This window comes from Brevibacterium sp. MGP-B1 (genome assembly GCF_057766545.1).
Genome location: NZ_CM173407.1, coordinates 3,434,228 through 3,491,898 on the forward strand (window position 1 = coordinate 3,434,228; position 57,671 = coordinate 3,491,898).

Sequence of the window (57,671 nt, forward strand, 5' to 3'; positions counted from 1 at the left end):
CACCTGAACTCAGGTGCCGCCTCGGCGGTGGTGTGGTGGGGCCGTTCAGACCCTCACCACGTTCGAATCATCCGGACTGGGACGCCCGGACAAGGCCTTGATCAGGCCTTGCCGATGACCTCGAACTTGATCTTCGCGGTGATCTCGTCGCCGACGCGCACAACAGCGTTGTAGCTGCCGGGGGTCTTGACGTGACCGGTCAGGGCGACCTGACGGCGATCGAACTCGCGTCCGGTCGCGGTCTGCAGGGCCTCGGCCACGAGGGCAGGGGTGACGGCGCCGAAGAGGCGACCGTTCTTGCCGGCCTTCATGTCGATGCGAGCCGTGGTCGACTCGAGTTCGCCCTTGACCTTGATGGCTTCGTCGTGATCGGCGATCTGCTTGGCCTGACGGGCCTTGCGCAGAGAGTCGATGTGCTTCTCAGCGCCGGCGGACCAGGCCGAAGCCCAGCCACGAGGCAGAAGCAGGTTGCGTGCGTATCCGGCACGAACCTCGACGACGTCGCCGGCGGCACCGAGGCCGTCGACTTCCTGGTTCAGAATCACTTTGCGGTTAGGCATTATTCTTTCCCTCCGATCAGCGAGCTGAGCTCGAGTAGGGCAGAAGTGCCATCTCGCGGGCGTTCTTGACGGCCTTTGCGATGACGCGCTGTTCCTGCACGGTCACACCGGTGACGCGACGTGCACGGATCTTGCCGCGGTCGGAAATGAACTTACGGAGCGTAGCGGTGTCCTTGTAGTGGATGTTCGCCGCTTCGCCCTTCTTGAGCGGATTAGCCTTCTTCTTGATAGGCTTCCGGATCTCTGGCTTTGCCATGAGTATCTCCTGTTAACGAATGTCTCGAAATGTCGTGAAGACGTGGATCAGAACGGGGGTTCATCGGCGCCGGGGTTGCCCCAGCCGCCGTTGCCGCTCTGCGGGTTCGATGATGCCCACGGGTCATTGGCGGGTGCGTTGTTGCCGCCCTGGCTGTAGCCCTGGCGCTGACCACCCTGCTGGCCGCCCTGCTGAGGATTGTTGCCCCAGCCGGAGGACTGCTGGTTGCCGAAGCCGCCCTGCTGGCCGCCTCCGCCCTGGTTGCCGCCACCGAAGTTGCCGCCTCCGCCACCGCCGAAGTTTCCTCCGCCGCTGGGGTTGTTCTTCGAGACCTGGGCGGTGGCGCGTCGCAGGCTGGGGCCGACTTCGTCGACGTCCAGCTCCATGACCGTGCGCTTCTCGCCTTCCTTGGTTTCGAAGGACCGGGACTTCAGTCGACCCTGAACGATGACCCGAGTACCGCGCTGCAGAGATTCGGCGACGTTCTCTCCCATTTCACGCCACACCGAGCAGCGGAGGAAGAGAGTCTCTCCGTCCTTGAACTCGTTGGCCTGACGGTCGAAGATACGCGGCGTCGAGGCCACGGTGAAGTTTGCGACTGCCGCACCGTTCGGTGTGAAGCGCAGTTCGGGATCGCTGGTGAGGTTCCCGACGACCGTGATGACTGTTTCGCCTGCCATTGAATCTCCTAGAAGCGAGGTAGCTTAGATGCCTTACTTGGCGTCCGGGCGGAGGATCTTCGTACGCAGAACGGACTCGTTGAGTCCGAGCTGACGATCGAGTTCCTTGGTCGTTGCAGGCTCGGCGTGGAAATCAACCACGACGTAGTAGCCTTCGGACTTCTTCTGGATCTCGTACGCGAAGCGACGACGTCCCCAGATATCCACGTTGGCGACGGTGCCGTTCTCAGCCGGGACAACCTTGATCAGGTTGTTCACGGTGTCAGCCAGCGTCCGCTCTTCGAGGTCGTTATCAAGAATGAGCATGAGCTCGTACTTACGCATATGTCACCCACCTCCTCTGGTCTTTGCGGCCATGGTCGGTCCATGGCAGGAGGGTATATGCACGCCCGCTCCCGGTGTCGTGATCGTCACGAAATGGGAACAGACCTCACTAGTCTAATCGACCGGTGCGCTGACTGTCATGTCCGGATTCGTGCTCTTCCTTACGTCCAGCAGCCCGATGTTCCAGCGCGTCGCCCGGACCGTCGATATCCTCTCGCCGAGGCGGCGCCGACGCAGCCATGCGACCGCGGATACCGCGCCGGTAGAGGTTCTCACCGGCCATGATCACGACGAGGACGAGAGCGAGCAGCCGCAGCAGGGTGAACAGGGCGACGAAGGTGGAGTCGAGTCCCTCATCGACTTCGAATCCGGACACATCACCGAGTTGGACGGCGACGGCGAAGACCGCCTCGGCGAGGGTCCAGACGATGAGCACCCACCAGCGGCGGATTGACAGGGCGATGAAGGGCAGCAGCCACAGGCTGTCCCAGGGCATGAGGCCCGGTGCGAGCAGCAGGCAGCCGCCGATGAGCAGGCATGCGGCTACGGCCGGATCGAGACCTGTGCGGCGGACCATGTAGAGAGAGACGGCGACGGCGAGGACCACTCCGGCGCTGACGATGGTCCACAGCGGTGCCCAGACGGAGACGTCGCCGAGTTCGGCCATGAGCAGGATCGAGGCGAACGAGCCGCCGTCGACGGCATCGGAGTACCAGTGGATGATCCGGTCGATCGCGCTGAGGTCGACGACGAGCAGCACCGCCGAGGTGACCGTGGCCGCGGCGAGCATCATCCGAGGATTGCGCGGCCCCAGTCCGCGAGCCGGGTTCGGTCCGGCCACGGTCAGGGCGAGGAGCACGAGGAGGGCGAGCGGGTTGATGAACGTCGCGATGCCCAGCAGCACTCCGGCCAACCACCCGCGCGGGCGCAGCGGTGGGGTTCCGAAGAAGATGACCATCGCCCACACCGCCAGTGCGAGGGCGATCGGGTCGAGAGTGGAGCCGAGGGTGAAGAGGATGAGCGGGGAGGCGAAGACCGCGACCAGCCACCCTCGGAAGCGGGCGAGGACGAGGAGTCCGGCGCCGAGTGCCGCAATGCCTGCCGTGTTGAGCAGGAGCACGACGACCATGAAGAGGGAGACGTCGTTGGTGAACAGCTGGAACAGGTCGACCAGGCGAGCTTCCAGCGGGACCAGGGCCGCCGCTCCGCCGTGTGCGCGCCCGAGCACGTCGGGGTTGGTGTCACCGAGAGAGGCCGTGGACAGCGGCCCTGCGCACATCCTCGCCGAGGCGGACGGCTGTTCGTATCCCGAGCTCAGGCACGGGCCCTGCAGAGCCAGAGCGAGGAAGGTGGTGACGCCGAGGACCGCAGCCAGCGCAGAGGCCTGCGCGCTGCGGAACCGGCGACCGGCGGCACCCAGGTGAATGCCGACCGGACCGCCGAGCAGAGGCTCGGCGATCCGGGTACTGGGCTTCGAGGGCATGACTCGAGGTTACCGGTCAGCCACCGTATTCACGGCCATGAGGCTCACCCACCTGGCTTAAAGCCATCGGTATCTCCCGCGAGGCCGCCAAGGCCTTCTTCGTCGCCGGAGCCGCCGCCGTTAGAACCATTGCCGGATCCATCACCGCCGTCGCCGGAGTCGCCCCCGCCGCCATTAGAACCATTCCCGGATCCATCACCGCCGTCGCCGGAGTCACTTCCGCCACCGTCATCAGATGAACCGTTCTTCGAATCCTTGCCGTCGGAGTCCTTCGAATCGTCCGATCCGTCCTTCGAGCCTTCTTCCTTGCCCTTCTCGTCGCCGTCAGAGTCCTTATTCTTGTCCTCGTCGTCCTTCGGAGTCTCGATCGGAGCCTTGGGCTCTTCTTCTTCGTCCCCGTCGCTGCCGTCGTTGCTGCCCGACGGTGCCTTGGGTTCGGGCTTCGGAGCCGGGGCCGGGTTGGAGTTCTTCGGCTTGGGCTTATCGGGAAGCTCGCCGCGGGCCGGGAACTGTTCGACCTTCTCACCCTGGAGAGCCTTCTGCATGTAGTCGGTCCACACCTGGACCGGGAACGATCCACCGGTGACCTCACCGCGCCCGCCGAAGGAGCCGATAGACACGGACTTTCCGTCGACCTCGCGATAGAGCACGACCGAGGTGGCGAGGTTCGGTGTGTAACCGGAGAACCATGCGGCCTTGTTCTCGTTCGTCGTACCGGTCTTGCCCGCGGCAGGACGACCGAGGTTCTGGGCGTAGCTGCCCGAACCACCCTGAACGACCTGGCTTAGGGCGTACGAGGTCTCGGCACCAACTGCCTTGTCGAAGACGCGCTTGCCCTTGGTTTCGGCCTTGTACACTTCCTCGTCCTCGGCACCCTTCGTGACCTTCTTGATCGAGTGGGTCTCGTGGTGGACGCCGTTTGCCGCAAAGGTCGCGTACGCCGAAGCCATATCGATGGGCTTGACGCTGGGCGTACCGAGCACATTGGAGGGGTTCGGGGTCAGCCCGATCGAGCAGCCGCCGGTATCGCCGGCTTTCATCTCCTTGTCGGTGCAGTTCTCACTCAGTCCCGCACGTTCGGCGACGTCGACGGTCTTGTCCGGCCCGACCTGCACATTGAGTGCCGCGTAGGCGGTGTTGATCGAGGACTGCGTCGCCTTGAGCAGGCTGACGGGCCCGTAACTCGAGCCGCCGAAGTTGTTGACCGTCCACGGCGTGCCGTCGTTGTTCAGCGTCGTCGGGCTGGCACCCGGATACGAGTCTGTCAGTCGAACGCCGTTCTCCAGACCCGCGACGAGAGCGAAGGGCTTGAATGTCGATCCGGCCTGCACATGACTCTGCGTCGAGGCGTTGAACGCCTGATCGAGGTAGTTCTTGCCGCCGTAGAAGGCTTCGATTCCGCCGTTGTCCGGGTCGATCGAGACGAGTCCGGCCTGCATTCCTTCGGGCTGGTCCTGCGGGAGCGTCTTGATGGCCTGCTCGGCCGCCTTCATCCGATCCTTGTCGAAGGTGGTGACGATGTTGTAGCCGCCGCGATCGAGCTGGGCTTCGTCGATATCGAGCTTCCGCAGCGCCTCGCGGCGGACGAAGTCCCACATGTAGCCCTTCTGGCCCGACAGTGAGGACTCCTTGTTCTGCTTCTTCACTTCGGGCATCTCGACCTTGGCGGCCTGCTCCTCGGTGATGAAGCCTTCGTCGACCATGTTCTTGACCACGTAGTCGAAGCGGTCCTGATAGGCCTCGGGATTGTCCGAAGGATCGGCGGCACCCGGGCGCTGGATCATCGCGGCCAGCAGAGCGGACTCGCTGACATTGAGTTCTGAGGCCGGTTTGTCGAAATAGTTCTGAGATGCCACTTCGATGCCGTAGGAACGACGACCGAGGTAGATGGTGTTGAGGTAGTTCGCGAGGATCTCGTCCTTCGACTGCTGCTGGTCGATCTTGAGCGAGATGAACATCTCCTTGACCTTGCGATCAAGTGAGTGCTCGTTCGTGAGGTAGAAGTTCTTCACGTACTGCTGAGTGATCGTCGAACCGCCACCCGCGTACTTATTGGTGGCCACGCCGACGACAGCGCGGGAGAGGCCTTTGATCGAGATGCCGCGGTTCTCGTAGAACGAGGTGTCCTCGGCGGCGATCGCTGCCTTCTGCATCGGCTCGGAGATCTCGTCGATCTCCACTGACTTGCGGTCCTCGACCTTGTACTGACCGATCGGCGTCTTGCCGTCGCTGTAGTAGATCGTCGAGGTCTGACCGGTGGCCTCGAGGTTCGGCTCGGGGATGTCCGTTGCGGCATAGCCGATGGCGAATGCCACGCACAGGGCGATGACGAGGCTGAGCCCGCCGACGACGAGTACGCGAATGCTCGGCAGGAAACGGGTCCATCCGCTCACACCCGCTCGCGGGTAGTTGAGCAGGTTCTTCGTATTCCTGCCGATGTTCTTGGCTGTGTGTTGTCCCTTAGCCACCCAAGGTCCTCCAGGTCAGTCAGCCTGCCGCAATGCGTGGCGACGAGGTCCGAAAAAGGTCAAAGACGCCAATCAGTCTCGCACGCATTCATTAGTAGAGGATGAAAAAGCGCTGAGCCTGACGCCCTGCAGACACGCCAGGTTACCGAACCGTTCTCTGAGTAAACCCGCATTCGGCATCTCACCAGGCATTTTAATTCACTGCGGAAGAATCAACCATCACTGGTGCGTGTTTGCTCACATTCAAGCGTGCGCTCACTTTTCGACCGGTGCCACCCTCGATCAAGTGGGAGCCCGCTTTTCGGCCCGAGTAACAGTCGAAAAGAGGGCTCCCGCTTGAACGAGCCTCTACGGCGCGGCTCAGCTCTTGAGGTCGAAGTCCGTATCGGCGTACTCGTTGCCCTCGACGACGGGTTCGCCGCTGAACGGATGCAGCTGGTCTTCGCGGGCGCGCAGCTCGACACGACGGATCTTTCCGGAGATCGTCTTCGGCAGTTCGGCGAACTCGAGTCGGCGGATGCGCTTGTACGGAGCCAGGTTCTCACGGCAGTAGGCGAGGATCGACCGCGCCGTCTCGGCATCGGCCTCGAATTTGCTCGACACGACGACATACGCCTTTGGCACCGCCAGTCGCACCGGATCCGGCGACGGCACGACGGCCGCCTCGGCGACGGCCTCGTGTTCGATGAGCACGCTTTCGAGCTCGAAGGGGGAGAGCCGGTAGTCGCTGGCCTTGAATACGTCATCGGCGCGACCGACGTAGGTGATGTAGCCGTCCTCATCCCGGGAGGCCACGTCACCGGTGTGGTAGACGCCGCCTTCGAAGGCCTCTGCGGTCTTCTCCTCGTTGCTCCAGTATCCGGTGGTCAGGCCGATGGGACGGGGATCGAGGCGCAGGCAGATCTCGCCCTCGTCGCCTTCCTCACCGGTCGCCGGGTCGATGAGCACGACATCGAATCCGGGCAGGGCCTTGCCCATCGAACCGTATTTGAGCTCCTGATCGGGCGAGTTGCCGATCTGCAGGGTCGACTCGGTCTGACCGAAGCCGTCGCGGATGAGCACACCCCATTCGCTGTGAACGCGGTCGATGATCTCGGGGTTGAGCGGTTCACCGGCACCGAGGGCCTTCGTCGGAGGATTCTTCAGGTGGCCCAGGTCGGCCTGGATGAGCATGCGCCACACCGTCGGCGGCGCGCAGAAGCTCGTCACTCCCACGCGGTCCATGGTCTCCATGAGGGCGTTGGCGTCGAAGCGTGAGTAGTTATAGAGGAAGACGCAGGCCTCGGCGATCCACGGGGTGAAGATGTTCGACCAAGCGTGCTTGGCCCAACCGGGCGATGCGACATTGAGGTGGACGTCGCCGGGTGTCAGTCCCATCCAGTACATCGTCGAGAGATGACCGACCGGGTAGGAGACATGAGTGTGGGCGACCATCTTGGCCTTCGAGGTGGTGCCCGAAGTGAAGTAGAGGAGCATCAGGTCGTCGGCGCGCGAGCTGCCCTGAGGCTCGAACTCGGTGCTCTCATCATCGGCATCGGAGTAGCTGTAGTCCTGCTGGCGGGTCGGCTCCCCGCCGACGACGATGCGGACGACTTCGACATCGACGTCATCGAACTTCGCGGCATCCTCGGCGCCGGCGACGACGAACTCGGCCTGACCGCGCTCGGCACGGTCGGTGAGGTCGATGGGGCCCAGCTGCGTGGTGGCCGGCATGAGCACGGCACCGAGCTTGATGCCGGCGAGCATCGTCTCCCACAGCTCGACCTGGTTGTTGAGCATGACCATGACATGGTCGCCGCGCTTGATCCCGGCACGGCGAAAGTGATTCGCCGCCTGGTTCGAGCGCGCGGACAGCTCCGCGAAGCTCCACTTGCCCTCACTTCCGTCTTGTTCGACGATCCACAGAGCCGGCTTGTCGTTGTTCTCGGCGATCTTGTCGAACCAGTCGAGTGCGAAGTTGAAGTGGGTGAGACGCGGCCATTCGAATTTGTCGCGCGCGGCCTCGTAATCGCTGCGGAGCTCAATCAGCTTGTCTCGGGCAGCGCGGAACTCCTCGGTCACTGTCATTGTGGTCTCCTCACCTTTCGCCACCGTCACATTATGTGACGTCACACACAAATCTAAACGATTACGAAGCTTTCAGCACTGATCAGCCGGTGAGCAGGCGGGGGTCGGTCACTGACCGTGGGACTCCCACCAGGAGCGCAGCTCCGCCTCGGCGCGTTCGGGTCCGAGCGGCCCGTGCTCCATCCGCAGCTCGAGCAGATGCTTGTACGCCTTGCCCACCAGCGGTGATGGTTCGATATCGAGGATCGCCATGATCTGCTTGCCGTCGAGGTCCGGGCGGATCGCCGCGAGCTCCTCCTGCTCGGCGAGGGCCTCGATCCTCTCCTCCAGGTCGTCATAGGCGAAAGCGAGCCGATCGGCCTTCCGCTTGTTCCGGGTGGTCACGTCCGCACGGGTGAGGATGTGCAGCCGCGAGAGCAGCCGTCCCGCGTCGGTGACATAGCGGCGCACCGCCGAATCCGTCCACCCGGCATCGCCGTAGCCGTAGAAGCGCAGATGCAGTTCGACGAGGCGGCCGACCGCCTTCGTCGTGTCCTTGTCGAAGCGCAGCGTCTTCATCCGCTTGGCCGTGAGCTTCGCACCTACCGCGTCGTGATGGTAGAACGTCACGGCACCGCCGGGCTGGAAGCGTCGAGTGGCGGGTTTGCCGACATCGTGCATGAGCGCGGCGAAACGCACGACGAAGTCCGGCACACGCAGGCGCTGCGGATCGTCATCGGCCATTCCGGCCTCCTCTTGAGCCGCGGCATATCGGCTCTCGAGTTCGACTGCCTGACGCAACACGGTCAGCGAATGCTGGTAGACGTCCTTGTGCCGATGATGCTCATCGGTCTCGAGCTGCAGTCCGGACACCTCGGGGAGAACATGGTCGGCGATTCCGGTGCGCACGAGCAGGTCGACTCCGGCGACCGGATCGATGCCGGTGATGAGCTTGACGAGTTCGACCTGGACGCGTTCGGCGGAGATGATCTCGATCCGATCGGCCATCGCCGTCATCGCCTCTTCAACCTCAGGCACGGGGTCGAGCCCGAGCTGAGAGGTGAACCGGGCCGCGCGCATCATCCGCAGCGGATCATCGGAGAACGAGTCCGCGGCGGCCCCGGGGGTGCGGATGCGACCGGCGATGAGGTCGTCGAATCCCTGATGCGGGTCGACGAACGTCTTCGAGGGCAGCCGGATCGCCATCGCCCCGATCGTGAAGTCGCGGCGGACGAGGTCGGCGTCGAGGTCCGTGCCGAAGGCGACCACAGGTTTGCGCGAGTCCTCTTCATAGGCTTCTGCACGGTAGGTCGTGATCTCGATCTGCACACCGGACTTCACAGCCCCGATGGTGCCGAATTCGCGTCCGATGTCCCAGTGCGTGTCGACCCAGTCGGAGATCAGCCCGAGGATGTCGTCGGGGTGGGCGTCGGTGGTGAAGTCGAGGTCGGGCATGGGGCGACCGAGCAGCGCGTCACGGACGGAACCGCCGACGAGGGCGAGTTCGAAACCGGCTGAGGAGAACCTCTGACCCAGAGGGCCGAGGATGTGCTCGAGTTCGTCGAGCTTGTCGTGCAGTCGGTTGTGCGCGGTCTGCGGATCCACCGAGCTCCTTCAATTCTTCAGATCTCTGCTCTTGCCCATGGGAGTCTCCCGCGTCCAGGCGTGAGTTCCGGTCTCCATAAGCCTACCGGGAGCAGATGACACGAAACTTCCAAGCTTCGCCTACTAAGGTAGGAGAATGACCACACCGATGCCCAAGCCGGGACCCCGCACGTCCCGCCGCACCACAGTGGAGGAGATCTCCGCCGGTGGCATCGTTGTCGACTTCTCTCATCCGAAGCTGACCGTGGCCGTCATCGCGCGCATCAATCGCGCCGGCCGGATCGAATGGTGCCTTCCCAAGGGGCATCTCGAAGGAACGGAGACCCCCGCCGAGGCGGCCCGCCGTGAGGTCGAAGAGGAGACCGGGATCGCGGGGCAGATCATCTGCCCGCTGGGAACCGTCGACTACTGGTTCACCGTGACCGGAATCCGGATCCACAAACTCGTCCACCATTTCCTGCTGCGTGCACAGTCGGGGACTCTGACAGTGGATAATGATCCTGACCAAGAAGCGATCGATGCGGCGTGGGTGCCCTTCAATGACCTGCGTTCGCGACTCTCGTTCGCCAATGAGCGCCGAATCGTCGCCGCCGCCCGACCGATGGTGTCCCGACTGGAGCAGTGAAACCCATTCCCATCCGCCGACTGCGATTCCTCACCGCCCTGCTGAGCACGCTCCTGCTGCTCGCAGGGCCGGTTTTCGCATACCCGCTGCTCGATGCCGCCCCGGCCGCTGCCAGCACCGATGCGAATTCCGACGCGGACACCGATGCGAAGAAGGACGAAGTCTCGATCACCCTCGACGAGGTGACTCCGTGGATCGATGACAAGGGCACGCTGACCGTGCGGGGAACGATCTCGAACACGACGAAGAAGGCGGTCGAGAAGCCGAGCCTGAGCCTGCAGATGTCGACTCGCAAGCTCGATTCCGAATCCCGCCTGACCTCCTGGAAGCAGGGACAGGCACAGCACCGCACCGTCGCCGATCTCGAACATGATGGAACCGAGGCCAGGAAGAAGGCGAAGAAGGACAAGGACGCGGATTCCGATGACAGCTCGGGAATCACCCTCGACACCTCGTTCGACGACACCATCGATCCCGGCACCTCAGCGGAATTCACCTTCCGCGTGCCCGCCGATGACCTCGACCTGAGCACGTCCTCACCCGTGAGTTCCTGGGGCCCGCGGGGGCTGGCGGTTCAGCTCGGCGACGACACCGGTCTGCGAGCCTCTGCGCTCGGCTTCACCACGTGGTACCCGGATCCGGAGTTCGATCAGACGAAGATCAGCCTGCTCGCTCCCGTCACCCTGCCCGGCCACTCCGAGGGCGGACTCATCCCTTCCGATCGGCTCGATGCCGCCATCGCCGAAGGCGGTTCGCTCGACACGATCGCAAAGCTGCTGGAACACAAAGAGCTCGCTCTGGCGATCGACCCGCGAATCATCGCCTCATTCGAAGCCGCGATTGCCGAACCGCCTCCCGCCGACGCACCGGAGGAGACCGAAGAGCCCGACGGGGGAAACGGTGAGGAGACCCAGTCGCCACCGGTCGGGGCACCGGAGAACGATGACTCCGATTCCAGCGGCGCCGAACTCGAAGCCGCGGAGAAGCAGCGCAAACGCCTCGATTCCTGGTATCAGGACTTCGTGGAGGCGGCACAGAAGCACACGGTCGTCGCTCTGCCCTATGGCGATCCCGATCTCAGTGCCCTGCGCGGAACGAAGATCGACCGGCTGAGCACCTTCGCTCAGAAGCAGCGCGAGATCGTCAAGGACGTCTTCCCCGATGCCCGCACGGACATCGCTTGGCCGGTTGCCGGAAGTGCGACGAAGAACGGGCTTCGGGCGCTGAAGAAGTCGGGCAATTCCACCGCGATCATCAGCGATGGTCAGCAGCCCTCGATCACCGGCATCCACGATGATGCGCATTCGCAGACGACGATCACCGATGACGGGGAGTCGACGATCGACACTCTCATCTCCGATACGAAGCTCACTGACATGAGCGCCGAGGCGATCGCCGAGGACAACCCGGCCGGGGCACTGTCCGAGCTCGTCGCGGAGTCCGCGGTGATCCAATCCGAGGCTCCCTACCGCACTCGCAGCCTGTTCGTTCCGCTCCCACGCGCGGCCGCCTCGGCGAATTGGGAACAGACCGTCGAGGAACTGAGCTCGGCACCGTGGATCGCTCCCACCGGGGTCGACAAGATCCTCGATTCCGGTTCCGAGGCGCGCGGGCTGCTGCGGACGGATTCCGACGCTCCGCACATCCGCAAGAGGGCCGTGGAGTCGCTGGCCGAGACCCGGGCCAACCAAGCGGACTTCAACAGCGTCTTCAGTGACCGTGACAGTGCCGATATCCGGCTCGACCGCGAGCTCCTCACCTGCACCTCGGCGGCATGGACCCTGGGCCGGAACGCGAACATCTGCGCCGGTCAGGCCCGCGAGCAGAGCGAGAGCCTCATGGACAGCCTGCACCTGCGCAAGGGGTCGTCCGTCCTCCTCGTCACCGGCGAGAAGACGACGATTCCGGTCACGATCGTCAATGATTCCCCCGCCGAGGCGACCCTGCGGATCCGGATGAAGCCGAACACTCCGCAGCTGCGGGCGCAGGAGACGGAGACCGTGAAGGTGCCGGCCGCGGAGACGATGCGTGTGGACGTGCCCGTCGAGGGCCTCGCCAACGCCGATGTGCCGACGACGATCGAGATGGTCACCGCCGACGAGGTGGTCCTGCCCAAGCAGGAATCGCTCATGGTTCGCGTCCGCGCCGATTGGGAGAACATCGGCACCGCTGTGATCGGATTGGCCCTGGCCGTGGTGTTCGTGATCGGCTTGATCAAGACCATTTCCCGCGGGCGCCCGAAGATCCCCGAACAGCAGCTGGCCGATGCGATGGCCCGCGCCAAGACCGACGACCCCGAAAAGAGGTAGAGCGTGTCCAGATTCTCATCCCTGGCCCGGTCCTCGGCGATCATGACCGCCGGCACCATGACCTCACGTGTGCTCGGTTTCGTCAAAGCCTCGATGCTGGCCATGGCGATTGGCGTAACAGCGGTCCAGGCCGATGCCTTCGATATTGCCAACAAGGTGCCGAACACCCTCTACATGCTGCTGGCTGGCGGCGTGGTCAATGCCGTCCTCGTCCCGCAGATCGTGCGTGCCTCCAAACGGGAAGACGGCGGTGCCGACTTCACGAACCGGTTGCTGACGCTGTCATTCCTGCTCCTTGCCGGTGTGAGCATCATCGCCACCGCTGCTGCCCCGCTGCTCGTCTGGCTCTACTCTTCGGGGTGGAGCGATGAGCAGATGGCGCTGGCCACGGCTTTCGCCTTCTGGTGCCTTCCGCAGCTGTTCTTCTACGGCCTCTATACGCTGCTGGGCCAGGTGCTCAACGCGAAATCATCGTTCGGTCCCTATATGTGGGCACCGGTGCTCAACAACGTCGTCGCGATCGCCGGACTCGCCGTCTTCATCCTCATCTTCGGCACGAACAATGCCTCTCCGCACGGGCTCGACACCTGGACCCCGGACAAGATCGCCCTCATCGCCGGAACGGCGACCCTCGGCGTCGCGGCTCAGGCGCTCATCCTCATCTGGCCGCTCAAGCGCATCGGCTTCAAGTACAAGCCGACGTTCGGATTCCGGGGAGTCGGACTCGGCTCGGCAGGCAAGGTCGCGTTCTGGACGTTCGCAGCCATGCTCGTCGGTCAGATCGGATTCCTCGTCATCTCCCGTGTGGCCTCGGGGGCGTCGATCCCCGGCGACGGAAATGCCTCGAACGCCGCCTACACGACCGCCTACCTTGTGTTCATGCTCCCGCATTCGCTCATCGCGGTGTCTCTGGCCACAGCGCTGTTCACCTCTCTGGCCAAGAACGCGGCCGATGAAGACACCGAAGCTGTCGTCGGCGACTTCTCGATGGGTGTGCGGATGGTCGGCTTCGTCAATTCCTTCGCCGCCGTGGCCTTCATCGTGCTCGCTTCTCCGGTGGCCATGATCATCGCCGGTGAGGGACGGGAACAGGCCACCGCCATCGGTCTGGTCATCATCACAATGGTCTTCGGCCTCCTGCCCTTCAGCGCGAACTACCTCGCGCAGCGGGTGTTCTACGCCTACGGGGATGCGAAGACCCCGTTCCTCATCCAGCTGCCGCAGATAATCTTCCAGTCCCTGGCGGTGCTCTCGGTATCGATCTTCCCGAAGTCGGTGACGGTGGCGATCATCGGTCTCGTCATGAGCCTCGGCTATCTGATGGCGATGATCATCTCGTTTGCGGTCCTGAAGAAGCGCCTCGGCGCCATCGACCTGCGCGGAATCCTCACCTCGCACATGAAGTTCCTTCTCGCGGCGATCGTCGCCGCAGGCGCAGGGTTCGGTCTGCTCTACTTCTTCCCGGACTTCGCCTTGGCAGGACGCTGGCAGGCGTTCATCACCACGGCCGTCATCGGCACTGTGATGCTCCTGTTCTTCATCGGAGCTTGTTATTTGCTCAGAGTCAGAGAGTTGCATTCGATTATTGGCGTGGTAGCTGGAAAACTAAGGAAAACAGCCTGAGCCCCGTCAATCCCCACCGGAGGTGGTCGCCCTGATCGATATCGAACCCGGCATGGTGGTGGCCGGCCGTTATGTCGTATCGACCGTCGACCGCCGATGGCTTCCCGAAAAACCCGAGGTCGGTGCCGTCTGCACAGGACTCGATGCGATCCTCGATGAACCCGTGCTCATCCTCGTCGCCGATGCCGACGGTTCCAACGACGTCCTCGAAGCCGCCCGTCGTGTATCGATCCTCGGTGACCCGCGCATCGCCCCGACCCTCGACGTCGGCCATTCCAACGGGCTGGACTACATCGTCATCAAGCGCATCGCGGTGACGCCGTTCAACCAGATCCTGCCGCGTTCGCCGCTGCCCGTCGACGCCGCCTGCGCACTCATCGGCGAGGTCGGCTCGGCGCTCGTGACCTCGGCCAGGCGGGGACTGTTCCACATGTTCCTGCGTCCGAGTCTGGTCGGTCTGACGTCGAAGGGTGCGGTGGTCATCGCAGGCATCGGCATCGATGCGGCACTGGCGCTGGACACCGGGCTCGTCGAGCAGAAGGACTACACGCCGACCAAGGCCTCACGTCGAGACGCCCTCGCGCTCGTCCAACTCTTCTACACGGCACTGACCGGATACTGGCCCGGCGAAGAGGCATTCGACGGCATTCCTCCCGCGGAGAAGGAGAACGCCCGGATCGCCCGGGCACAGGCGCTCAACCCCGAGGTCCCTGACAGACTCGATGACTTCGTCAGTGGAATCATCACGGGTTCGGATCCCGGTCCGGGTTCGGTCGCCGAGGTTCTCGGCTATATCGACAAGTGGGACCCGGAACTGCTGCGCTACGTCAATCGTGCTCCGGTGGCGGAAAACGAGAATCTGTTCGATCAGTCGCCGCGCAGCTTCGATGAGGCCACCAGCCTGCCCGCTCCACGTTCGAAGACCATCGGACCCGGCCCCGGCGGTTCGACCAGCGCCAGCGAAGATCAGGTGCAGGCCGCCCTGGTGCGCATCGGAATCACTCGTCCGGGAACGCGGGGACTGGCCGCCGGAGTGGTCGGAAGCACCACGGGCCGGTATGCCGACAGAATGCAGATGCGCGAGGCCTCAAGCTTCCCGATCGCGAAGGAACAACTCGACAGCGCCGCCCAGGACTGGGAGGAATGGCAGCCGGAGCAGACGTATTCGGAGTATTCGGAATACGCGGAACACGAATACGACGAGAACCTCACGACTCCGATCATGAGCCGCGAAGACGATTCGGATCCTGACACTCAGGCACTTGAGATCGTCCCCGAGAACGACGACGAAGGCGACGAGAACGATACTCGCGTGATCATGGACGGCGAGGACGAGGACGACGGTTCCTGGTTCCTCGGCGGCATGTTCGAAACCAATGAACAGCAGCGCGAGCATCAGCGACGCGAGTATGAACGCGAACGGCGGATCGCGAAGGCCAAGGAAGACGAAGCGCGCAGGCGGCTTGCCGCCTTCGAGGCAAGCTCGGCTGCCCGTCAGCAGGAAGCCAATGCTGCCGCACCGCCGAAGGAGATGCGCCGGCTGTCCCCGGACTCCGTTGACGATCGCAGTGCAGTCGACAACCGGAACAACAGTGGTGAGTCCCGCGCCGAGGCGGCCGAGAACTCCTCAGCCGCCGAGGCGGCCGAGAACTCCTCAGCTGTGCGTCCTGCTGAGCGCAAGGCCGGGAAACCTCGCCAACAGCACAGCGATTCGCCCGGTGCAGCCCAGGCTGCGTCCGTGAAGAACCGAAACAAGGCTGCCGGGGCAGCAGGTGCCGCGGGAGCAGCAGGCGTTGCCGGTGCAGGCAGCGGTGCAGCGAAGTCCTCCGGTTCATCGGCCGCGAGCTCCGCACCCGCAGCTGCCTCGGCCGCGGCAGGAGGTGCCGGCGCCGGTGGTGCGGGCGGCAGCGCTGCTTCCGGTGGTGCTGCTTCCAGTGGTTCAGGCAACAGTTCGGGTGGAACAGGCCCCGACGAGCGTGATCCCGCGGCCACTCGGAAGCCCTTCCTGTGGCTGGTTCTCGGCCTCGCGGTCGTTGCCGCAATCGTTCTCGGCATCGTCATCATCGGCTTCAACTCGGGAGACGAGGAGTCCACTCCGGTCTCCGAGACGTCCGCAGCGAGCGAGCAGCCGACGAAGAAGGAAGAGAAGAAGACTCCGAAAGCCGATCCTCCGAAGATCAAGACGGTCGAATCCCTCGACCCCGAAGGCGACGGATCGGAACACGACAGTGAAACCGAGAACGTCATTCCCAAGACCGAAGGGTCCTGGAACACCGACCGGTACAACTCGGCGAGCTTCGGCAATCTCAAATCCGGCGTCGGTCTGCTGTTCGAGTTCGAGGACGAGTCCACCATCAGCAAGGTGAAGGTGGCGTCGGGGAACTCCGGAGGCAAGTTCGAGATCCGTGACGGGGAGGACCCCGAGGACGCAAAGGTCATCGGCGAAGGCGTCTTCGATGCGGACGGCGCCGTCACCGTGGAGTTCGATGAAGACGTCGAGACGGACAAGCTCATCCTCTGGGTCACCGAACTTCCGCAGACCGATGGCGGCTATAAGGCCACCATCAGCTCTGTGAAGTTCTTCTGAACCGACCAGCAGTTCCTCGTAACCTGATGCCGGACAGGATGCGGGTGCGGAATAGTCCGCGGCACCGTACCGTTATAGATACGAACGTCAATTCGCGCGGCACTCCGCGGCGCGCTGAGCACAGCAGATAGAAGCAGGGAACTTTTCACATGACTCATACTCAACTGGTGATCATCGGATCGGGGCCGGCCGGCTACACCGCGGCCGTCTACGCGGCCCGTGCGAACCTCTCGCCGGTCGTCATCGCAGGATCGGTGACCGCAGGCGGCGAACTGATGAACACCACCGACGTCGAGAACTTCCCTGGATTCCCCGCCGGTGTGCAGGGGCCCGAACTCATGGAGAGCATGCGAGAGCAGGCTGAGAAGTTCGGTGCCGAGGTCATCTACGACGATGTCGAGACCCTCAAACTCAACCCGGGTGCTCACGAGATCGAGACCGCTCTCGGGGCGCGCTACACAGCCAAGGCCGTGATCCTGGCAACCGGCTCGGCGTACCGCGAGCTCGGACTGCCCAACGAGAAGAAGCTCTCCGGGCACGGAGTCAGCTGGTGCGCCACCTGTGACGGATTCTTCTTCCGTGACCAGCACATCGCTGTCATCGGCGGCGGCGACTCCGCGCTTGAAGAGGCCACCTTCCTCACCCGTTTCGCGTCCAAGGTGACTTTGGTCCACCGCCGGCAGGAGCTGCGTGCCTCGCAGGCTATGCAGGACCGCGCGAACGCCGATGAGAAGCTCGAATTTCTCCTCGACTCCGAGGTCGCCGAAGTCCACGGCGAAGACTCCCTCACCGGGCTGACCGTCCGCAACACGGTGACCGGGGAGACCTCAGAACTGCCTGTGACCGGCATGTTCGTGGCTATCGGTTCCGACCCGCGCACAAGCTTGTTCGCCGATCAGCTTGAGATGCGCGCCGACGGATACCTCAGCGTCGACGGTCGCACCTCGAAGACGTCTGTCGAGGGCGTCTTCGCAGCCGGCGACGTCATCGACTCGGTCTACCGTCAGGCCATCACTGCTGCCGGTTCGGGCTGCTCAGCCGCGCTCGACGCCGAACACTACCTCGGTGATCTTGAGGCTGCTTCAAAGCCCGCCATGGCGGAGGCAGCAGTGCCCGAAGCCTCAGTCGCTTCCTGACCCCGATTCGCCCGCTCGTATCGCTGCACTTGCCAGCACATCGGGCCGAGCGAATAGGCCCGGGAATGAAAGATCCAGCTCCACTGTTCTGCTAGAGACATTCGTTGTGAAGGAAGGTTACTCATGTCGACAGAAGTCACTGATGCCACATTCGAAGAGAACGTACTGAAGTCCGACAAGCCCGTACTCGTCGATTTCTGGGCTCCTTGGTGCGGCCCCTGCCGTATGGTCAGCCCCATCGTAGACCAGATCGCCGAAGAGCATGGAGACAAGCTCAACGTGGTCAAGGTCAACACTGACGAGAACCTCGAGACCGCAAGCACCTATGGAATCACCTCGATTCCGGCGCTCTACGTCTTCAAGGACGGCGAAGTCGCCAAGACCATCATCGGCGCACGTCCGAAGCCCGCCCTCGAGGATGAGCTCTCCGACTTCATCTGATCGAGTTCTAAGGCGCCTGTTGTAGTATCAACGGGCGCCTTAGGCATTTCTGAGCGCCCCTGAACACTGACCCTCGAAACGCATCACCGACGATTGGCACCGCATTGACGAACACGAACTTACCGCGCTATTCGCGCGGCGACATTTCCGAGATGCTGCCCAATATCAAAGCTCAGATGGCCCGTTTGGGGCTCCATGTCGGTGATACCGAGACCGCGGACTTCGATCGAGCATTTGAGCTGGGTGTCCGCCAGTTCCAGCAGGACCGCGGGATCCTCTGCGACGGTGTGTTGGGCCCCGAGACGTTTTCTGCGCTGGAGCAGGCTCGATATCAGTTGGGCGACCGTGTGCTCCGATTCGACCCCGTCAGAGTGCTGACAGGCGATGACGTCGTCGACCTCCAGACCAAACTCGCCGGCTTGGGCTTCTATCCGGGTCGTATCGATTCCGAGTACGCGTCTCTGACCGAGGCAGCGGTCAAAGAACTGCAGATGAGTCTGGGTACGAAGGTCGACGGTGTGACGGGGCCGCAGACTCTGCGGGGACTCAACGCGATCGACCGCAACCAGGACACCGGCAATCTCTTCGCACTGCAGGAGCGTGCACGCGTGGCGGCTTCGGGTACGTCCCTCGTCGGCCGCACTTTCGTCATCGAGGCAGCAACTACAGTTGTAGACTTCCAGACGTTGCCGATGACCGACGATCAATCTGCCCTCGAGCGTCAGATCACTTCGGACATAGCAAGCCGCCTTGTTGGTCGTTTGGAAGCCATCGGAGCGGGGGCTCTTCTCCTGGAAGGCGATGCTGTCGAGGTCAATCGTGCAGATACACTCGGCGCATCTGCAGTCATCACCGTCACGGCAGATGTCAGCAAATCCAAGGATGCCAACGGACTGGCAACTTTTTACTTCGGTCATGAACGTCAGGCGGACCTCAACTCGCCGACGGGGCAGAAGCTGGCGGAGCTCATCCAAGGCGAATTGGTCGCCCGGACCGGAATGCTCGACTGCCGCACGCATGCGCGCACGTGGTCATCACTCAAACGACTGAAGACACCGAAGGTGCACGTCGTCAGCGGTTACCTCACCAATCCAGACGATCTTGAGAATCTTCAGGATCCGCACGTCAGAGACGCGATTGCCGACGGTATAGCCGCTGCACTCCAGCGCCTCTACATTCTGGAGGACAAGGATCCGCAGACTGGCACACTCAGTCTCGATGCCATCAAGGCGCTGAACTAGTCACCCAGCTTCAACCTCGCTGCCTCCAGAGCCGTGTTCCTTGAGTAGGGACACGGCTCTTCTCGCCTCAGACTTGCCTCTCTGGAGACAAAGCACCAGACGACTAACCACAGACACGAGGCGCTCTCCAAAAGCACCGAAGACGGGTTGATGCAGCTCAGAGACAACACATACAACGGACAACCCCCTACCCCGACGCAGCGCGCGTACCGAACGCATCCGACCTCGCAACATGGGCTAGGGCGAGATATGTTTCATGTGAAACGACATACTAGGCAGGCATCAACCGACGCAGCGCCCGAACCACAATGGACCTCCTTTGAGGAGCGAAGCCATCTGGACGACTGCCTGCTCATTGAAACTCTCGGCCGCAACCTCGTGTACTCTCTCAACGACCATACACACGAACTGAGTTGCTTTCACCCGACGACGAAAGAGACTAATCCAGTTCCGCCGTTTCACGTGAAACCAGACGAGCTCTCCGATGGCATAAGACCAATGACGACAATAACAACACCCACAAACCCCGGCTGACACCACAGCATCCTTATGGCGTCGAACTGACCCGCCCTTTCACTGCTCAAGCAATTGCGGGGGCACCGGCTCAAATCACGCCGCCAGCGACATCACTTCGCACGGGCGCTTCGCTGGACCAGCCAGAAGCGGTAGTCGACAGTACTCGCGTTCGGCACATCGAAATGTCATATCGGGGCGTACAGGATCCCCGACCCTATACTCATTACATCCACAACTAATAGGGCTGTTCGTTCAGCTCAAAAACGCCGGTTGAATAGCAGCGAGCCTCTTATCAATGCTCGGTTGTTTCACGTGAAACAACGAAGCAAAGAGACCGTAGCTTCGGCGATGACGCCCTGAGTTGGGGATATGACCTGTGCGTAAAACATGATCTCGTTCCCGCCTCGGCCCAGCAGACTGAAACAACCAGAAGTCCTATCCCACCCGAATATGCCTCAATACGCGGAGAACAGCTATCTTCGCGTCGAGCAGATGCGCGAACCAGCCGTGCGATAGTATTCGCCAGCACGTGTTTCACGTGAAACGCACGCTACACCGGAAGCTAGTCGTGAGCTGATCACCGGTAGGGAGTGATCATCTCGTAAACGCACCGATAGTGGACTGAGCACGCACGACCCATACGACGCCTTCCCACGCAACACAAAGCGAAACCGCACCGGCCCTCGCATGATGCCAACTTTGGGAGATTACGACACACTCGACAACGGCGAAGAATGAACAACCCGAACGTCGTAACAATGATTCTGGTGCCGACTATTTCTTTCGGTACACTTCGAGAGGCACCGCGTTAGATCTTAATCGGTTTAATCGTGGTTTCACGTGAAACATCGCCATATAACCAATCCATCACAAGACGAATTACACTGGTTCCGTGAAGGTCGTTGAGAGTACTCGCCAAGTCACAACCCCTGAGTTCAACGAATCCTCCCATTTGCTCTCATCTACTCCCGCGAATAGAGGCTACGTGGGCACCTTAGGGAGGGGCCGTTGACGTATTTCAGTGCCTTGTGGAACGGTGACCACTGGTGGTCAGCTATTGATTCGCCACTAAACCGCACGCGGCAACCTTGAACTGTAGAAGTGTTTGTCTGAACTAGCCGGCCCGAAGACACGGTGTGTGTTGATGACTGCCATTCGACTGACAACTGTTTCACGTGAAACACCACTCGCACACTGCCCTGGTGCTCTATACCCGCGATCACCTTGCCGGATCATATCCAACGCCCCGTCGGATCCTTATTCACGATGATTCTCTATCCCGCGCAACCCGAATATGCGGCTACAGTGGTCCATACTCTGCCTGTTAACGGCACTCCAACAGCCGGAAAAGGGGCTGGCGGAAGCGGAAGGGGAGCTTTGAATGCCTCTCAATGCTTCCGACATGTGTTCTCTCAAGAAGAGACATGCGTGGACTGAAAATCCCACATCACCACTCGATTCACCGTCAGCCGATGGATGCGTTCACAGTCCTAGCAGCGTTCCAGATCGCACTTCACCTACCTAGTCACCCGAGACTCCCGGGCGCATCAAGCATAGTTTCACGTGAAACAGAGATTCAGCCCGTTCGCCTTCAGGGATTCACGCGGACACATTAGAAACAATATACCCCGTTTGAGTCTAAGGAGATTCAGTAGGAAACCGATGTGGTTGTGGATAGTCGCGCTGCCTGTTGCGTAGCAATAACACCGGCCTGTTTCACGTGAAACAAGGACGGGTACACGCGCCACGCCTACCCTCCAGCAAGTAATCCAAGCCGTCAGCAACCAAAACCTGGCTGCTCCAGGTGAGGTTCCGGCAACGGATAGGGCTCGTCTGTTTCACGTGAAACAAGCCTTCAGGAAAGGTCCACCCGCAATAGAAACCACATCGCACGGTATCGGACGAAATGCCCACACCAATGAGGAGATCCCTTCCTGGACTCCACACTGCGGAACCTGCTGGCTCAGCAAGGCACACATAGCGGCTGCAGGAGCTACCCTGGTTGACGTTTATACTAACTACCTTCTGAATCCATCGAGTCTGTAGGCCAGAAGAAGCTCGAATTACACCAACAACCGCGTTTAACTGGTGGAAAGTCGGCGCCGAACCTGCAGTCGCGCCGTTACACGTGAAACGGTGAAAACGCCATTGCACAAGCGAGAAAGTGGCCCAATACCGTCAATAGCGAAATGGTGAATACCGGCCCGTTGAATTCTTACGACGGCCTCAAACAAGTTCCGGATAATAGAAATGGGCTTCGGGGCGAATATCCCGAAGCCCATCATCGCCTATAGCAGGCCGTTCAGAGCGCGTCCTCGTTCGAGATACCCAAAAGACCGAGAATACGGTCGAGGTCCTCTTGGTTCGCGAACTCCACACTCAGCCTGCCCTTGCGTTTGCCAACGGAGATGTTCACCTTGGTGTCGAGTCGATCGCCCAAACGTTCAGCTACAGCGAGGAACTCAGGCGACACCTTCGTCGTTGCACGTGAAACATTGATGGAGTCGCCTCGGTTGAGCAAGACGACAGCTTCTTCCGATGCCCTGACGGACAGACCCTCAGCAACGATCCGCTGCGCCAGCACTTCCATATGCTCCGGATCGCGCAGGCCGAGAATCGCTCGAGCGTGCCCGGCCGAGATGACGCCGGCAGCGACCCGCCTCTGCACCAGAGGAGGAAGTCGCAGCAGACGCAGGGTATTGGAGATCTGAGGACGAGAACGCCCGATACGCTCGGAGAGTTCTTCCTGCGTACACCCGAAGTCCTCGAGCAACTGGCCATAAGCCGCTGCCTCTTCAAGCGGATTCAGCTCTGCACGATGCAGGTTCTCCAAAAGCGCATCTCGGAGAAGGTCTGTATCTTCGACATACCGGATGATTGCCGGAATCGTCGACAGACCAGCGTCTTTCGTCGCGCGAAGACGCCTCTCACCCATGATGAGCTCGAAGCGCGAGCGGTCGCTCGGCTTCTGCCTGACTACGACAGGCTGAAGGACACCGATCTCACGGATGCTATGGACCAGTTCCGCCAGCAGATCCTCATCAAAGACCGTTCGCGGCTGCCTGGGGTTCGCATCGATGAGATCGACATCGATCTCACCGAATTCGGTATCCGGAATCGACTCGACACCATCGAAATCGTCGAGTTCGCCCTCATCGGCAGTTTCCACGGTGTCGGAGTCACCCGACTGTTCGATTGAAGCTGAACTGCTCTCCCCGTTATCGGATTCGGAAGCTGTCGAAGGTTCTGATTCCGAGGCCGCCGCCGGACGGGTCTCGTCTTGGGCATCCACTGCTTCTGATTCGACTACATTCGTAGTGGAAACATGCTCGTCACCCCCGCCGAGACCGGACTGGCCTTCTTCATCCGCCTCGTTGTCAGCATGGCTTCGCCCAGATGACGTGTATACGCCAGGATGCGTTTCTCGAACATCATCCTCGGGCGACGAAGCCGATGCAGTTGCCGAAGTGGCCTCTGGGGCCTGAGAGTCATTGACGAGGTCAGAACTCACGTCAACAGCCTCATTGTCAGCCACTTGAACCGAAGCGGACTCAGCAGACGAACTCGCCGCCGGAGTCTCGACATCGCCTGAGCCCGTTGCTGCGTCAGAAACCGCATCGGGGGACGATGTCTTCCGAGCGTGCTTCTTCGGCGCTGCAGACACCTTCTCTGCGCTGTCAACTGGGGATGCAGAGGAGGAACCCGACCGCGGCTGAGCAGAAGACCCAGCCTTCGACTTAGTCGACGTCGAATTGGCGGCAGCCGAAGTTCTGGAGGAACCGCTCCCGGTTGCCTTCGGAGCACTCGACTTCGAAACGCTCGACTTCGCCGTCGATGCCTTCGTTCCCGTCGTCTTGGAAGCCGTCGTCTTCGTCCCGGTCGTCTTCGTCCCGGTCGTCTTCGTCCCGGTCGACTTCGTCCCGGTCGTCTTCGTCCCGGTCGACTTAGACGCGGTCGGCTTCGAACCCGCGGGCTTGGACGCAGAGGTCTTGGACGATGTGGACGACGCAGCCTTGGTCGTTCCCGATTTCGTCGACCCGGCCCCCGAGGACCCTGCCTTCGAGGACGCTGCCTTCGAGGCAGTTGACTTGGTCTCGATGTTAGCCGCAGTTGTCGTAGACGTCGATCGAGTTGTCCCGGATGCCTTCGGCTTGCGTCGTCGGGACGACTGCATCGACGCAGCTGGGTCCGTGCGAGCAGTGCGCGACGTCTTCGTCTCACTCTCGCGGTTGCCGTCTTCCGAGTTCCCGCCTGAGAAGAACACATCGACCGGACGATCATTGGAGTTAGCGTCGGGGATCAATGCTCCGAGCCCGCGCCCCAGGCCCCTCTTTTTGCGTTCAACCACGACTTACTCCTCGATTCGCAATTTCTTCGGCGGCTTCCCGATAGGACAGGGCGCCGCTGGAATGTGGGTCATATGAGATCACGGTCTGGCCATAGCTCGGTGCTTCGGAAATCCTCACCGAACGCGGAATGGCAGTACCGAGGACCTGCTCCGGGAAGTGAGTGCGCACATCCTCAGCGACCTGAGCACTGAGGTTCGTCCGTCCGTCATACATCGTCAGCAGAATCGTCGTGATCGCCAATTCGGGATTGAGGTGCTTCTGGATGAGCTGGATGTTCTTCAGCAGCTGGCTGAGGCCCTCGAGTGCATAGTATTCACACTGGATCGGGATGAGGACCTCGCGGGCGGCCACGAACGCGTTCACCGTCAGCAGACCGAGGCTGGGCGGGCAGTCGATGATGATGTAGTCGACACGGTCTTCCGCAGCTTCCTCCTCCTTGAGGTAGATGCCCAAGGCACGTTGCAGTCGCTGTTCACGCGCGACGAGAGACACCAGTTCGATCTCCGCGCCGGCGAGGTCGATGGTGGCCGGTACGCACTTGAGAGTGTCGAAGTCCGGACACTGCGCCACCGCCTCGCGCATCGGAACGTCATCGATGAGGACGTCATAGATGCTCGTGACCTCGGAATAGTGGTCGATGCCCAGGGCGGTGCTCGCGTTTCCCTGCGGATCGATGTCGATGAGCAGGACGTTGAGCCCCTGATTGGCCAGGGCCGCTGCGATGTTCACCGCCGTCGTGGTCTTTCCGACGCCACCCTTCTGGTTCGCGATCGTGAAGATACGGGTCGAGTCCGGCCGTGGAAAGGTTGTCTGCGACAGTCGATCCGCACGCCGGTTGTCCCGTGCAATCGCGGCACCAATGGGAGACGACTCATCCATGATCGGCATAGGGCGCACTCCATCATCCATCGGTTTCACAAGGCTCTCATCCAGCCTAGACCAACTCTACTTCGTACTATTTCTTGACGATTTCGACGACACGACTCGGGACCTCGAGGATGCCGCCGCCATCGACGACGTGGATCTGAGGTTGGGACAGTCGATACCGCTTGATCAGTTTCTTCGCCTTGACCAGTTCGCCTTCGACGGAAGCTCCTTTGAGGGCGAGGATCCGGCCCCCGGGGCTGATCACCTCGCGAGTCCATTCGATGAGAGTCGTCATCGCCTTGACCGCGCGTGCGGTGACGACCGTGAACATCTCCTCGTCGACAAGCTCCTCGACACGTGCACGCACGATCCGCACATTCTCAAGGCCCAGATCGGCGACGACCATGTTCAGCCATTCGACGCGGCGCTCCATCGGTTCGATGAGGACGATCTTCGCCTCGGGGCGCATCAGTGCGATCGGAATACCCGGCAGTCCGGCGCCGCTGCCGACATCACCGACGACATCATCATCATTGATGTATTCGGCAACCACAGCGCAGTTGAGAATATGCCGGGTCCACAGCCGATCGACCTCGCGCGGACCGATGAGTCCCCACTCGATTCCGGTCGTGGCCAAGTGCTCGGCATACCGCTGCGCGGCAGGATAAGCCGCACCGAAGTACTCTTCAGTGCCAGCCGGAGGCGACTCGATCTCCGCTGTCGTCGTCTCGTTCGAGAGCTCCGCCTCGTTCGAGAGCTCGGGGTCGGTCTCGGGCTGATCAGTCATCGGCGAGCCGGATGACGACATGACGACCGTCGCCCTCACCCTCGGACTCCGAGACCAGGCCGGCGCGAGCTGCTTGGTCATGGATGATCTTGCGCTCGAAGCTGTTCATCGGCTTGAACGCGAATTCCTCGCCGCCGTCCTTGACTTCGGCGATCGCACGCTTGGCCTTCTTGATCAGCTCTTCGCGACGGCTGTTGCGGAAACCGTCGATATCGAGCATCAGCCATGACCGCTGGCCGGTCTGCGTCTGCACCGCCAGACGGCTGAGTTCCTGCAGTGCACCGAGGGTGCGGCCCTCGCGGCCGACCAGGGTGCCCAGGTTAGAGTCCTCGTCGTCCTCGCAGACGATGGACAGCTGTGCACGGCCGTCAGCGACATCGATATCGATATCGCCGTCGATGTCGGCCAGATCCATCAGCTCTTCGAGGTAGTCCGCGGCGATCTCGCCCTCTTCTTCGAGGAGTTCGGCACGGCTCGGTTTCGGCGAGGTCTCCTCCGGAGTCTCTTCCGGTGTCTGTTCGGAGGTCTCGTCGATCTTCTCTTCGGTCATGTCTGTCCTCAGCGCTTCTTGTTCTTCTTACGGTTCTTGCTCACAGGCTGCTGCCGCTGGCCGCTCTTCTTCGGGGCCTCTTCGGTGACGGTCGATCCCTTGAGCTCATCCTGCTTCACAGTCTTGCCCTTGCGAGCCTTGCGCTCAAGCATCTCCTTCTCGGCCTTCGAGCCGGGAGCGGGCATATTGCGGATGACCATGTGCTGCTGGGCCATCGTCCAAGTGTTCGAGACCAACCAGTAGATGAGGACACCGAGCGGGAAGTAGATGCCGCCGATGCCGAAGACGAGAGGCATCACGTAGAGCAGCATCTTCTGCGACTGCATCATCGGATTGGCCATCGCCGACTCCGACATGTTCTTCGCCATCATCTGCTTCTGGGTGATGAACATGGTGGCGGCCATGACGACGATGAGGACACCTGTCAGCAGCTTGACCGCAAAGCCCGGGTCGGTGAAGACCGCCGAAAGGCTGATGCCGAAGATCGAGGACTGCTCGGCCTGGATCGCCAGCTGCTGTGTGAATCCGCCGATGGCTCCGATGTCACCGGAGGCGACCTTCGGCATGTTGTGGATGACGCGGAAGAGCGAGAAGAAGATCGGCATCTGCACGAGCAGCGGCAGACACGATGCCCACGGGCTCGTCTTGTTGTCGCGGAACAGCGCCATCTGCTCTTCGGCCATGGCCTGGCGAGAGTACTGGTCCTTCTTGCCCTTGTACTTCGCCTGCAGGCGCTGGATCTCCGGCTGCAGCAACTGCATCTTGCGCTGCGACTTGATCTGGTAGACGAAGAGAGGGATGAGGAGAGCACGGATGACCACGGTCAGTCCGGCGATCGAGAGCACCCAGGTCCAACCGCTGTCGGCCGGGAGACCGATTGCGGTGAAGATCTCGTGGAAGATCGCGAGGATCCAAGCAACTACCCACTGCAGCGGGTAGAGCAGCTTGTCCATCCAGTCCATTCAGTTCTCCTCGTTACAACGATGCGTCACGATCGTTCATTTTGCCATTGTTCACAGGTCTGCGCGACACGACGTGTGCCCCGAGGCAGTCCGCATCTTCACGCTCGTGCGCGGACTGCAAGTTCAATATGTTCTAACTGTGTGCCTGACCGCGGTGGATGGTCTTCGACCTGGCCTCCCGCGCCGAGCCCGGCACATGGTCGACACCTCCGTACGACCACGGATTGCAGCGCAGTATGCGCCACCCAGTTAACACCACGCCCTTGAGAACTCCGTGTATCTCGAAAGCCTCGAGACCGTACATGGAGCAGCTGGGATAGTAGCGACACACTTGGCCGTAGAGAGGTGAGATCACGATCCGATAGACGCGGATGAACCAGACGAACGGCATCCTCGGTCCGATCAGGACGATCCAGCCGAATGTCGGCCAGAAACCTGCCGGCCGGCGGGGCACCTCGGAGACATGCTTCAGATCATGCTCGGCGTCCACGACGTTCCAGCTTCTTCTCTGCCTTGACCAGCAGCTCGTCGACCTCGGCGGACAGAACGCTGAAGTCGGCCTGGCCGGCATGCGGCAGTGCCCGGATGACGAACAGATCTCCTGCTTTCAGCTCACCGAGTCGCGCACGCATGATCTCGCGCAGGCGGCGTTTGGTGCGGTTGCGCACCACGGCATTCCCCACGGCCTTGGATACGATGAAACCCACGCGTGCAGCGTGGGTATCATCAGTGTCTCTCAGGCTGTGCGCCATGAGATGCTCTGTGCGCACCCGGACCCCGGCCCTGAAGATTCGTCTGAAGTCTTCGCCGATGCGGATCCGATGTGCCGCGTCAAGCATGCTCAGGCCGAAATGTCGGAACGTCCCTTGCGACGACGTGCAGCCAGGATCGAGCGGCCCGCGCGGGTGCGCATACGCAGACGGAAGCCGTGCTTCTTGGCGCGCTTACGGTTATTGGGCTGGAATGTACGCTTGCTCACTTCAGTCTCCGATTTCTAGGTTGCGGGTGAACGCCGGTGCGTTCTCACAAAAAACGGCGGTGCGAGTCTCGACCGCCGAGCACTCCTGTGCATAAGAGCCAAAAGATAATCAGGATAATCGGATGAAGCCCGGTACACAGGACACTCCATCTTAGCGAGGCGGAATCGGACCGGTCAAACGGGATCCGCATGTTTCACGTCACGCTCGCCCGAAATTCATCGCCGTTCGCGTTTCCGTCACCAACCCTCGTCCACAAGTCACAACCATGTAGTTTTCCACAAGCTTATCCACGAGTGTGGAGATTCACTGGGCTGAGTCGGCACTGATCCACATTCTGTGGAAAACTATGTGGAAGTCATGCACAGGTGTGGATCACGCCAGAACGAATTTTTTTGAAAGCTGAGGAAATGTGACGGTGTCGAATTCCAAGAATGAGCTCATCAGCCGCTGGCACACGGTGGTCTCAAACCTGGAAAAGGACCCTGACCTCTCGTCGCACCAGAAGGGATTCCTCTCCCTCGCCGTGCCGAAGGCCCTCGTCGACAATGCCCTCATCCTTCTCGCCGTGCGCGAAGAACACACCCGCCGCACCATCGAGACTCGACTGCTCGGCCCCCTGACCAGGGAGTTCTCCAAGGTCCTCGGGTTCGAAGTGACATTCGGCTTCGTCGTCGATCCCGAACTCGACGTGCCGATCCGCTTCGAAGAACTCATCGGAGAGCCGACACCGGGAACTCAGGTTCCCATCGATCCGGCCACCTCCACCTCGGCGACGGAATCGCCGGAACCCATCCCCACCGAGGCGGCCGAACCGGTCCGGCCGGTCCCCGCCGACCATTCGATCCCCGATTCCGCCCAGCCGATTCAGGGCCAGCCGAACCAGGGCCAACCGGCCGCTCGGACCTCGGACACCCAGATGTCGCAGGCGCAGGCATCGGCACCGCCGGCAACGCAGACGCCCGCCTCGCAGCCGCAGGCTCCCGACGATTCCGGGATGACCGACCGTGAGATGAAGATCGCCGAGGCGACCGCCGCCCCGATGGGCCCGCCCGTCGATGCTCCCGGCGTCGCTCAGCTCAATCCGAAATACACCTTCGACACCTTCGTCATCGGCGCTTCCAACAGGTTCGCCCATGCAGCGGCCTTCGCAGTCGCCGAGGCACCGGCCAAGGCCTACAATCCTCTGTTCATCTATGGGGACTCGGGATTGGGCAAGACCCACCTGCTCCATGCGATCGGCTACTACGCGACACAGCTGTTCCCGGAGATCCGAGTGAAGTACGTCTCCAGCGAAGAGTTCGTCAACGACTTCATCAATACGATCGGCTCATCGAAGACCTCGAATGCTCTGCGACCGGCCTTCCAGCGCCGCTACCGTGAGGTCGACATCCTCATGATCGACGACATCCAGTTCCTGCAGGGCAAGGATGCGACCGTCGAAGAGTTCTTCCATACGTTCAACGCTCTGCACAATGAGGCCAAACAGGTCGTCATCACCTCCGATCAGCCGCCGAAGATGCTCAAGGGCTTCGAAGAGCGGCTGCGCTCCCGATTCGAATGGGGTCTGCTCACGGACGTGCAGCCGCCGGATATGGAGACTCGGTTCGCGATTCTGCGCCGCAAGGCCGCGGCCGAACAGCTCGATGTTCCCGACGATGTCCTCGAATACATCGCCTCCCGTGTGTCCTCGAACATCCGCGAACTCGAAGGCGCCCTCATCCGGGTCACGGCATTCGCCAACCTCAACGATCAGCAGATCGACGTCTCCTTGGCCGAGACCGTCCTCAAGGACTTCATCACCCCCGATGACACCCCTGCGGTCACGGCCGCGGACATCATGGGCCAGACCGCTGCCTACTTCAGCCTCACCCTCGATGACCTGTGCGGAACCTCCCGGTCCAGGACTCTGACGACGGCCAGACAGATCGCCATGTATCTGTGCCGTGAGCTCACCGACCTCTCCCTGCCGAAGATCGGACAGGCGTTCGGTGGACGCGATCACACCACCGTGATGCACGCGAACAAGAAGATTCGAACTCAGATGGCCGAACGACGGGCCGTCTACACCCAGGTCACTGAACTCACAAACCGCATTAAACAACAGCACCGCCTATAGAAGACGTCATACACATCTGTGGATAACCCTGGGGACAATTGCTCACAGCCTGGGGACAGAGTAGTGGACAGAACCGTTCCACGGGTGGAAAGATGTGAACTACATGCTTGTGTTTACCCAAGCGCCCACCGACGCCTCGGTCACGGTGCACATGGCATCCACAAGCTGATACTGGCTCAGAACCCTTGATTACTCTGGGGTAAGCGGCACTTGTCCACAGTCTCCACAGGTGCTGATACTTCTACCAAGTGAATTCAACTCTTAAGAGGGCGACCGCCACCGACTGCTGCGGTGGATGAGCTTCGAGCTCACAAGCTCGAAGTCGAGAGAGTCATGGACCTGCAGAATATTCGAACACAGGATCTCGGCTGATTCTCGAATGCGAGATTCACTCACTGAGCACCCCTGGCATCCCTTTTCGGCCGGCACTCCTGAGGTGGGCACAAATCGGATAGGCTGTGTAAAGTTTTCCGAGCAGTATCGAGCCTGTGACTCGCAACCCGGAATCTCGTGCCAGATGCCCAGTGCAGGTCGGGTGGCCACCCCGAAGGAGTAAAGTGAACGCGGAAGCATCCCCCTTGAAGTTCAAAGTCAATCGCGACGTTCTCGCTGACGCTGTTGCCTGGGCGACCAAGACTCTGCCCAACCGTCCTTCCGCTCCGGTCCTCACCGGCATCCTCATCACCGCCGAAGCCGGCGGTACAGTGCGTCTGGCCGTCTTCGACTACGAAGTCTCATCCCGCGTCGAGATCGTCGCCGATGTCGCCTCCGCAGGAACGGTCCTCGTCTCCGGACGGCTGCTCGCCGACATCTCCAAGGCTCTGCCGAACCAAGAGGTCACCCTCGAACAGATCGATGCGAAGGTCGACGTGACCTGCGGATCCTCGCGCTTCTCACTCATGACGATGCCCGTGGCCGAATACCCCGCGCTGCCGCAGATCCCCGACGACTCCGGCACCGTTTCGGCCGGTGAGTTCCAGAACGCCGTCTCACAGGTCACGATCGCTACCTCGAAGGACGACACCCTGCCGATCCTCACCAGCGTGCGTGTCGAGATCGAGGGCGAGAAGGTCACTATGCTCGCCACCGACCGCTACCGTCTGGCCGTTCGCGAATTCACCTGGAATCCGGGGCGCCCCGACGTCTCGGCCGTGGCCCTGCTGCGCGGACGCACGCTCTCCGATGTCTCGAAATCACTCGGCGGCGATGTCACCATCGGTCTGAGCACCGATGCCGGCAAGGACCTCATCTCCTTCACCTCGGCGGGTCGAGTCACCACGTCGCTGCTCATCGAGGGCGAGTACCCGAAGGTCCGGTCGCTGTTCCCGGATTCGGTTCCGATCCACGCCATCGTCGAGACCGCCGTGCTGCGCGAAGCCGTTCGCCGCGTCTCACTCGTGGCAGAACGCAACACCCCGCTGCGCTTCGAGGTCACCGACGGCATGCTCACCCTCCACGCCGGCACCGGTGACGATGCCCAGGCCTCCGAAGCCGTCGAAGCCACCCTCCAAGGCGATGAGATCACCGTCGGCTTCAACCCGCACTACATCGCCGAAGGTCTCGCCGCTGTCGAGAGCCCGTACGTGAACTTCTCCTTCACGCAGCCGATGAAGCCGGTCATCATCTCCGGGCAGAAGGAACTCGACGGTCCTGCCGACGAGTCCTATCGCTATCTGCTCATGCCCACGCGCATCTGAATGTGGATATCCCGACTCTCCCTGCGTGACTATCGGTCGTATCCGGAGCTCGACCTCGAGTTCTCACCGGGAGTCACCACATTCGTGGCCGACAACGGGACCGGGAAGACCAATATCGTCGAGGCGATCGGGTACCTCGCTCATCAGCGCTCCCATCGGGTGGCCTTCGACGCTCCGCTCGTCCACGAGGGGCGACCTGCTGCGACGGTGTCCGCACTGGTCAACCGGGATCAGCGGCATGCCACCGTCGAGGTCACCATTCAGGCCAAAGGTGCCAACCGGGCCCGGGTCAACCGCAATGCGGTGAAGCTCAAGGACATCCTCGGCCTCGTCTCCTGTGTCGTCTTCGCCCCCGAGGACCTCAGTCTGGTGCGCGGTGAACCGGCCGAACGACGGTCGTGGATCGACACGCTCGTCGTGGCACGCAATCCGCGCTTCGCCTCGATCATCACGGACTTCGAACGGGCACTCAAACAGCGCAATGCTCTGCTCAAACGGCTCCGCGAGGACCGCGATCCCGGCCTCGAGGCGACACTCGACATCTGGAATATGGCCTATGCGGACTCCGCCGCCGAACTCGTCTTCGGGCGACAGCGGATCCTCGCCGATATCGTCGAACCGCTGCAGGCGAACTTCGCCTATATCGCAGCCGATGCCCGGTTGGAACGGCAAGGCGCTCACATCGCCTACGATTCGCGCATCGACTACTCGCAGGCCGCATCCGCTGCCGACTGCAAGGAGCTGCTGCTGGCGGCCCTCGATCGTCGCCGGACGACGGAGATCGAGCGCGGACTGACCCTGCACGGACCCGGTCGCGATGATCTGTCACTGATGATCGGAACACATCCGGCGAAGGGCTATGCCTCTCATGGAGAGACCTGGTCGCTGGCGTTGGCCATGCAGCTGGCAGGGTGGGACCTGCTCTCCGCCGATGCCGGAAGCGCCGCCGAACAGCCGATCCTCGTCCTCGATGACGTCTTCGCCGAACTCGACACCGGTCGGCGTCAGCGTCTGGCGTCCAGAGTGACTTCGGCCGAACAGGTCTTCATCACCGCGGCCGTCGACTCCGATCTGCCCGATGGTCTCGAAGGAATCCGGATCGATCAGTCCCGACTCCTGCAGAGCGGCACATCGTGAGCGGCATCGACCGGGACTACTCCACTCCCGTCGCCGCACTCGAAGCACTCGACCGAGTCAGGCGGATGGAGGTCACCGAAGCGAAGTTCGTCCGCAGCCGTCGCCGTTCCCGCCTGCGCGGCGAAGCCGTCTACTCCGGATCGGGTCGAGACGGTCGAGACCCGAAGACCGTGTCATCCGTGCTCGGGTCGCTCATCACGGACCGCGGCTGGTCGTCCTCGCTCGACATCGGCAAGGTGCTCGGCCGGTGGCCCGACCTCGTCGGACCCCAGGTGGCCCAGCACGCGACTCCCGTCGACTTCTCTCCTCCCCTGCTCGTCATCGCCGCGGACTCGACGACCTGGGCGACCCAGCTGCGGGTGCTCAAACCGACGATCCTGCGCAGACTCGAGGAAGGGCTGGGCTCGGCGACGATCACCGAGATCGAGATCAAGGGGCCACAGGGGCGCAGCTTCAAACGCGGTCGACGATCGGTGTCCGGCCGCGGACCTCGGGACACGTTCGGGTGAAACCGGGAGCCGCCTCGGCGAAATTCCGGGAAGATTCCCTGTATTTCTGAAAAGAACACAGAGGGCCTTAAACGGCCATAGCCGCTCCCTCACCTGTCCGGGGGTACATCTGCGGCACGAAAATTCGGGAAATACGCCTTCACAGGCCGCTTACGGGCATTTCAGCGTGTGGCGCGGTAGAATGGGGAGCTGATAGCGACCATCCGAACAAGGAGTCATATGACGACCGAGGATCAGCCTCATTATGATGCCGGCGACATCACTGTGCTCGAGGGTCTCGAGGCAGTCCGGAAACGGCCCGGCATGTACATCGGTTCGACCTCGGAACGTGGTCTCCACCACCTCGTTCAGGAGATCGTCGACAACTCAGTCGATGAGGCGATGGCCGGCTACTGCGATCATATCGAGGTCACCATCCTCGCCGACGGAGGCGTACGTGTCGCCGATGACGGCCGTGGAATGCCGGTGGCGATGCACCCGACTGAAGGCAAGCCTACCGTCGAGGTGATCCTCACGATCCTCCACGCCGGCGGTAAGTTCGGCGGCGGCGGATACGCCGTGGCCGGCGGTCTCCACGGTGTGGGTTCGACCGTCGTCAACGCACTGTCCGAACGACTCGAGGTCGAGGTCAGGCGCGATGGCTATGTGTGGACGATGGACTTCGTCCGCGGTGTGCCCACCGGTGAGCTGCAGCGCGGCGAAGCCACCGATGAGACGGGCACCACCGTGACCTTCTGGCCGGACGGTTCGATCTTCGAGACCACGGACTTCTCCTACGAGTACCTCCGTGCGCGCTTCCAGCAGATGGCCTTCCTCAACAAGGGTCTGAAGATCAGCCTCACCGATGAGCGCCACAACGAAGTCGATGACGACGATGTCCAGATCGACGAGGACGAGGCGACCGAGTGGAAGCCGCGCACCGTCACCTACGAATACGCGAACGGTCTGCTCGACTATGTCGAGTACCTCAACTCGACGAAGAAGGCCGATCTCGTCCACCCCGATGTCATCGTCTTCGAAGCCGAAGAGGGCGAACAGACCCTTGCACTCGAGATCGCGATGCAGTGGACGACGTCGTACAACGAGTCGGTCCACACCTACGCCAACGTCATCAACACCCATGAGGGCGGCACCCATGAAGAGGGCTTCCGGACGGCTCTGACCTCGCTGGTCAATGCGTATGCGAAAGACCAGAAGCTGTTGCGCGACAAGGACCCGAACCTCACCGGCGACGACATCCGCGAGGGTCTCACGGCCGTCATCTCCGTCAAGCTCGGCGATCCCCAGTTCGAGGGGCAGACGAAGACGAAGCTCGGCAACTCCGAGGTCAAGGGCTTCGTCCAGCGCGTGGTCCGCGACGAACTCGGACACTGGTTCGAGTCGAACCCGGCTCAGGCCAAGGACGTCGTGCGCAAGGCGCTGCAGGCCTCCCAGGCCCGCTTGGCCGCCCGCAAGGCGCGTGAGGCCACTCGCCGCAAGGGACTGCTCGAGTCCTCGGGTATGCCCGGCAAGCTCAAGGACTGCCAGTCGAAGGACCCGACGATCTCCGAAGTCTTCATCGTCGAGGGTGACTCGGCCGGCGGCTCGGCGACTCAGGGCCGCAATCCGAACACTCAGGCGATCCTGCCGCTGCGCGGAAAGATCCTCAACGTCGAAAAGGCTCGACTCGACCGCGCATTGGGCAACAACGAAGTCCAGGCGATGATCACGGCCTTCGGCACCGGCATCGGTGAGGAGTTCGATCTCGAGAAGCTGCGCTATCACAAGATCGTCCTCATGGCCGACGCCGATGTCGACGGTCAGCACATCACGACACTGCTGCTGACGCTGATCTTCCGGTACATGAAGCCGCTCATCGAACACGGCTACGTCTACCTCGCCACTCCGCCGCTCTATCGCATCAAGTGGTCGAACGCCCCGCACCAGTTCGCCTACACCGACAAGGAACGCGACGGACTGCTCGAGACCGGGCGGGCCGCCGGCAAGCGACTGCCCAAGGATCTCGCGATCCAGCGTTACAAGGGTCTGGGCGAGATGAACTATGAGGAGCTGTGGGAGACGACGATGGATCCCGATCACCGGCTGCTCAAGCAGGTGTCGCTCGACGATGCGATCGTCGCCGACGAGATCTTCACCGTCCTCATGGGCGATGACGTGGATTCGCGTCGCCGCTTCATCCAGGAGAACGCGAAGGACGTTCGCTTCCTCGATATCTGATCATCCGTCCTCACCGGGCAGCCGCCTCGGTGGGGGTGGGAGATCGGATGAATCGCACCCATTCTTTGCACGCACCAATCGCCGCCGCACACGGCTGAGATCCAGCCGGACACGGTTCGAACACAAGGGAAGAGCCCACATTGGCCGACGAGAACGATATCGGAACAGAAAACAACCGGATCGAACAGGTTGATCTCAACCTCGAGATGCAGAGGTCGTACCTCGATTACGCGATGAGCGTGATCGTCGGCCGTGCCCTGCCCGACGTCCGCGACGGACTCAAGCCCGTCCATCGTCGTGTGCTCTACGCGATGTTCGACGGCGGGTACCGCCCCGACCGCAACTTCTCCAAGTGCTCGCGCGTCGTCGGCGACGTGATGGGCCAGTACCACCCGCACGGTGACACGGCGATCTACGACGCCATGGTCCGCCTCGTGCAGCCGTGGACGATGCGCTACCCGCTCGTGGCCGGTCAGGGCAACTTCGGCTCCCCGGGCGACGACGGAGCGGCCGCACCGCGTTATACCGAGTGCAAGATGGCGCCGCTGGCCATGGAGATGGTCCGGGACATCGAAGAAGGCACCGTCGACTTCCAGGACAACTACGACGGTCGCAACCAGGAACCCATGGTTCTGCCCTCCAGGTTCCCGAACCTGCTGGTCAACGGCTCGGCCGGCATCGCCGTGGGTATGGCCACGAACATTCCTCCGCACAACCTGCGTGAGGTCGCCCAGGGCGCACAGTGGCTGCTGTCCCACCCGGAGGCGAGCAAGGAAGAGGCTCTCGAAGCCCTCCTCGGCATCGTCAAGGGACCCGACTTCCCGATGGGCGCGACGGTCCTCGGCCGCAAGGGCATCGAGGACACCTATCGCACCGGTCGCGGATCGATCACCCAGCGCGCCGTCGTCGAGGTCGAAGAGATCCAGGGCCGCACCTGCCTCGTCGTCACCCAGCTGCCGTACATGGTCAATCCGGACACCCTGGCCGCGAAGATCGCCTCGTATGTCAAGGACGGCAAGGTCGCCGGCATCGCCGATCTGCGCGACGAGTCCTCGGGCCGCACCGGTCAGCGCCTGGTCATCGTGCTCAAGCGCGATGCCGTGGCCAAGGTCGTGCTCAACAACCTGTACAAGCACACGTCGCTGCAGGAGAACTTCTCCGCGAACATGCTGGCCCTCGTCGACAGCGTGCCGCGTACGCTGAGCATCGACTCGTTCCTGCGTCTGTGGGTCAAGCACCAGATCGAAGTGATCGTCCGTCGCACGCAGTTCCGTCTGCGCAAGGCCGAGGAACGCGCTCATATCCTGCGCGGCTATCTCAAGGCCCTCGACGCCCTCGACGAGGTCATCGCTCTGATCCGCCGCTCCCCGTCCTCGGACGAGGCGCGGACCGGACTGATGGAGCTGCTCGAGGTCGACGAACTGCAGGCCAACGCGATCCTCGACCTGCAGCTGCGCCGACTGGCAGCCCTGGAGCGTCTGAAGATCCAGGAAGAGGCCGAGAAGATCGAGCAGCAGATCGCCGAGTACAACCACATCCTTGCCACTCCGTCTCGTCAGCGCGAGATCGTGTCCGAGGAACTCGACGAGATCGTCGAGCGCTACGGTGACGACCGCCGGACGAAGATCCTCGCCGGATTCGACGGAGACGTGTCCATGGAGGACCTCATCCCCGAGGAGGAGGTCGTCGTCACGATCACCCGCGGCGGTTACGCGAAGCGGACCCAGACGCACCTCTACCGGGCCCAGCACCGCGGCGGCAAGGGCATCAAGGGCGCAGCACTGCGCGGCGACGACGTCGTCGAACAGTTCTTCGTCACCTCCACCCACAACTGGCTGCTGTTCTTCACGAACACTGGTCGCGTGTACCGGGCGAAGGCCTATGAGCTGCCCGAGGGCTCACGGGACGCCAAGGGCCAGCACGTGGCGAACCTGCTCGCCCTCCAGCCGGGTGAGACGATCGCACAGGTGCTGTCGATCCGGGACTACGAGGTAGCCGACTTCCTCATCCTCGCCACCCGTTCCGGTGTGGTGAAGAAGACCCGCCTGAGCGAGTACGACTCGAACCGCACCGGCGGTGTCATCGCCATCAACCTGCGCGAATACAAGGGTCAGCCCGATGAGCTGGTCTCCGCCCGCATCGTCGGTGCCGAGGATCACCTGCTGCTGATCTCGCGCAAGGGCATGTCGATCCGCTTCGCCGCCGATGACGAGTCGATCCGTCCCCTGGGCCGAGTCACCGGTGGCGTCACCGGTATGAAGTTCAAGGACGACGACGAGCTGCTGACGATGGACGTCGTTCGGCCGGACACCTACGTCTTCGTCGTCACGGAAGCCGGGTTCGCCAAGCGCACCCCGGTCGACGAGTACCGTCTGCAGGGGCGCGGCGGTCTCGGAATCCGGGTTGCGAAGATCACCGAACAGCGCGGAGACTTGGTAGGCGGACTCATCGTCGAAGACGGTGAGGAGGTCCTCGTGGTCATGGAGCGCGGTAAGATCGTTCGGTCGAGCATCGATGAAGTTCCGGCGAAGGGACGCAACACCATGGGTGTGGTGTTCGCGAAACCGGACAAGAAAGATCGTATTATCGCAGTGACCCGTGGGCCCGAAGCCGAGGTCGAAGACGAGATCGAAAGCGAAGACGATGCCGAAGTCCCGGAAGGTGAGGTCGCAGAGCCTCAGACCGGCAACGAGGATGTGGAAGAGTGAGCGATAGCAAACAGCCAGGCTCAGGCAAGATCATACGCACGTCGAGCGGCTCGACCCGTCTGACGGCCGGATCGTCGAAGTCGGACGACAAGTCGGCTGCAGCAAGCGGTTCAGGTTCGAATGCCGGGTCGGGAACCGGCGCGAAACAGGGATCCGGCTCCGGTCGCGGCTCTTCGGGACCGAACAGCCAGAACGCCACCGTCGTCGCACCTCCCGCTCCGAAGGCCTCGCCGAAGCCCAACCGGGCGCCCTCGGCCGGCTCGACGCCATCGGCACACACCGGATCTCAGGGATCGGGTGCTCAGACCGGGCCCCAGGGATCCGGCGCACCGACTTCCGGTTCACAGGGAACAGGTTCCCAGGGATCGGGCGGCGGCAACCGCAGCGCCACCTCGGTGATGGGAAATGCCGCGAACACCGTCCGCGCGAGCTCCGGCAGCGTGAAGATGGGTGTGAAGAACATGGTCGACAGCGGGAAGGGCAAGAAGAAAAAGGGCCCCCGCACCGTCCGCCTGACCGTCTCCGCGGTCGACCCGTGGTCGGTCATGAAGATGTCGTTCCTCATGTCCGTGGCGATCGGCATCGCCACGATCGTCGCCTTCATCGTCCTGTGGGTCGTGCTGCAGGCGACCGGTGTGATGAGCGGCCTCGAATCGACGATGAGCGAGCTCGCCGGTGCAGAGTCGGCCGAGCGGATCGTCGGCATCTTCGGCTTCGGCCGAGTCGTCGCGGCCGGCTTCATCATCGCGGTCATCAACATCGTGCTGATGACGGCGTTGTCGACCTTGGCGGCCTTCATCTACAACATCGGCTCCCTCATCGCCGGCGGATTCAGTCTCACCCTCACCGACGACTAATTGCTACCTGACGGCGGCCCAGCAACCTCGCGCAAGGTTGCTGGGCCGCCGTCAGGTAGTTCTGGGAGGGTGTGAGAGGGGTCACTGGGCGTCGATTTGTGTTTAGCTGCGGTCGATGGGTATTGTTTTACTTCGGGTTCACCCGATGAGGGCCTATAGCTCAGGCGGTTAGAGCGCTTCGCTGATAACGAAGAGGTCCCTGGTTCAAGTCCAGGTAGGCCCACGTCCTGTCACAACAGGATTTCCTTTCGAGGAGGATCATGAGAAGATGGATTCTCAGCGGTCTCACGTTAGTGGGACTGGGAGTGTTCTTCGGGTGGCGGCACCAGAACCAGAGTGCCCAAGCCGAATGGTCCGAACACACCGACTCGGTGTGAGGGTGTGAACCCGTTTCGGGGGTATGGCGCAATTGGTAGCGCATCTGCTTTGCAAGCAGAGGGTTAGGGGTTCGAGTCCCCTTACCTCCACAGATTGAAGAGGTCCTGCATCGCGCAGGGCCTCTTCTTGTATTCGAGGGTATGCTTGCTTCGTCTTCGGCGAAAGACCATGTGAGAGGCCGTTTCTCGCAAGAGAGGCGGCCTCTGATTGTCTTTCGGTGTGGTGCTCAGGTTCCAAACTGATCGTAGTAGATTGATGGTATGCCGTAGTTAATCGTGTTGGTTCGCGTGCGCCTCGTGTGTCTCCGCGACCAGCGGTTTCACGCGGGGTTCGACCCGGCAGTATGACTGGGTGCGCCCCGTGCGCCCCGGGGAGCGGCTAGCCGTGTCAGTGCCCCTCGACATACTGTCAACATGGTCCGGAAGATGACGCCCGCGCAGTTCAAGGCCGCGGTGAACAAGATGCAGCGCCAGCAGAAGCAGGCGGTCGACAAGTACAACCGCGAGGCCCGTCGGCACAACGCGGTCGTCAAGAAGGCGGTGGGCGACTACAACCGCGAAGTGCGCGCGTACAATGCCAGGGCTCGCGCGCACAACTCGCACGTCAGGAACCAGCGCCGTCGTCTCGACCAGGAGATCCGCCGACTCAACTCGCGGCCGGCGGCGCGGACCTTCATCACCTACCGGTCGTCGGTCGAAACTCTCGCGCACACCTACACCGAGACAGAGGAGAGCCTGGCCGGGCGGACAGTCAGCCCTGCCGGAAGGGACCTCCTCGACCGCGGCAGCGAGGAGGCCGCCAACAGCGCCTACTTGCTCAACGCCATGGACGGCGACGGCGCGACCGAAGAGGACCCGACGGAGGACGAGCTCCGTGGCCCGAGCATGCAGGAGGAGCTCGCCCCGTTCGGACAGGATCTCGTCGACCGATGGACGGGGGCACTGTTCGCTCTCAGCCCCAGCAACCCCGACGCCGCACGCCACTTCTGTACCAGTGCCCGTGAGGTGCTGATCGCGATGATCGACGGCGCAGCGCCGGACTCCCGCGTGGCCGAAGACGACCCGGACTGCGCTAGGACCGACAAGGGTTTGCCGACGCGGCGAGCCAAGATCGGCTTCCTCTTGCGGCGCAAGGGCATTGACGAGAGCCCCATCGAGGACCTCGTCGAGGAAGACATGAACAACCTCCTGGGGCTCTTCCGCGAGTTCAACGACGGCACCCACGGGCACGCCGGTCGGTTCACGATCACCCAGTTGAGCGCGCTGCGCATTCGGGTCGAGTCGGCCATCGGCTTCATCCACACGCTCTGCGCGGTCTGAGCCACAACTACGAGATCAGGCGTGGACACCTCTGCGCTTGACGTGCGAGGAGAGCCCGTTCTCCTCGGACACGAGCCGAGAGTGCGCGATTCTGAAGCAGTGATCGATGTAAAGTCTCTGATACATGGTGTGAGATTGGGGAGGACCAGATGAGCATGGCCGAGTCGTCGGTCGCAGTCGCGACAGCTCTGTCGACCCGCACTGCCATGCCCGGCCTGAGCGGTGACTCCAACTCCGTCGCGATGACCGACGATGATGCACCCCAGCCGTGTCGCCAAGCCCCAGTTCGGCTGACCTCCTACCGACGGACGATCACCATGAGCAACTCTGATGCAGAACCTCTCTCGGTGAAGTCAAGGCACCGTGTCAAGACCTACGGAGAGGTGTTCACGCCGCGCTCGATGGTCGACCAGATGCTCAATCTCGTCAGTGACGATCTCGAGCGGGGTGAGGGCTTCGTCGACAGGACATTCCTGGAACCGGCGGCCGGGGACGGCAATTTTCTTGTCGCGATCCTGCAACGCAAGCTCGCCGCCATCGAGGAACGATTCGACTCGTCAGTCTGGTTGCGTGAGTCCCTGTTCGCTCTCGCTTCCATCTACGCGATCGAACTGCTCGAGGACAACCACCGCGACGCGCAGGTCGCTCTCGTCAACGAGTTCGTGACGTTCCACGAGTCCCACGGCACGCGTTGCAGTCCTCGCACTGACCTCTACCGTGCTGCTGTCTTCATCGTTAAGACGAACATCGTCCGCGGCGACACGCTCACTGGTCGGACCCCGAATGGCCTGGAGATCGAGTTCTCGTGGTGGATCCGGCAGATCGGTGATCCATCGATGGTCAAGCGGGAGCCCTTCACGTTCAATTCGTTGCGGGAGACCGATGCCTTCGACTTCGCGGTCTACGACCGCTTCGAGCCGTGCCCGGTCCACCACGTCCATAAGAAAGCGAGCGCCGATGCCTAGCCCGAAGATCAGCACATTCCGGGAGATCACGCCGCAGATCTACTCGTGGAGTACCACCGACCTCCCCAAATACGACGGCTGGGAGAAGATCGGCTACACGGAACAGGCCGGCGGCGCACAGGCGCGCATCGCCCAGCAGGCTTCGCAGCTGTCGATCAACAAGACGGTCGAGTGGGTCTTCAAAGCTACGTACATGACGCCCGATGGTGGGCGATTCACCGATCACGACTTCCACGCCTACCTCAAGCAACAGGGCATCCAGCGCGACGGCGTCCCGGCGACCAAAGACCGACCCAAACGGACCGAGTGGCACCGCTTCGATGATGTTCCAAAGAGTTCGCGCGAGTACTTCCTCGACTTCGCTTCAGGCAATTTCGAGATCGACAGTTCCGGTGTTGTGGAGCAGGACTACGAGCTCCGCCCGGAGCAGAAGGCAGCCGTCGGCCAGGCGCTAGAAGCGTTCGGTGATGGCAAGGCCGAGGTGCTATGGAACGCAAAGCCGCGTTTCGGAAAGACCCTTACTACCTACGACCTCATGAGCAAGCTCGACGCGCGCCGGGTGCTCATTGTGACCAACCGTCCGGCGATCGCGAACTCGTGGCTCGACGACTTCCTGCGCTTCGTCGGCCACCAGACGACTTACCGATTCGTTTCCGAGTCCCCGTCGTTGAACGGCCGTCCGACGATGACCCGGCAGCAGTGGTCATCGTACGTGTCACACACGAGCGACGAGGATCCGCGCATCGTCGAGTTCCTCTCGTTGCAGGACCTCAAGGGATCGGTGTACTTCGGAGGCGGCTACGAGAAGCTCGGCCACATCGCGAAGTACGACTGGGATCTGCTTGTCATTGACGAGGCTCACGAGGGTGTCGACACGACGAAGACCGATGTCGCCTTCGACCAGATCACTCGAAAGTGGACACTGCATCTGTCGGGCACGCCATTCAAGGCCCTCGCCTCGGGCAGATTCGACCAGGACCAAATCTTCAACTGGACGTACGAGGACGAGCAGACTGCGCGCACCGAGTGGAATGACCCGAGTCAGGAGAACCCCTACGACGCACTCCCCACGCTCAACCTGCTGACCTACCAGGTCTCCCGGATGATCAGCGACCGTCTCGCCGAGGGGGTGGCGATCGCCGAGGATGAGGCGAACATCGACTACGCCTTCGATCTCGGCGAGTTTTTCCGCACGAAGGACAACGGGTTCTTCGAGCACGAGGCAGACGTGCAGGCGTTCCTCGATCGGCTGTCCGTGAACGAGAAGTACCCTTTCTCGACCCCGGAGCTACGCGACGAGATCCGGCACTCGTTTTGGCTGCTGGACCGTGTTGCCTCGGCGAAGTCGCTGCAGCGCATGTTGAACAAGCACCCGGTGTTCAAGGACTACACGGTCGTCCTGGCTGCCGGCGACGGGCGTGGCGCGGACGATGACAGCGACCTCGTCGCCTCAAAGGCGTCCCTGGCGAAGGTCCGCGACGCCATTGCCGAGGCCGAGAAGGTTGGCGGCAAGACAATCACGCTCTCGGTCGGTCAGCTCACCACTGGTGTGACGGTCCCGGAGTGGACGGCAGTTGTCATGCTCTCGAACGTGACCTCGCCGGCGATGTACATGCAGGCGGCCTTCCGTGCGCAGAACCCGTGTACCTTCGAGCGCGGCGACAAGGTCTTTCAGAAGAAGAACGCCTATATCTTCGATTTCGCGCCTGAGCGTACGCTTACCATTTTCGACGAGTTCGCGAACAATCTCCACCCGAACCCCTCGGGCGACCCAGTCCAGCGGCAGCAGAACATCCGGACCTTACTGAACTTCTTCCCCGTGATCGGCGAGGATGCAGAGGGACGGATGGTCGAGCTCGACGCCTCGCAGGTTCTCACCTTCCCGAAGGTGTTCAAGGCACGCGAGGTCGTGCGCCGCGGGTTCCTGTCAAACCTGCTGTTCGCCAACGTCGCCGGGATCTTCCGCCACTCCGAACACGTCAAGAAGATCCTCGACAAGCTCCCGACAGCTGAGCAGGGCAAGCTCAAGAAGAAGGAGCTGGATCTTCCCGAGCCCATGCCGAGCGTGGACCGCGATGGCAATGCCGAGGTCGACCTCGAGACCGTCATCAACCCGAAAGTCGCCGAGCTGGGCGCTCCTGTGTGGAGCGTCGAGGACATCCCGACTACCGACCCGCAGGCCCCTGCGGCAGAGGTAGCAAAGAAGCTTGCGAAGCTCGCGACCGAGAAGACGCGCGATACCCGGGACAAACTGCAGGCCGAGTACGGCCTGACGAAGAAGCAAGTCGAGCGCGACGAGCGGGCCACCGAAGCAGAGGTCGTGCGCAGGTACGAGCGAGTGCGTGTTGAGCACGAGATCGCCTCGAAGCATCTCTCTGACGAGATGGCTGAGGCCGCCACCGAGGACGACGCTGCGGCGATCGCCGCGAAGAAGGCCGAGCAGGAGAAGGCCTTCCACGAGAGCGTCGCCAAGATTCTTACGGAGACGACCGAATCGATCACCGAAACGGTCGTCGTGCGGGAGGAGAAGAAGAAGGAACAGAAGCGCGCTGACCAGACTATGGATGACGCACGTTCTCACTTGCGCGGGTTCGCTCGAACTATCCCGATGTTCCTCATGGCCTACGGTGACCGGGACACTCGCTTGTCGAACTTCGACGAATACACCCCCGACGACGTGTTCGAAGAGATCACTGGTATCAGCGAGGCGGAGTTCTGCCTTCTACGCGACGGCCAGGAGGTTGAGGAGGAGGACGGTACTATCGCCAGGATCCCTGGGCTCTTCGACGAGTCGGTTTTCGACCAGTCGGTCCAGGAGTTCCTCGACAAGAAGGAAGCCCTCGCTGACTACTTCGACGATGCGCAAACGGAGAACATCTTTGCGTACATCCCGCAGCAGAAGACTTCGCTCGTCTTCACGCCGCAGCCGGTCGTCAAGCAGATGGTCGACATCCTCGAGACCGAGAACCCCGGAATCTTCGAGGATCCAGAGAAGACTTTCGCCGACTTGTTCTCGACCGCCGGGCTGTTCCTGATGGAGCTCGTGCGCCGCCTGGACACCGGCCTCGCCGACCAGATCCCCGATCAGGAGGAGCGGCTCGAGCACATCCTCACCTCGCAATTGTTCGAGATGAGCCATAACGAGATCCTCCACAAGATTACCCTTGAGGCGGTCTCCGGCGGGGTGGCTGAGCGGAAGCGGTTGCTCGAGGAATCCGGCCATTACACGGTCGGCAGCCTCGCGAAGATGACGAGCGCACAGCGGGCTCAGATGCTCGACGACATGCTGACGGAAGGCGACTGACCATGGGTAAGAAGTTCGATGTCGTGATCGGTAATCCTCCCTACCAAGAGGAGGCGCAAGGGGACGGGACTCGCGACACGCCCGTCTACCACCAATTCATGGACGCGGCATACGAGGTGGCAAGAAAGGCTGTGCTCATCACGCCGGCTCGCTTCCTCTTCAACGCCGGGTTTACCCCGAAGGCGTGGAACGAAAAAATGCTCGCTGACCGGCACCTGAGCGTCCCGCACTACGTGCCCAACAGCAACGACCTGTTCCCGGGTACTGATATCAAGGGTGGGATCGCAGTCACCTACTGGGACGAAGAGCGTAACGATGAGCCGATCGACACGTTCACCAGTTTCCCGGAGCTCAACGGGATCCTCCACAAAGTCAATGCCGCTCACGATGCATCGATCGCTCCCACGATCACAAGCTCGCGCTCGTTCCGCTACACCGAAGTGCTGTATGAGCAGCACCCCGATGCTAGGGTGCTCCGCCCGGATGGCAACGCGGCGCTCGTCAACACGAACACGTTCGAGCAATTTTCATTCCTCTATGACGCGGATCGGCCTCAGGATGGGTTGGAGTACGTACGGGTACTGGGTCTGGTTAAGAACCGTCGACTCTCGCGCTGGATTCGTAAGGACTACATCGCTGGCCCTGCGAGCTTTAGCACATTCAAGGTGGTTGTCGCAGCGGCGAACGGTTCCGGCACTTTCGGTGAGGTCCTCTCCAGCCCACTTGTCGTTGAGCCGGAGGTTGCCGTCACCCAGACTTTCATTACGATCGGGGCGTTCGATGACGAAGCCCACGCTCAGGCATGCCTAAAGTACGTGAAGACGAAGTTCGCTCGCGCCATGCTCGGCATCCTGAAGATCACGCAGCATAATCCGGCGAAAGTGTGGAAGCACGTTCCGCTCCAGGACTTTTCGCAAGCATCCGACATTGACTGGAGCAGATCGATCGCGGAGATTGATCAGCAGCTCTATGAGAAGTACGGGCTCGGCGATGACGAGATCGAGTTCATCGAGTCACGCGTCAAGCCGATGAGCTGACTGTCTTCTTGCCGTTAGGAGTGGAGATGATGGTGCCAGTATCGGTGAACTCGGGTTTCGGCGGAATCATCCGTGACGCCAGGAAACGGCGCGGATGGTCTCAGGCTGAGCTCGCTGAGAGTTCGGGCTTGTCCCGGCCCACGGTTGCTCGCATCGAAGCGGGTAACGACGTCACGACGGCGACAATAGCGAAGGTTGCGCGGGTACTCGGCCTGAAGCTCGAGTTGAAGCGTTCTGGCGCACAACGAGCGGAGAGTGAGGATTCAGTCGATGGCGACGGGCTATGAGCGGTACAGCAAGCACGCGGTCTGGGAGACCCTCCAGCTCAAGCGCGAATCGCTGAACGCGGCTAGGTTCGACGATGCCGCCTCGGAACAGGCCCGTGTCGATATCGTCGAATGGCTCGACGAAGCGCTGAAGACGAAGGCCGCCCGCCAGCCTGCGCTGTATCTGGGCGCATTGGATGAGTTGAGCAACGCTCTGAATCAGCTGCCGGTTGACACTGCGCAGTTCAAGCAGTTCGTCGCCAACCGTCGCCACGGCGGTCAGCCTTATCAGCTGCTCGAGCAGGCCCTGAGGGCATTGCCGCTGCCTCCTCCGAAGGACCTGAAGGCCGCGTATGTCGACCTGCTTGACCAGGAGGTCCAGGCCCGCACCGAGCGCCTCGGCCAGCTTGAAGCGCGCGTCAGGGAGACCGAGAAGTCCCTCCAGGACCGGCAAGGTGAGCTCGACGCCGTCTCGACCGAGGTCGACCGGCTCCGAGGCGAGATCAAGACTCAGCAGGAAGCCATCAAGCAGCTGAGCGAGTCGGCCGACGCTGACATGCGTGCGGCATGGGAGGAGAAGCTCGAGGCCTGGCATCAGGAACGCAGAAGCACCGACGAAGAGCACGACGCCAAGGCGGTGGAGAGCATCGGTACTCTCGCCGCTGTCACGAAAGCAGGCGAGGCCCTCGCCGAGCACGCCGCAGGCGACCTCAGCGCTGCAGATTGGTACGGGAGGGCGAAACGCGAGCGACGTGCCGCCCAGTGGATTCGGGCGGGCGCTCTGGCCGCGTTCGTCTTCGCCGGGGCCGTCGGGTACTTCATCGTCAGTGAGGCCATCGCCAACAACTTCGACATCTCGGTCGGCGGCGGCATCCTGCGAGCCTCGGTCGCCGTCGTGATCGGTGCTTTCGGCGCGCTCTTGCTCCGTGAGTCCGGCCGCCACTTCCGTGAGGCGGACACGGCGGAGGACGTCGCTCTGTCTCTCAAGGCGCTGGCCCCGTTCTACGCGAACTCTGACGACGATGTCAGGCTCAGCGCACGGGTGCAGGTCGGCGATGCGGTACTCGTCAAGAACGTTCTGTCCCGGTTCGCGCACCGTGATGCAGCCAAGCACGCCGGTGACGTGGACTCCGCCCAACTGCCGGACATCGTGAAAGATGCCACGAAGGCGCTCGGCAAGTCCGAGGAGACCAGGGCCCCATGACCCTGACCCTTGGCGCGATCCTCCGCAGCGCGGGCATCGACCAGGCCGATGCCCAGGCGATCCGCCACGCCTTCGTGCGCGAGCACGAGGACAGCGGTCTTCCGGGCATCCACGCCGACTCGACCGACGACGAGATCCTCGAGTACACGAGACGGCAGTCGGCCAAGCCGAGGATATTCCCGGCGGACCCGCCCAGGCTCTGGGTGGTGTTCGTCCGCGAGGGCGGCGACCGGGCCCGCCTCTGGTCCGTGGTCGAGAACCGCGGCGAAGTCTCCAACGACGGCGAACTGCGCACTTTCGACCTCGTCGTCGCCGAGCACTTGGCAGACCTGCGGAGCCGGCTCGTCATCGGCTGGCGATCGCCTCGCACCTGGCGTCTCAACGGCCCGACGGCTGCCGGCTACCCAGTCATGGAGATCGCCGACGCGCAACCGGTGCCGTTCCCCGGCTTCGATCGGCTCGTCCTCGACTACGACCGGCTGCAGTCCGTGATGCGCGAGCACCGCTATGCCGCGTGGTGCACAGCGCTCTCGTCAGTCGTAGGCATCTACCTCATTACGGACACCCGTGACGGTCGTCAGTACGTGGGTAAGGCTGACGGCGCGGAAAGCATACGCCAGCGCTGGAGCGCTTACGCGACCAATGGCCACGGCGGCAACGTCGAGCTGCGCGGCCTCAATCCCGTGAGCTTCCGTTTCTCGGTCCTGCGCGTGTTCGATCCGGCGACGCCGACGCGAGAGATTGACGAAGCCGAGAGCCACTTCAAGAACGCTCTCGACACCCGCAGACACGGATTGAACCGCAACTGATCTCACCTGGCATTCACTGGCAATGATCTCGCGTATTCCGATCTGCGGGGTTCTTGTTCGTCCAGGCCAGCTTCAACCCGATTGACCGCGTCGCGGTCTCATCCGCGCCCTGGCTATCGGACGCGGAAATGAGTTCAGCGAAGGTGCTCGAACGGATCGATGATCGACTGAACACTATGCTCCGTGCAGACCCAGGCGATCCGTACTCCGAGGTCGTCGACCGCAGTTGGGTCGGGAACGCAGTCGCGGCCGCAGACCGATCAGGTTCTGTACGATTCGTCTCTGGGAAGGCGGACCGGAAAGCCGTCAACGTGGCCGATCTCGTCATAGTCCACGTGATCAGCGTAGGCCAATCAGCGCATCGTCAGCTTCCTACCCAGTCAGAATTCTCGCACGGAGGGCTTAACTGCCCGGGCGGCCGACTGTTTTCCTAACTCTGAACGCGACGCTGCGCGAAGCCTTATTCCCCGATAACCATATTTGCTCTGATCGGCATCAACCCATAGGCTCGGCATGGGTGTCTCCCAGGGAGTCCGGATGGGCAGTCGGGTCGAGCGCATGGTCATCCTCTGGCGCTCGCGCTACGAGCCCTCCCGTATCGGCGGACCGGGCGTTGCCGCTGGGTACTCGGCCTTGGATGGGCGCTGCGGCGTCGCGGTCGAGCTCACGGATGATCCCAGCCCGCGTATGCCTGCTCCCGATCCGAGAGGACAGATGCCGCGACGGCACCCGATTACACATGGAGACACCAACCCAAGACGTTTCGCCATCCTCATCGTCGACGAGGACAACCTGCGCGGCCCGTTTCGTCGACCGCTCGACTCCGGTGCCGATCTCTCGCAGTGGCGCAGGTGATCGGACACGTCAACACCAACACGACGGCTGGGCACAACCGATGCAAGTACGAGGTCCGTCGAACCCCCGTGGAACGGATGGACGTGCCATTCGAAGACGTCAGCCATGATCTGGAGCAATAGTTCAAGGAACACATTTGGTAAAAGTGGCCAATCGGTGATGGCTTTCGCTCTACGGGACTTGGCTCATTTCAGGAGGGATTATGTCTTCTCTGTCCGCCGGACTGTTTGCCGAGAGGTTGTGCGACGAACGCCACCTCGCCGGGCTGAGTCAAGCTGCATTAGCGCAAAAGACGTCTGAAATGCTCGGCTATCCTCTTGATGCAAGCGCAGTGTCAAAAATCGAGAACGGGTCGCGCGGAGTCAAACTGGTTGAGGCTGTTGCTATCGCCGAGGCACTTGACATCCCGCTTGGGTCGCTGCTCAGCGATGTGAGCGCGCGCGAAGCTCTGATCGAGAAGACCCGCTTTGCCCTCTCAAGCGCCAGAGCGGCCACCAGGCTCGCCGCAGAGGAGGCCGCGCGCCGACAGGCGGTTGTCGATCGTTTGGAGGCGCGGTTGGAGAGTCTGTCGCGATGAGGCTGAGCAGTGGGGTCAGGCCGTGCTCGTCGATGACCGCATTTGCTCTGACGGACCGCCATCAATAGGCTCAATATGGGTGTCTCCCGGGGAATCCCAGACGAGTCCAAGTCCTGAGTGCGCGGTCGTCCGCCCGCGCTTGCGGTTCAGGCTCTCCCGCTCGGCGCGGGTGTCGGATGTCGCCGCCGGGTCCACCCCGACCACGGATGGGCGCATCACGCGTCGCGGTCGGGCCCACACATGTCTCCAGCCCATGACCGCCTGCTCCCGATCCGAGAGGACAGGTGCCGTCAGGGCACCCGATTTCACATGGAGACACCAGCCCCAAGACGTTTCGCCATCCTCATCGTCGACGAGGACGACCCGCGCGGCACGACCGCGCACCTGTGCGCCGACCCCGAGCTGTGGGCCTGGCTCCAGCGCGAGGAATCGTTCCCGGACGGCGTCGAATACATCGAGTCGCCGATACCCGGCACCGATCTGCTCGCGCACGTCACTCGGTGGGAGCCGCTGACGGACAAGGCCCAGCACCTCGTCTGGTTGCCCGGTGGCAGAGGCAGGTCGCATCCGGCCCTGACGCCGGTCGAACTCGAGGTCAACGGCGCTGCTACGGACCTCGACGAGCTCCGTGGCCGGCTCGCCGCCGAGGGCGCGTCGATCGTCGAAGCCCGCTGGTGAGCCGTCGCCGATTCCCGAAGTCCAGCACCGCGAAAGGAACACCTATGAACGAACGCACGCCTCCGGCTGACGACATCCTCGCCATCGACCGCTCGACCAAGGCGGCACAAGCCTTACGAGAGCTGCTCATCGAGCGGGGGTATCCGTCCATCGACGAGTTCCTCATCGACGTCCTCCGCGACGATCGGAGCAGGAAGCGCGAGGCCCGCCTCCGCGACATCGGCAACCGGATGTTCCCGGACGGCGTTCACGATCGCAGTGACAACGGCTGACCCCGCGATGCGCTGAAGTCGGCGGTCAGTCGCCCGCATCCTCGATCGTCGACAGCAGGTCCGTCGGGTGCACGCCGAGGCCACGGGCGACCTTGACGATGACGTCCAAGGTCGGGTTCCGAACGCCTCGCTCGAGGCCGGAGATATAGGTGCGGTCGAGCTCGATGAGGTGCGCGAGTGTCTCCTGCGAGTAGCCCCCGGTGCTCCGCAGCTCGCGGACGCGATCGCCGAAGGCACGGCGATGCGCAGGAATTTTGCTCATCCATCTAGCAGAACTGTACGATGACTATAGGTCCACGGACTATGAGTCACATTGGCAGATGGGTGCGCCGGCGTGTGCAGTCACAGGGGGATGACGATGACGACACACGGGTCGGCAGAACGCGCGTCGCTGGTCGCATGGCTGACCGAGCTGCTTGGTCTGGTGCGCCACATCGAGCAGAGCTACGACGAGAAGGCTCGGATCGAGGGGCAGTTCCCTCCTCCGAAGCAAGCTCTCAAGCCCTGGGGGTGGAAGGGGTTCGCACTCTCGATCGTCGTCTCGCTGCTCGTGCTGAGCGGCTTGTTGTCCAACCTCGGCATCTTGTCCTACCTGATCTTCCCACTGTGGCCGGCCGTCGGCATCGGCTTCCCGATCGTGTGGAACAAGGTGCTGGTCCCGAGAGGCAACGCGCAGCGCAAGCAGAGCAATCTTGAGTTGGGCGCGCGGATGCGTGAAGCGACCTCCGGAGTCGAGGCTGAGCTCGAAAAGGCCGGCCGGATCTACGCGACTCGGTTCGCGGCCGGGTTCCCCGAGGCCTACGTCTACTCCGACGCGGTTGCCTACTGTCTGGGCGCGGTTCAGCAGCACCGCGCCGACACCGTCGGACAGGCGATCAACCTCTACGAGACCGAGAGGCACCGGCAGCGGCTTGAGGAGACTCAGGAGCGGATGCTCGAAGAGCAGCAACTCGCTCGCCGTCAGCAGGCGGGGCAAGCCGTCATCGGTGCTGCGCTCCAGGGCGCGACGCTCGGCGCGATCCTCCATGGCAACAAGCGCCGGTGAACCCGGCCGATCGAAAGGAAATCGACCATGACGACCAGGACCGCCACGCGGGCCGCCTCCGCTGCGGCCCTGGCTCTGAGCGCGGTGCTCGCCCTGAGTGCCTGCGGTGGGGGCGACGAGGCCGCTGCAGGAGACAGCGGTGGGGGAGTCGGCGACACTACCGCGACGCTTGAGGAGACCCTATTCATCTCCATCGACGACGGCGAGAACGTTCTCACGCTCCATGATGGCGAGATTGCAGAGGTCGGCTACGTGGGTGAGACCTGCGACGAGTTCAAAGACTTCATCGAGACCGCCCAATCAACCGGGTTCGATCCGGAGCAGGAAGCGGAGAAGGTGGACGGTCGCCTTACCGGGAGCAACTTCGTCTCGTCGAAGCAAGGACGACTCAACGAGGCCAACACCACGATCATGTGGGGTGAAGACTCGGGCGCGAGGTCCAACGAAACTAATCCCTTCCTCGTCGATGTGCCCGATGTCGGCATGGTCTCGATCACCGACACCGGTAACGGCGAGAACACTGCCTACGTCGGGGCCAGCACCGAGCAAGGGCAACAACTTCTGGACGAGTGGACGACTGGCCAGTGCGGATGACCTACTGAACGCGTCGTCACGCTCTGGCGGATCCGCGAGCGACGGAGGAGCTAGAAGGGGGCATGAAGCTCTCCGAGCTCAAAAACCACGACCAGATCGTCCGTGAGCGCCGGTAGTCCGCCCCCCCAAGTACGCGGCGAAGTCTGATCGCCTCGCGCTGGCCAGCGCCGTGAGCCTGGCTGTCGTCGACTACCGCGGCGGGCGCGACCTGACGCAGACCGGCTTCGGCCGCCCACTCGGCTGGTCCCAGCCGCAGGTTGCCCGGCTCGAGTGCGGGGACGTACCACCGTCAATAGGGACCTTGGAGCGTCTGGCCAGCGCCGGCGTCATCGACGTGCTCCGAGCGCCGGACGGCGATTCGTAGACACAGCACTCGCACGACCGATCGCGACGATCTGATCCGAGGCCGTCGCAGTCGGTCGTGGACCACAATCAGGGGCGCTCGACGAGCGTGGGGTCCTCGAGCCAGTCGGGCTTGTCGCGCCCGAGCCCGGCTGAGAGTGCCTCTGCTGTCTCACGCCAGGAGCGCTGCACCTCCTCGAAGCGGTCGGTGCCCGCGGCCGCCTCGAGATCGAGAAGGCAGGCCTCTCGGTCGGATGGTGTCAGAGCGTCCGTCCAGGCCGGTTCGGGATCCATGGCCACGATTCTAGGCGGCGTCACGACGGGCCATCGATGTGAGAGACGGGGTGCTGACGTACCGTTGGGACATGGACGCGTCACTTCACGAGCTCTTCACCGACCGCGAACTCAGCGTCGGTTTCAACCACGCCGGTAGGAAGTACGCCGCTGGTCGTGCGGCTGAGCTGCTGGCCGAGGACCCCGTCCGGACGGCGCGGCAGCTCGTTGACCTGCTCCGTGAGGAGGCACGGGCCGCGGAGATGGAGTTCGAGCAGGTCCGCGGCAACACTTAGCTAGCAGAGCTCTCAGAGCTCGATCTCTCCTCAGAAAAGCAAACCCCCGGCTGCCGTGGCTACACCGGGGGCCAGCCTTGCTCACATCCAGACGGTAGGAGCTAAAGCCTTTGCGGTTTCCACCGTACCCCAGCGCCCAGACGCCGAGGACGAAGACGGCGACCGGAACGGGGAGGCGAACGGTGGGTGGAGCTCGCCGTGGCTGGAGTGGGTGGCCTCCTTTCAGCCGGGGGCGGACCGGCCAAGTCGCCAGTACCCGTAGAAGGAGACGTCCCGTTTCGGTATGCCACGGTCGTTGACTAGGAGTCGCCGAAGGCCAGTGGCCAGCTTGGCCTCGCCCGCCGCCCACGCATAAAGGGGGCCTTCGGGCAGTTCGGCACCAGCAACCGCCTCCAGTGCGCGGACGCCGGGACGCAGACTCTCGCTGTCGCGGCTGAGCCAGTGGACACGCACGCCGGGCTGTGTGGAAACGGCGCGGATGTCGTGCTTGGTCGCCACCTCCACGAAGACTTCTGTGGGCGACGGATTCGGATCCCTGTCTAGGATCGACAAGATGGCTGGCAACGCAGTTTCGTCACCCACCAGCAGGCGTCCTCGGGTGTGCTCAGGCGGACCGTACATGGAACCGAGATCGAAGATCCCGGCAGGGTCTCCCGGCTGGACCCGACGTACCCACGAGGTCATGGGCGAGTCGCCGTGCAGAGCGAACTCGATGTCGAGTTCCTGCTCCGCCGGGCGCAGGCTGCGGACGGTCAGAGTGCGCACCCACGGACGGGTCGCTTTCGGCATCCGCAGGACCTGAACCATCCACGCCTCGTTCGAGGCGGTCGGCATCTGCAGCTTTTGTTGCCCCTCGCGTGGGAAGAAGAGTCGCACAGCCTGGTCAGCTTCTCCTGGAACGAGGTGCCGTATGCCGGGCCCGCCCAGGGTGACTGTGGTGAAGCCGGCGGAGACCGGCTGACAGCGCCGTACCTCCAACGTGAGCATCTTGCGCTCTCTTGGGAGGCGGACCCGGGGGCTCATCGCCACACTCCCAGATTGTCGGTCCTCGTGTTTTCATAGCTCATGACACTATTGTGAGTAAAAGCTCAGCTATTTGCTACTCGCTTTTCACCGGCCAGGAGGAACAACGGATGACCCCCGGCGATCGCCGCCTCGCCCCACGTCGCAAGCCCCGGCAGGTTCGCGCCGAACTCACCCGCGAGCGGGTCCTCACCGCAGCTGCTCAGGTTTTCGCCGAGTACGGATACGCGGCCGGCACAACCAACCGCATCGCCGAACGGGCCCGCATGTCCATCGGCTCGCTGTACCAGTACTTCCCGAACAAGGACGCCATCCTCGCCGAGCTGCTGGTCCGGCACATCGACCGCGGCTCATGGACAGGAGCCGAAGAACTGGACATGGCTCCCGGCAGCCTCGAAGGCGTCATCCGGTCCCTGGTACGCGACGCGATCGACAACCACCGCGACGACCCCCAGCTCCTGCAGATCATGATCGAGGTAGCGCCTGTCTCCAGTGACCTGATCGAAGCGGTCGACCGGCACGGCAAAGCCCGGGTGAGCCAGGTGCGCGAGGTGTTCGCCCGTCATCCCGACGTCCAGGTGAAAGATCTCGACATGGCCGCAGAACTCGTCGTGGGAACCTTAGAGATGAACACCCACAAACTCATGGCAACCCTCAACCCCGACCAGGTCGAAAGGCTCGAAACGGAGCTAGTCGCCATGGTCACTCGATACCTGCTCGGCGATCGGTAACTACGAGCTCTCCCCGGCAATGTCGACAACGCTCGCCATGCTGCCTCTTGGCATCGAATCACTCAGTCACGCGTAGTGCGTCGGGGGAGACCCGAACGCACGTGTGAACGCCGCGGTAAACGCTGCCGGGGACGAGTACCCGAGCCGGACGGCTACCTCGGTGACCGACGCCGACGGGAGCATCCGGAGGCCGGCGAGCAAACGCGCTCGAGATCGCCAGGCCGCCGGGCTCGTCCCTGTCTGGGCGAGGAACCGGCGGTCGAACGTCCGCAGGCTCATGGCTGCTGTTCGCGCCCAATCGGCGTTCGACACCGCAAGGTCGGGCTCAGCCAGGTAACGACGGCACAAGGATCGGAACGGCTCATCGTGTGGCAGAGAGACCGACAACGGTGTGGGCGTCAGTCCGCGAAGCTCATGGAGAATGAGGTCGATGACCGCCCCGTCGCGCCCCGCAGCATCGTAGTCCGCGGCGAAGGCGTTCGCGGTGCGCAAGAGCTCTCGAAGCAGCGGGCTGATCTCGGCAACGACGCATCGGGTCGGCCACCAGGGTACGGCGTCCGGTTCGATGTACAGGCTCCACGTCGTCACGGCGTCCATGACCACCTCGTGCGTGGTGCCGGCCGGTATGAGCACGGCCCGGTGCGCGGGCACAGTCCACGACCCGTCGTCGGTGTCGACCTGCATGACGCCCCGTGCGCCATACAGCAGCTGAGCGCGGCGGTGAGAGTGCCGCGGGAGCAGATGGCCGGGTGCGTAGTCGGTGCCGATCGGCAGCACGTCGATCGGCAGATGGTCCACCTCAGACAGATTGACGTTGTGCACTCGGTCATCATAATGGCTGAGACTCAAAGGAAAGTGGTGCGGATTCGATTGCCTGCCGTGGGTGTCGCGTGTTCAGATGGAGGTATGAAGCTGCTGGTCCTGTTCTTCGCGATCTCGCCGTAGGGTTAACTATCGTGCTGTTCGGTTCCGGCAATGGTCTCGTCGTTGCCCCGATCAGCAGGCTTCGCATGTCAGAGCCGAAGCGGAAGGTCGATCTTTGATGCAAGGAGTAGCTGTCAGCCAAGCGTCCGTCGGAGACCAGAAGGCGATCCACGACCTCGTCGATCGCGCCTACCGTGGCTACGTACCCCGGATCGGCAAGCGGCCCGCGCCGATGACGGACAACTACAGGCAGCGGATCCTTGATGGCGAGGCCTATGTGACGCGGAACGATGGCTGCATCGTCGGGCTCATCGTTCTCTCACCCCGCGACGATTATCTGCACATTGGGAACATTGCGGTCGATCCTGATCGGCAGCGCGAAGGCGTCGGGGCTGCCCTCCTCAGGTTCGCTGAAGAGCGAGCTCGTGAACTCGGCCTGACCGAGCTGCGCCTCTATACAAACGCGGCTATGACCGAAAACCTTGACTACTACCCGAAACGTGGGTTCACGGTTGTCGAGCGGCGACACGAAGACGGCTTCGACCGCGTCTACTTCTCCCGGGTTCTCTAGATCACTGGGTGACAGGCATGCCAAGGTGCCGTGCGCTGATCTTTGATCAGAAGTCGGCCACACGGTCGGTGACAGATCAGTTGCCGATACCGGGTTCCACCGACGAGTTGCAGCTCGCCTCAGATTCTTCGCCGAGCATGACGCGCACGAACTGCGCGGCGGGGAACGCGGCGGGGAACGCGGCGGGAGTGCATGGTCTCCTCGGATAGCGCCGCTCCAGTGTGTCGATCGGAAGGCCCACGTTGGGTCCGCGATCGTTATGATGGCCGAAACTCAAAAGGAGTTGATGCGTAATCGATTGCCCGCCACATGCGTGTCACGATCAGATGGAGGCATGACACTCCTGGTTCTGTTCTTTGTGGGTCTCGCCGTCGGTGTGACCACTGTGCTCTTCGGCTTCGGTGGTGGTTTCGTCACCGTCCCGATCATCCTGCTCGTCGACGCGTCAAGGGGCGGCGATGCGATACGGATCGCGGTGGCGACATCGGCTCTGGTTATGGTCGTCAACGCGATCATTGCGACCCTCTCCACGAGGCGCAGCATCTTGGAGAATCTCCGTGGTCGCCGGGCAC

53 protein-coding genes and 2 tRNA genes (1 of these 55 cut by a window edge) are annotated in these 57,671 nt (G+C 62.4%); 35 read left to right on the forward strand and 20 right to left on the reverse strand.

All coding sequences use genetic code 11. From position 1 onward, the window contains the following. Positions 1-101 precede the first annotated feature (101 nt). From rplI to AC3CD9_RS15610, 8 genes are all read right to left on the reverse strand, one after another. Complete coding sequence (gene rplI / locus AC3CD9_RS15575; protein WP_488364847.1) at positions 102-560, reverse strand: 50S ribosomal protein L9; 459 nt, start codon at positions 558-560, stop codon at positions 102-104. 16 nt (positions 561-576) lie between these two features. Then, positions 577-816 (reverse strand): 30S ribosomal protein S18, encoded by a 240-nt coding sequence (rpsR, locus tag AC3CD9_RS15580; RefSeq protein ID WP_025779604.1) that lies wholly within the window; start codon positions 814-816, stop codon positions 577-579. Between the two features lie 47 nt (positions 817-863). Continuing rightward, the gene (locus tag AC3CD9_RS15585) at positions 864-1,496 is read right to left on the reverse strand and encodes a single-stranded DNA-binding protein (RefSeq protein ID WP_488364848.1); all 633 of its coding nucleotides are present in this window, start codon (positions 1,494-1,496) and stop codon (positions 864-866) included. A 33-nt stretch (positions 1,497-1,529) separates the two neighbouring features. Next, positions 1,530-1,820, reverse strand: a complete 291-nt coding sequence (gene rpsF, locus AC3CD9_RS15590) for a 30S ribosomal protein S6 (protein WP_488364850.1) — start codon at positions 1,818-1,820, stop codon at positions 1,530-1,532. A gap of 109 nt (positions 1,821-1,929) precedes the next feature. After that, on the reverse strand, positions 1,930-3,303 hold the full coding sequence (locus tag AC3CD9_RS15595) for a hypothetical protein (protein WP_488364851.1): 1,374 nt from the start codon (positions 3,301-3,303) through the stop codon (positions 1,930-1,932). Positions 3,304-3,347: 44 nt separating this feature from the next. Further along, positions 3,348-5,771, reverse strand: coding sequence for a transglycosylase domain-containing protein (locus AC3CD9_RS15600; RefSeq protein ID WP_488364853.1), 2,424 nt, complete (start codon positions 5,769-5,771; stop codon positions 3,348-3,350). A 360-nt stretch (positions 5,772-6,131) separates the two neighbouring features. After that, positions 6,132-7,838 carry an AMP-binding protein gene (locus AC3CD9_RS15605; RefSeq protein ID WP_488364854.1) on the reverse strand — a complete coding sequence of 569 codons (1,707 nt, stop codon included), beginning with the start codon at positions 7,836-7,838 and terminating at the stop codon, positions 6,132-6,134. A gap of 108 nt (positions 7,839-7,946) precedes the next feature. Further along, entirely contained in the window at positions 7,947-9,422 is a 1,476-nt protein-coding gene (locus tag AC3CD9_RS15610) for a CCA tRNA nucleotidyltransferase (RefSeq protein WP_488364856.1), read from the reverse strand. Between the two features lie 136 nt (positions 9,423-9,558). Between AC3CD9_RS15610 and AC3CD9_RS15615 the strand changes: the two genes are divergently transcribed. The 7 genes from AC3CD9_RS15615 (at position 9,559) to AC3CD9_RS15645 (ending at position 19,384) form a co-directional block, all read left to right on the forward strand. Beyond that, a complete protein-coding gene (locus AC3CD9_RS15615; RefSeq protein WP_062240424.1) occupies positions 9,559-10,047 on the forward strand; it encodes an NUDIX domain-containing protein in 489 nt (162 codons plus the stop codon). Continuing rightward, entirely contained in the window at positions 10,044-12,356 is a 2,313-nt protein-coding gene (locus AC3CD9_RS15620) for a DUF6049 family protein (RefSeq protein ID WP_488364857.1), read from the forward strand. The genes AC3CD9_RS15615 and AC3CD9_RS15620 overlap by 4 nt, the downstream gene beginning before the upstream one ends. A 3-nt stretch (positions 12,357-12,359) precedes the next feature. After that, complete coding sequence (murJ, locus tag AC3CD9_RS15625; RefSeq protein WP_488364858.1) at positions 12,360-13,979, forward strand: murein biosynthesis integral membrane protein MurJ; 1,620 nt, start codon at positions 12,360-12,362, stop codon at positions 13,977-13,979. A gap of 22 nt (positions 13,980-14,001) precedes the next feature. Next, complete coding sequence (locus AC3CD9_RS15630; protein ID WP_488364860.1) at positions 14,002-16,566, forward strand: protein kinase family protein; 2,565 nt, start codon at positions 14,002-14,004, stop codon at positions 16,564-16,566. A gap of 149 nt (positions 16,567-16,715) precedes the next feature. Beyond that, the gene (gene trxB / locus AC3CD9_RS15635; protein ID WP_488364862.1) at positions 16,716-17,702 is read left to right on the forward strand and encodes a thioredoxin-disulfide reductase; all 987 of its coding nucleotides are present in this window, start codon (positions 16,716-16,718) and stop codon (positions 17,700-17,702) included. Between the two features lie 123 nt (positions 17,703-17,825). Further along, a complete protein-coding gene (gene trxA / locus AC3CD9_RS15640; protein ID WP_039211718.1) occupies positions 17,826-18,143 on the forward strand; it encodes a thioredoxin in 318 nt (105 codons plus the stop codon). A 152-nt stretch (positions 18,144-18,295) separates the two neighbouring features. Beyond that, entirely contained in the window at positions 18,296-19,384 is a 1,089-nt protein-coding gene (locus tag AC3CD9_RS15645; protein ID WP_488364863.1) for an N-acetylmuramoyl-L-alanine amidase, read from the forward strand. A gap of 2,818 nt (positions 19,385-22,202) precedes the next feature. Here AC3CD9_RS15645 and AC3CD9_RS15650 read toward each other — a convergent pair. Beyond that, entirely contained in the window at positions 22,203-23,411 is a 1,209-nt protein-coding gene (locus tag AC3CD9_RS15650) for a ParB/RepB/Spo0J family partition protein (RefSeq protein ID WP_488364864.1), read from the reverse strand. Positions 23,412-23,754: 343 nt separating this feature from the next. On the opposite strand from AC3CD9_RS15650, the gene AC3CD9_RS15655 reads away from it, so the two are divergent. Beyond that, the gene (locus AC3CD9_RS15655) at positions 23,755-24,324 is read left to right on the forward strand and encodes a hypothetical protein (RefSeq protein ID WP_488364865.1); all 570 of its coding nucleotides are present in this window, start codon (positions 23,755-23,757) and stop codon (positions 24,322-24,324) included. On the opposite strand, the gene AC3CD9_RS15660 is transcribed toward AC3CD9_RS15655, so the two are convergent. From AC3CD9_RS15660 to rpmH, 7 genes are all read right to left on the reverse strand, one after another. Beyond that, positions 24,241-25,137 carry a ParA family protein gene (locus AC3CD9_RS15660; RefSeq protein ID WP_488364867.1) on the reverse strand — a complete coding sequence of 299 codons (897 nt, stop codon included), beginning with the start codon at positions 25,135-25,137 and terminating at the stop codon, positions 24,241-24,243. The two genes, AC3CD9_RS15655 and AC3CD9_RS15660, sit on opposite strands and share 84 nt — an antisense overlap. 67 nt (positions 25,138-25,204) lie before the next feature. Beyond that, the gene (gene rsmG, locus AC3CD9_RS15665) at positions 25,205-25,903 is read right to left on the reverse strand and encodes a 16S rRNA (guanine(527)-N(7))-methyltransferase RsmG (RefSeq protein WP_488364868.1); all 699 of its coding nucleotides are present in this window, start codon (positions 25,901-25,903) and stop codon (positions 25,205-25,207) included. After that, positions 25,896-26,453 carry a Jag family protein gene (locus AC3CD9_RS15670; protein WP_139909522.1) on the reverse strand — a complete coding sequence of 186 codons (558 nt, stop codon included), beginning with the start codon at positions 26,451-26,453 and terminating at the stop codon, positions 25,896-25,898. Before AC3CD9_RS15670 ends, rsmG begins: the two co-directional genes overlap by 8 nt. Before the next feature lie 8 nt (positions 26,454-26,461). Then, positions 26,462-27,415, reverse strand: a complete 954-nt coding sequence (yidC, locus tag AC3CD9_RS15675) for a membrane protein insertase YidC (RefSeq protein WP_488364869.1) — start codon at positions 27,413-27,415, stop codon at positions 26,462-26,464. Between the two features lie 133 nt (positions 27,416-27,548). Beyond that, on the reverse strand, positions 27,549-27,905 hold the full coding sequence (gene yidD, locus AC3CD9_RS15680) for a membrane protein insertion efficiency factor YidD (protein WP_488364871.1): 357 nt from the start codon (positions 27,903-27,905) through the stop codon (positions 27,549-27,551). Continuing rightward, positions 27,889-28,254 carry a ribonuclease P protein component gene (gene rnpA / locus AC3CD9_RS15685; protein ID WP_488364872.1) on the reverse strand — a complete coding sequence of 122 codons (366 nt, stop codon included), beginning with the start codon at positions 28,252-28,254 and terminating at the stop codon, positions 27,889-27,891. Before rnpA ends, yidD begins: the two co-directional genes overlap by 17 nt. 2 nt (positions 28,255-28,256) lie before the next feature. Next, positions 28,257-28,394 carry a 50S ribosomal protein L34 gene (gene rpmH, locus AC3CD9_RS15690; RefSeq protein ID WP_039211706.1) on the reverse strand — a complete coding sequence of 46 codons (138 nt, stop codon included), beginning with the start codon at positions 28,392-28,394 and terminating at the stop codon, positions 28,257-28,259. A gap of 416 nt (positions 28,395-28,810) precedes the next feature. Between rpmH and dnaA the strand changes: the two genes are divergently transcribed. From dnaA to AC3CD9_RS15790, 20 genes are all read left to right on the forward strand, one after another. Beyond that, on the forward strand, positions 28,811-30,511 hold the full coding sequence (gene dnaA / locus AC3CD9_RS15695) for a chromosomal replication initiator protein DnaA (RefSeq protein ID WP_488364873.1): 1,701 nt from the start codon (positions 28,811-28,813) through the stop codon (positions 30,509-30,511). Between the two features lie 557 nt (positions 30,512-31,068). Next, on the forward strand, positions 31,069-32,208 hold the full coding sequence (gene dnaN / locus AC3CD9_RS15700) for a DNA polymerase III subunit beta (RefSeq protein ID WP_172173149.1): 1,140 nt from the start codon (positions 31,069-31,071) through the stop codon (positions 32,206-32,208). Next, complete coding sequence (gene recF, locus AC3CD9_RS15705) at positions 32,209-33,345, forward strand: DNA replication/repair protein RecF (protein WP_488364875.1); 1,137 nt, start codon at positions 32,209-32,211, stop codon at positions 33,343-33,345. Then, complete coding sequence (locus AC3CD9_RS15710) at positions 33,342-33,854, forward strand: DciA family protein (RefSeq protein ID WP_488364876.1); 513 nt, start codon at positions 33,342-33,344, stop codon at positions 33,852-33,854. Before recF ends, AC3CD9_RS15710 begins: the two co-directional genes overlap by 4 nt. Positions 33,855-34,073: 219 nt before the next feature. Further along, entirely contained in the window at positions 34,074-36,071 is a 1,998-nt protein-coding gene (gyrB, locus tag AC3CD9_RS15715; protein ID WP_488364877.1) for a DNA topoisomerase (ATP-hydrolyzing) subunit B, read from the forward strand. Between the two features lie 140 nt (positions 36,072-36,211). Beyond that, positions 36,212-38,779, forward strand: a complete 2,568-nt coding sequence (gene gyrA, locus AC3CD9_RS15720; protein ID WP_488364878.1) for a DNA gyrase subunit A — start codon at positions 36,212-36,214, stop codon at positions 38,777-38,779. Next, positions 38,776-39,636 (forward strand): DUF3566 domain-containing protein, encoded by an 861-nt coding sequence (locus AC3CD9_RS15725; protein WP_488364880.1) that lies wholly within the window; start codon positions 38,776-38,778, stop codon positions 39,634-39,636. Before gyrA ends, AC3CD9_RS15725 begins: the two co-directional genes overlap by 4 nt. A gap of 149 nt (positions 39,637-39,785) precedes the next feature. Then, positions 39,786-39,859, forward strand: a tRNA-Ile gene (locus AC3CD9_RS15730). Positions 39,860-40,030: 171 nt separating this feature from the next. After that, a tRNA-Ala gene (locus AC3CD9_RS15735) sits at positions 40,031-40,103 on the forward strand. Between the two features lie 324 nt (positions 40,104-40,427). Next, entirely contained in the window at positions 40,428-41,333 is a 906-nt protein-coding gene (locus AC3CD9_RS15740; RefSeq protein ID WP_488364881.1) for a pPIWI-associating nuclease domain-containing protein, read from the forward strand. Positions 41,334-41,650: 317 nt separating this feature from the next. Then, positions 41,651-42,298, forward strand: coding sequence for a DNA methyltransferase family protein (locus tag AC3CD9_RS15745; RefSeq protein WP_488364882.1), 648 nt, complete (start codon positions 41,651-41,653; stop codon positions 42,296-42,298). Beyond that, positions 42,216-45,602 (forward strand): DEAD/DEAH box helicase, encoded by a 3,387-nt coding sequence (locus tag AC3CD9_RS15750; RefSeq protein ID WP_488364883.1) that lies wholly within the window; start codon positions 42,216-42,218, stop codon positions 45,600-45,602. The genes AC3CD9_RS15745 and AC3CD9_RS15750 overlap by 83 nt, the downstream gene beginning before the upstream one ends. A gap of 2 nt (positions 45,603-45,604) precedes the next feature. Continuing rightward, the gene (locus AC3CD9_RS15755) at positions 45,605-46,639 is read left to right on the forward strand and encodes an Eco57I restriction-modification methylase domain-containing protein (RefSeq protein WP_488364884.1); all 1,035 of its coding nucleotides are present in this window, start codon (positions 45,605-45,607) and stop codon (positions 46,637-46,639) included. Between the two features lie 29 nt (positions 46,640-46,668). Then, positions 46,669-46,926 (forward strand): helix-turn-helix transcriptional regulator, encoded by a 258-nt coding sequence (locus tag AC3CD9_RS15760; protein ID WP_488367566.1) that lies wholly within the window; start codon positions 46,669-46,671, stop codon positions 46,924-46,926. Beyond that, positions 46,910-48,109, forward strand: a complete 1,200-nt coding sequence (locus AC3CD9_RS15765) for a DUF6161 domain-containing protein (RefSeq protein ID WP_488364886.1) — start codon at positions 46,910-46,912, stop codon at positions 48,107-48,109. The genes AC3CD9_RS15760 and AC3CD9_RS15765 overlap by 17 nt, the downstream gene beginning before the upstream one ends. Further along, positions 48,106-48,918 carry a GIY-YIG nuclease family protein gene (locus tag AC3CD9_RS15770; RefSeq protein ID WP_488364887.1) on the forward strand — a complete coding sequence of 271 codons (813 nt, stop codon included), beginning with the start codon at positions 48,106-48,108 and terminating at the stop codon, positions 48,916-48,918. Before AC3CD9_RS15765 ends, AC3CD9_RS15770 begins: the two co-directional genes overlap by 4 nt. A gap of 513 nt (positions 48,919-49,431) precedes the next feature. Next, positions 49,432-49,773, forward strand: coding sequence for a hypothetical protein (locus AC3CD9_RS15775; RefSeq protein WP_488364888.1), 342 nt, complete (start codon positions 49,432-49,434; stop codon positions 49,771-49,773). 202 nt (positions 49,774-49,975) lie between these two features. Further along, on the forward strand, positions 49,976-50,350 hold the full coding sequence (locus AC3CD9_RS15780) for a helix-turn-helix domain-containing protein (protein WP_488364890.1): 375 nt from the start codon (positions 49,976-49,978) through the stop codon (positions 50,348-50,350). Positions 50,351-50,659: 309 nt separating this feature from the next. Further along, the gene (locus AC3CD9_RS15785; RefSeq protein WP_488364891.1) at positions 50,660-51,028 is read left to right on the forward strand and encodes a hypothetical protein; all 369 of its coding nucleotides are present in this window, start codon (positions 50,660-50,662) and stop codon (positions 51,026-51,028) included. Between the two features lie 44 nt (positions 51,029-51,072). After that, on the forward strand, positions 51,073-51,300 hold the full coding sequence (locus AC3CD9_RS15790; protein WP_488364892.1) for a hypothetical protein: 228 nt from the start codon (positions 51,073-51,075) through the stop codon (positions 51,298-51,300). Between the two features lie 25 nt (positions 51,301-51,325). On the opposite strand, the gene AC3CD9_RS15795 is transcribed toward AC3CD9_RS15790, so the two are convergent. Continuing rightward, complete coding sequence (locus tag AC3CD9_RS15795) at positions 51,326-51,562, reverse strand: helix-turn-helix domain-containing protein (RefSeq protein WP_488364894.1); 237 nt, start codon at positions 51,560-51,562, stop codon at positions 51,326-51,328. A gap of 96 nt (positions 51,563-51,658) precedes the next feature. On the opposite strand from AC3CD9_RS15795, the gene AC3CD9_RS15800 reads away from it, so the two are divergent. The 3 genes from AC3CD9_RS15800 to AC3CD9_RS15810 all read left to right on the forward strand — a co-directional run bounded on the left by AC3CD9_RS15800 (position 51,659) and on the right by AC3CD9_RS15810 (position 53,303). Further along, positions 51,659-52,345, forward strand: a complete 687-nt coding sequence (locus tag AC3CD9_RS15800) for a hypothetical protein (RefSeq protein ID WP_488364895.1) — start codon at positions 51,659-51,661, stop codon at positions 52,343-52,345. 27 nt (positions 52,346-52,372) lie between these two features. After that, the gene (locus AC3CD9_RS15805; protein ID WP_488364896.1) at positions 52,373-52,939 is read left to right on the forward strand and encodes a hypothetical protein; all 567 of its coding nucleotides are present in this window, start codon (positions 52,373-52,375) and stop codon (positions 52,937-52,939) included. Between the two features lie 169 nt (positions 52,940-53,108). Continuing rightward, the gene (locus AC3CD9_RS15810) at positions 53,109-53,303 is read left to right on the forward strand and encodes a helix-turn-helix domain-containing protein (protein WP_488364898.1); all 195 of its coding nucleotides are present in this window, start codon (positions 53,109-53,111) and stop codon (positions 53,301-53,303) included. Between the two features lie 68 nt (positions 53,304-53,371). On the opposite strand, the gene AC3CD9_RS15815 is transcribed toward AC3CD9_RS15810, so the two are convergent. After that, positions 53,372-53,575, reverse strand: coding sequence for a hypothetical protein (locus AC3CD9_RS15815; RefSeq protein WP_488364899.1), 204 nt, complete (start codon positions 53,573-53,575; stop codon positions 53,372-53,374). Between the two features lie 71 nt (positions 53,576-53,646). On the opposite strand from AC3CD9_RS15815, the gene AC3CD9_RS15820 reads away from it, so the two are divergent. Beyond that, entirely contained in the window at positions 53,647-53,850 is a 204-nt protein-coding gene (locus tag AC3CD9_RS15820) for a hypothetical protein (RefSeq protein WP_488364901.1), read from the forward strand. Positions 53,851-54,072: 222 nt separating this feature from the next. Here the strand turns inward: AC3CD9_RS15820 and AC3CD9_RS15825 are convergent, their stop codons facing one another. After that, on the reverse strand, positions 54,073-54,837 hold the full coding sequence (locus AC3CD9_RS15825; RefSeq protein ID WP_488364902.1) for a siderophore-interacting protein: 765 nt from the start codon (positions 54,835-54,837) through the stop codon (positions 54,073-54,075). Between the two features lie 146 nt (positions 54,838-54,983). Between AC3CD9_RS15825 and AC3CD9_RS15830 the strand changes: the two genes are divergently transcribed. Continuing rightward, positions 54,984-55,604 carry a TetR/AcrR family transcriptional regulator gene (locus AC3CD9_RS15830; RefSeq protein WP_488364903.1) on the forward strand — a complete coding sequence of 207 codons (621 nt, stop codon included), beginning with the start codon at positions 54,984-54,986 and terminating at the stop codon, positions 55,602-55,604. Positions 55,605-55,670: 66 nt separating this feature from the next. On the opposite strand, the gene AC3CD9_RS15835 is transcribed toward AC3CD9_RS15830, so the two are convergent. Then, complete coding sequence (locus AC3CD9_RS15835; protein ID WP_129313991.1) at positions 55,671-56,426, reverse strand: AraC family transcriptional regulator; 756 nt, start codon at positions 56,424-56,426, stop codon at positions 55,671-55,673. 220 nt (positions 56,427-56,646) lie between these two features. On the opposite strand from AC3CD9_RS15835, the gene AC3CD9_RS15840 reads away from it, so the two are divergent. Together AC3CD9_RS15840 and AC3CD9_RS15845 are read left to right on the forward strand one after the other, a co-directional pair. Then, positions 56,647-57,099: a GNAT family N-acetyltransferase gene (locus AC3CD9_RS15840; protein WP_488364905.1), complete on the forward strand. Its 453-nt coding sequence runs from the start codon at positions 56,647-56,649 to the stop codon at positions 57,097-57,099. A 334-nt stretch (positions 57,100-57,433) separates the two neighbouring features. Then, a protein-coding gene (locus AC3CD9_RS15845; RefSeq protein ID WP_488364906.1) for a sulfite exporter TauE/SafE family protein crosses the window boundary here: on the forward strand, positions 57,434-57,671 show its 5' end (the start). 560 nt of this gene lie beyond the right edge of the window; the window shows 238 of its 798 coding nt (coding positions 1-238); the start codon lies at positions 57,434-57,436; the stop codon falls past the right edge of the window.

What these genes read in the sequence shown, in the direction of transcription:
- trxA (WP_039211718.1), top strand. Translation starts at nt 17,826, where the DNA reads ATGTCGACAGAAGTCACTGATGCCACATTCGAAGAGAACGTACTGAAG.
- rnpA (WP_488364872.1), bottom strand. Translation starts at nt 28,254, where the DNA reads ATGCTTGACGCGGCACATCGGATCCGCATCGGCGAAGACTTCAGACGA.
- AC3CD9_RS15745 (WP_488364882.1), top strand. Translation starts at nt 41,651, where the DNA reads ATGAGCAACTCTGATGCAGAACCTCTCTCGGTGAAGTCAAGGCACCGT.
- rplI (WP_488364847.1), bottom strand. Translation starts at nt 560, where the DNA reads ATGCCTAACCGCAAAGTGATTCTGAACCAGGAAGTCGACGGCCTCGGT.
- AC3CD9_RS15785 (WP_488364891.1), top strand. Translation starts at nt 50,660, where the DNA reads ATGGAGACACCAGCCCCAAGACGTTTCGCCATCCTCATCGTCGACGAG.
- AC3CD9_RS15585 (WP_488364848.1), bottom strand. Translation starts at nt 1,496, where the DNA reads ATGGCAGGCGAAACAGTCATCACGGTCGTCGGGAACCTCACCAGCGAT.
- AC3CD9_RS15670 (WP_139909522.1), bottom strand. Translation starts at nt 26,453, where the DNA reads ATGACCGAAGAGAAGATCGACGAGACCTCCGAACAGACACCGGAAGAG.
- AC3CD9_RS15830 (WP_488364903.1), top strand. Translation starts at nt 54,984, where the DNA reads ATGACCCCCGGCGATCGCCGCCTCGCCCCACGTCGCAAGCCCCGGCAG.
- rsmG (WP_488364868.1), bottom strand. Translation starts at nt 25,903, where the DNA reads ATGACTGATCAGCCCGAGACCGACCCCGAGCTCTCGAACGAGGCGGAG.
- AC3CD9_RS15645 (WP_488364863.1), top strand. Translation starts at nt 18,296, where the DNA reads ATGCTGCCCAATATCAAAGCTCAGATGGCCCGTTTGGGGCTCCATGTC.
- AC3CD9_RS15755 (WP_488364884.1), top strand. Translation starts at nt 45,605, where the DNA reads ATGGGTAAGAAGTTCGATGTCGTGATCGGTAATCCTCCCTACCAAGAG.
- AC3CD9_RS15820 (WP_488364901.1), top strand. Translation starts at nt 53,647, where the DNA reads ATGGACGCGTCACTTCACGAGCTCTTCACCGACCGCGAACTCAGCGTC.
- AC3CD9_RS15615 (WP_062240424.1), top strand. Translation starts at nt 9,559, where the DNA reads ATGACCACACCGATGCCCAAGCCGGGACCCCGCACGTCCCGCCGCACC.
- recF (WP_488364875.1), top strand. Translation starts at nt 32,209, where the DNA reads ATGTGGATATCCCGACTCTCCCTGCGTGACTATCGGTCGTATCCGGAG.
- AC3CD9_RS15740 (WP_488364881.1), top strand. Translation starts at nt 40,428, where the DNA reads ATGGTCCGGAAGATGACGCCCGCGCAGTTCAAGGCCGCGGTGAACAAG.
- AC3CD9_RS15750 (WP_488364883.1), top strand. Translation starts at nt 42,216, where the DNA reads ATGCCTTCGACTTCGCGGTCTACGACCGCTTCGAGCCGTGCCCGGTCC.
- AC3CD9_RS15795 (WP_488364894.1), bottom strand. Translation starts at nt 51,562, where the DNA reads ATGAGCAAAATTCCTGCGCATCGCCGTGCCTTCGGCGATCGCGTCCGC.
- AC3CD9_RS15780 (WP_488364890.1), top strand. Translation starts at nt 49,976, where the DNA reads ATGTCTTCTCTGTCCGCCGGACTGTTTGCCGAGAGGTTGTGCGACGAA.
- rpsR (WP_025779604.1), bottom strand. Translation starts at nt 816, where the DNA reads ATGGCAAAGCCAGAGATCCGGAAGCCTATCAAGAAGAAGGCTAATCCG.
- AC3CD9_RS15800 (WP_488364895.1), top strand. Translation starts at nt 51,659, where the DNA reads ATGACGACACACGGGTCGGCAGAACGCGCGTCGCTGGTCGCATGGCTG.
- AC3CD9_RS15790 (WP_488364892.1), top strand. Translation starts at nt 51,073, where the DNA reads ATGAACGAACGCACGCCTCCGGCTGACGACATCCTCGCCATCGACCGC.
- AC3CD9_RS15595 (WP_488364851.1), bottom strand. Translation starts at nt 3,303, where the DNA reads ATGCCCTCGAAGCCCAGTACCCGGATCGCCGAGCCTCTGCTCGGCGGT.
- AC3CD9_RS15815 (WP_488364899.1), bottom strand. Translation starts at nt 53,575, where the DNA reads ATGGATCCCGAACCGGCCTGGACGGACGCTCTGACACCATCCGACCGA.
- gyrB (WP_488364877.1), top strand. Translation starts at nt 34,074, where the DNA reads ATGACGACCGAGGATCAGCCTCATTATGATGCCGGCGACATCACTGTG.
- AC3CD9_RS15805 (WP_488364896.1), top strand. Translation starts at nt 52,373, where the DNA reads ATGACGACCAGGACCGCCACGCGGGCCGCCTCCGCTGCGGCCCTGGCT.
- trxB (WP_488364862.1), top strand. Translation starts at nt 16,716, where the DNA reads ATGACTCATACTCAACTGGTGATCATCGGATCGGGGCCGGCCGGCTAC.
- AC3CD9_RS15825 (WP_488364902.1), bottom strand. Translation starts at nt 54,837, where the DNA reads ATGCTCACGTTGGAGGTACGGCGCTGTCAGCCGGTCTCCGCCGGCTTC.
- AC3CD9_RS15605 (WP_488364854.1), bottom strand. Translation starts at nt 7,838, where the DNA reads ATGACAGTGACCGAGGAGTTCCGCGCTGCCCGAGACAAGCTGATTGAG.
- yidC (WP_488364869.1), bottom strand. Translation starts at nt 27,415, where the DNA reads ATGGACTGGATGGACAAGCTGCTCTACCCGCTGCAGTGGGTAGTTGCT.
- AC3CD9_RS15840 (WP_488364905.1), top strand. Translation starts at nt 56,647, where the DNA reads ATGCAAGGAGTAGCTGTCAGCCAAGCGTCCGTCGGAGACCAGAAGGCG.
- AC3CD9_RS15760 (WP_488367566.1), top strand. Translation starts at nt 46,669, where the DNA reads ATGGTGCCAGTATCGGTGAACTCGGGTTTCGGCGGAATCATCCGTGAC.
- AC3CD9_RS15660 (WP_488364867.1), bottom strand. Translation starts at nt 25,137, where the DNA reads ATGCCGATCATGGATGAGTCGTCTCCCATTGGTGCCGCGATTGCACGG.
- AC3CD9_RS15770 (WP_488364887.1), top strand. Translation starts at nt 48,106, where the DNA reads ATGACCCTGACCCTTGGCGCGATCCTCCGCAGCGCGGGCATCGACCAG.
- AC3CD9_RS15765 (WP_488364886.1), top strand. Translation starts at nt 46,910, where the DNA reads ATGGCGACGGGCTATGAGCGGTACAGCAAGCACGCGGTCTGGGAGACC.
- rpsF (WP_488364850.1), bottom strand. Translation starts at nt 1,820, where the DNA reads ATGCGTAAGTACGAGCTCATGCTCATTCTTGATAACGACCTCGAAGAG.
- AC3CD9_RS15775 (WP_488364888.1), top strand. Translation starts at nt 49,432, where the DNA reads ATGGGTGTCTCCCAGGGAGTCCGGATGGGCAGTCGGGTCGAGCGCATG.